This window comes from Halomonas sp. PR-M31 (genome assembly GCF_001039575.1).
GTDB lineage: Bacteria > Pseudomonadota > Gammaproteobacteria > Pseudomonadales > Halomonadaceae > Modicisalibacter.
In genome coordinates, this window is the sequence record NZ_JIBT01000029.1 from 1 (window position 1) to 56,446 (window position 56,446).

57 protein-coding genes, 1 tRNA gene and 2 pseudogenes are annotated in these 56,446 nt (G+C 61.2%); 48 read left to right on the plus strand and 12 right to left on the minus strand.

Annotated elements, in window-relative coordinates:
• The first annotated feature begins 376 nt into the window (after positions 1-376).
• From CH74_RS08510 to CH74_RS08525, 4 genes are all read left to right on the plus strand, one after another.
• Positions 377-1,147, plus strand: coding sequence for an SDR family NAD(P)-dependent oxidoreductase (locus CH74_RS08510; protein ID WP_048307042.1), 771 nt, complete (start codon positions 377-379; stop codon positions 1,145-1,147).
• A gap of 10 nt (positions 1,148-1,157) precedes the next feature.
• Positions 1,158-2,276, plus strand: coding sequence for an alkene reductase (locus CH74_RS08515; RefSeq protein ID WP_048307043.1), 1,119 nt, complete (start codon positions 1,158-1,160; stop codon positions 2,274-2,276).
• A 173-nt stretch (positions 2,277-2,449) separates the two neighbouring features.
• Positions 2,450-3,598 carry a helix-turn-helix transcriptional regulator gene (locus CH74_RS08520; protein ID WP_048307044.1) on the plus strand — a complete coding sequence of 383 codons (1,149 nt, stop codon included), beginning with the start codon at positions 2,450-2,452 and terminating at the stop codon, positions 3,596-3,598.
• A gap of 37 nt (positions 3,599-3,635) precedes the next feature.
• A complete protein-coding gene (locus tag CH74_RS08525; protein WP_048307045.1) occupies positions 3,636-4,490 on the plus strand; it encodes an SDR family NAD(P)-dependent oxidoreductase in 855 nt (284 codons plus the stop codon).
• A 20-nt stretch (positions 4,491-4,510) separates the two neighbouring features.
• Here CH74_RS08525 and CH74_RS08530 read toward each other — a convergent pair whose 3' ends face one another.
• The gene (locus tag CH74_RS08530) at positions 4,511-5,269 is read right to left on the minus strand and encodes an SDR family NAD(P)-dependent oxidoreductase (protein WP_216594737.1); all 759 of its coding nucleotides are present in this window, start codon (positions 5,267-5,269) and stop codon (positions 4,511-4,513) included.
• A 36-nt stretch (positions 5,270-5,305) separates the two neighbouring features.
• The gene (locus CH74_RS08535; RefSeq protein ID WP_048307046.1) at positions 5,306-6,088 is read right to left on the minus strand and encodes an enoyl-CoA hydratase; all 783 of its coding nucleotides are present in this window, start codon (positions 6,086-6,088) and stop codon (positions 5,306-5,308) included.
• Between the two features lie 163 nt (positions 6,089-6,251).
• Here CH74_RS08535 and CH74_RS08540 point away from each other — a divergent pair, with 163 nt between their 5' ends.
• From CH74_RS08540 to gltS, 11 genes are all read left to right on the plus strand, one after another.
• Complete coding sequence (locus CH74_RS08540) at positions 6,252-7,034, plus strand: SDR family oxidoreductase (protein WP_048307047.1); 783 nt, start codon at positions 6,252-6,254, stop codon at positions 7,032-7,034.
• 50 nt (positions 7,035-7,084) lie between these two features.
• A complete protein-coding gene (locus CH74_RS08545; RefSeq protein ID WP_053070689.1) occupies positions 7,085-8,131 on the plus strand; it encodes an OB-fold domain-containing protein in 1,047 nt (348 codons plus the stop codon).
• An 8-nt stretch (positions 8,132-8,139) separates the two neighbouring features.
• Complete coding sequence (locus tag CH74_RS08550; protein ID WP_048307049.1) at positions 8,140-9,270, plus strand: acyl-CoA dehydrogenase family protein; 1,131 nt, start codon at positions 8,140-8,142, stop codon at positions 9,268-9,270.
• The gene (locus CH74_RS08555; protein WP_216594733.1) at positions 9,251-9,661 is read left to right on the plus strand and encodes a MaoC family dehydratase; all 411 of its coding nucleotides are present in this window, start codon (positions 9,251-9,253) and stop codon (positions 9,659-9,661) included. The genes CH74_RS08550 and CH74_RS08555 overlap by 20 nt, the downstream gene beginning before the upstream one ends.
• Before the next feature lie 16 nt (positions 9,662-9,677).
• Positions 9,678-10,856, plus strand: a complete 1,179-nt coding sequence (locus CH74_RS08560; protein ID WP_048307051.1) for a lipid-transfer protein — start codon at positions 9,678-9,680, stop codon at positions 10,854-10,856.
• Positions 10,857-10,866: 10 nt separating this feature from the next.
• On the plus strand, positions 10,867-12,033 hold the full coding sequence (locus CH74_RS08565; RefSeq protein ID WP_048307052.1) for an acyl-CoA dehydrogenase family protein: 1,167 nt from the start codon (positions 10,867-10,869) through the stop codon (positions 12,031-12,033).
• 14 nt (positions 12,034-12,047) lie between these two features.
• Positions 12,048-13,520 (plus strand): FAD-dependent oxidoreductase, encoded by a 1,473-nt coding sequence (locus CH74_RS08570; protein WP_048307053.1) that lies wholly within the window; start codon positions 12,048-12,050, stop codon positions 13,518-13,520.
• A gap of 86 nt (positions 13,521-13,606) precedes the next feature.
• Positions 13,607-14,818, plus strand: coding sequence for an acyl-CoA dehydrogenase family protein (locus tag CH74_RS08575; RefSeq protein ID WP_048307054.1), 1,212 nt, complete (start codon positions 13,607-13,609; stop codon positions 14,816-14,818).
• Positions 14,815-15,945, plus strand: a complete 1,131-nt coding sequence (locus CH74_RS08580; RefSeq protein WP_048307055.1) for an acyl-CoA dehydrogenase family protein — start codon at positions 14,815-14,817, stop codon at positions 15,943-15,945. The genes CH74_RS08575 and CH74_RS08580 overlap by 4 nt, the downstream gene beginning before the upstream one ends.
• A 190-nt stretch (positions 15,946-16,135) precedes the next feature.
• On the plus strand, positions 16,136-17,110 hold the full coding sequence (hutG, locus tag CH74_RS08585; protein WP_053070690.1) for a formimidoylglutamase: 975 nt from the start codon (positions 16,136-16,138) through the stop codon (positions 17,108-17,110).
• Positions 17,107-18,309 carry a sodium/glutamate symporter gene (gltS, locus tag CH74_RS08590; protein ID WP_298380796.1) on the plus strand — a complete coding sequence of 401 codons (1,203 nt, stop codon included), beginning with the start codon at positions 17,107-17,109 and terminating at the stop codon, positions 18,307-18,309. Before hutG ends, gltS begins: the two co-directional genes overlap by 4 nt.
• Before the next feature lie 111 nt (positions 18,310-18,420).
• On the opposite strand, the gene CH74_RS08595 is transcribed toward gltS, so the two are convergent.
• On the minus strand, positions 18,421-18,921 hold the full coding sequence (locus tag CH74_RS08595) for a CIA30 family protein (protein ID WP_048307057.1): 501 nt from the start codon (positions 18,919-18,921) through the stop codon (positions 18,421-18,423).
• Between the two features lie 212 nt (positions 18,922-19,133).
• On the opposite strand from CH74_RS08595, the gene CH74_RS08600 reads away from it, so the two are divergent.
• On the plus strand, positions 19,134-19,391 hold the full coding sequence (locus CH74_RS08600; protein WP_048307058.1) for a type II toxin-antitoxin system Phd/YefM family antitoxin: 258 nt from the start codon (positions 19,134-19,136) through the stop codon (positions 19,389-19,391).
• Positions 19,379-19,681 (plus strand): type II toxin-antitoxin system RelE/ParE family toxin, encoded by a 303-nt coding sequence (locus CH74_RS08605; RefSeq protein WP_048307059.1) that lies wholly within the window; start codon positions 19,379-19,381, stop codon positions 19,679-19,681. Before CH74_RS08600 ends, CH74_RS08605 begins: the two co-directional genes overlap by 13 nt.
• 125 nt (positions 19,682-19,806) lie before the next feature.
• On the opposite strand, the gene CH74_RS08610 is transcribed toward CH74_RS08605, so the two are convergent.
• Positions 19,807-20,163 carry a CIA30 family protein gene (locus CH74_RS08610; protein ID WP_301280850.1) on the minus strand — a complete coding sequence of 119 codons (357 nt, stop codon included), beginning with the start codon at positions 20,161-20,163 and terminating at the stop codon, positions 19,807-19,809.
• Between the two features lie 315 nt (positions 20,164-20,478).
• Between CH74_RS08610 and CH74_RS08615 the strand changes: the two genes are divergently transcribed.
• Positions 20,479-20,733 carry a type II toxin-antitoxin system ParD family antitoxin gene (locus CH74_RS08615; protein ID WP_048307060.1) on the plus strand — a complete coding sequence of 85 codons (255 nt, stop codon included), beginning with the start codon at positions 20,479-20,481 and terminating at the stop codon, positions 20,731-20,733.
• Positions 20,733-21,029 carry a type II toxin-antitoxin system RelE/ParE family toxin gene (locus CH74_RS08620; protein WP_048307061.1) on the plus strand — a complete coding sequence of 99 codons (297 nt, stop codon included), beginning with the start codon at positions 20,733-20,735 and terminating at the stop codon, positions 21,027-21,029. Before CH74_RS08615 ends, CH74_RS08620 begins: the two co-directional genes overlap by 1 nt.
• A 32-nt stretch (positions 21,030-21,061) precedes the next feature.
• Here the strand turns inward: CH74_RS08620 and CH74_RS08625 are convergent, their stop codons facing one another.
• Complete coding sequence (locus tag CH74_RS08625) at positions 21,062-23,125, minus strand: FAD-dependent oxidoreductase (RefSeq protein WP_216594735.1); 2,064 nt, start codon at positions 23,123-23,125, stop codon at positions 21,062-21,064.
• A gap of 96 nt (positions 23,126-23,221) precedes the next feature.
• A complete protein-coding gene (locus CH74_RS08630; RefSeq protein WP_048307063.1) occupies positions 23,222-24,022 on the minus strand; it encodes an alpha/beta fold hydrolase in 801 nt (266 codons plus the stop codon).
• A gap of 247 nt (positions 24,023-24,269) precedes the next feature.
• Here CH74_RS08630 and CH74_RS19505 point away from each other — a divergent pair, with 247 nt between their 5' ends.
• From CH74_RS19505 to CH74_RS08665, 8 genes are read left to right on the plus strand one after another with little or no spacing between them, the layout of a single operon-like run.
• Entirely contained in the window at positions 24,270-24,668 is a 399-nt protein-coding gene (locus tag CH74_RS19505) for an SDR family NAD(P)-dependent oxidoreductase (protein ID WP_253273011.1), read from the plus strand.
• Positions 24,665-25,003 carry an SDR family NAD(P)-dependent oxidoreductase gene (locus CH74_RS19510; RefSeq protein WP_253273012.1) on the plus strand — a complete coding sequence of 113 codons (339 nt, stop codon included), beginning with the start codon at positions 24,665-24,667 and terminating at the stop codon, positions 25,001-25,003. The genes CH74_RS19505 and CH74_RS19510 overlap by 4 nt, the downstream gene beginning before the upstream one ends.
• 13 nt (positions 25,004-25,016) lie before the next feature.
• Positions 25,017-25,655 carry a nuclear transport factor 2 family protein gene (locus CH74_RS08640; RefSeq protein WP_048307064.1) on the plus strand — a complete coding sequence of 213 codons (639 nt, stop codon included), beginning with the start codon at positions 25,017-25,019 and terminating at the stop codon, positions 25,653-25,655.
• Positions 25,656-25,682: 27 nt separating this feature from the next.
• Positions 25,683-27,527 carry a long-chain-acyl-CoA synthetase gene (locus CH74_RS08645; RefSeq protein ID WP_253273013.1) on the plus strand — a complete coding sequence of 615 codons (1,845 nt, stop codon included), beginning with the start codon at positions 25,683-25,685 and terminating at the stop codon, positions 27,525-27,527.
• Positions 27,528-27,555: 28 nt separating this feature from the next.
• A complete protein-coding gene (locus CH74_RS08650) occupies positions 27,556-28,770 on the plus strand; it encodes a thiolase family protein (RefSeq protein ID WP_048307066.1) in 1,215 nt (404 codons plus the stop codon).
• Positions 28,771-28,774: 4 nt separating this feature from the next.
• Positions 28,775-29,698 (plus strand): OB-fold domain-containing protein, encoded by a 924-nt coding sequence (locus CH74_RS08655; protein ID WP_048307067.1) that lies wholly within the window; start codon positions 28,775-28,777, stop codon positions 29,696-29,698.
• 18 nt (positions 29,699-29,716) lie between these two features.
• Entirely contained in the window at positions 29,717-30,583 is an 867-nt protein-coding gene (locus CH74_RS08660; RefSeq protein WP_048307068.1) for an SDR family NAD(P)-dependent oxidoreductase, read from the plus strand.
• 6 nt (positions 30,584-30,589) lie between these two features.
• Positions 30,590-32,179, plus strand: a complete 1,590-nt coding sequence (locus tag CH74_RS08665) for a GMC family oxidoreductase (protein WP_048307069.1) — start codon at positions 30,590-30,592, stop codon at positions 32,177-32,179.
• A gap of 61 nt (positions 32,180-32,240) precedes the next feature.
• On the opposite strand, the gene CH74_RS08670 is transcribed toward CH74_RS08665, so the two are convergent.
• Positions 32,241-32,759 carry a nuclear transport factor 2 family protein gene (locus CH74_RS08670; RefSeq protein ID WP_048307070.1) on the minus strand — a complete coding sequence of 173 codons (519 nt, stop codon included), beginning with the start codon at positions 32,757-32,759 and terminating at the stop codon, positions 32,241-32,243.
• Between the two features lie 250 nt (positions 32,760-33,009).
• Here CH74_RS08670 and CH74_RS08675 point away from each other — a divergent pair, with 250 nt between their 5' ends.
• From CH74_RS08675 to CH74_RS08750, 17 genes and pseudogenes are all read left to right on the plus strand, one after another.
• Positions 33,010-33,897: a VOC family protein gene (locus tag CH74_RS08675; protein WP_048307099.1), complete on the plus strand. Its 888-nt coding sequence runs from the start codon at positions 33,010-33,012 to the stop codon at positions 33,895-33,897.
• A gap of 23 nt (positions 33,898-33,920) precedes the next feature.
• On the plus strand, positions 33,921-34,796 hold the full coding sequence (locus CH74_RS08680; RefSeq protein WP_048307071.1) for a CoA transferase subunit A: 876 nt from the start codon (positions 33,921-33,923) through the stop codon (positions 34,794-34,796).
• Positions 34,797-34,807: 11 nt separating this feature from the next.
• Entirely contained in the window at positions 34,808-35,620 is an 813-nt protein-coding gene (locus CH74_RS08685; protein WP_048307072.1) for a CoA-transferase subunit beta, read from the plus strand.
• Positions 35,621-35,631: 11 nt separating this feature from the next.
• A complete protein-coding gene (locus CH74_RS08690) occupies positions 35,632-36,549 on the plus strand; it encodes an enoyl-CoA hydratase (RefSeq protein WP_048307073.1) in 918 nt (305 codons plus the stop codon).
• The gene (locus CH74_RS08695) at positions 36,546-37,661 is read left to right on the plus strand and encodes a nitronate monooxygenase family protein (protein ID WP_048307074.1); all 1,116 of its coding nucleotides are present in this window, start codon (positions 36,546-36,548) and stop codon (positions 37,659-37,661) included. Before CH74_RS08690 ends, CH74_RS08695 begins: the two co-directional genes overlap by 4 nt.
• Position 37,662: 1 nt before the next feature.
• Positions 37,663-38,415, plus strand: a complete 753-nt coding sequence (locus CH74_RS08700; protein WP_048307075.1) for an enoyl-CoA hydratase family protein — start codon at positions 37,663-37,665, stop codon at positions 38,413-38,415.
• Positions 38,416-38,423: 8 nt separating this feature from the next.
• Positions 38,424-39,590, plus strand: a complete 1,167-nt coding sequence (locus CH74_RS08705; protein ID WP_048307076.1) for an acyl-CoA dehydrogenase family protein — start codon at positions 38,424-38,426, stop codon at positions 39,588-39,590.
• A gap of 9 nt (positions 39,591-39,599) precedes the next feature.
• Entirely contained in the window at positions 39,600-40,661 is a 1,062-nt protein-coding gene (locus CH74_RS08710) for an acyl-CoA dehydrogenase family protein (RefSeq protein WP_048307077.1), read from the plus strand.
• Positions 40,661-41,815 carry an acetyl-CoA C-acetyltransferase gene (locus tag CH74_RS08715; RefSeq protein ID WP_048307078.1) on the plus strand — a complete coding sequence of 385 codons (1,155 nt, stop codon included), beginning with the start codon at positions 40,661-40,663 and terminating at the stop codon, positions 41,813-41,815. Before CH74_RS08710 ends, CH74_RS08715 begins: the two co-directional genes overlap by 1 nt.
• 181 nt (positions 41,816-41,996) lie before the next feature.
• On the plus strand, positions 41,997-42,875 hold the full coding sequence (locus tag CH74_RS08720; protein ID WP_048307079.1) for an SDR family oxidoreductase: 879 nt from the start codon (positions 41,997-41,999) through the stop codon (positions 42,873-42,875).
• Between the two features lie 234 nt (positions 42,876-43,109).
• Entirely contained in the window at positions 43,110-44,225 is a 1,116-nt protein-coding gene (locus tag CH74_RS08725; RefSeq protein ID WP_048307080.1) for an acyl-CoA dehydrogenase family protein, read from the plus strand.
• Positions 44,226-44,408: 183 nt separating this feature from the next.
• Positions 44,409-45,602 carry an acyl-CoA dehydrogenase family protein gene (locus CH74_RS08730; RefSeq protein WP_048307081.1) on the plus strand — a complete coding sequence of 398 codons (1,194 nt, stop codon included), beginning with the start codon at positions 44,409-44,411 and terminating at the stop codon, positions 45,600-45,602.
• Positions 45,603-45,691: 89 nt separating this feature from the next.
• Positions 45,692-46,477 (plus strand): SDR family oxidoreductase, encoded by a 786-nt coding sequence (locus CH74_RS08735; RefSeq protein ID WP_048307082.1) that lies wholly within the window; start codon positions 45,692-45,694, stop codon positions 46,475-46,477.
• Between the two features lie 10 nt (positions 46,478-46,487).
• Positions 46,488-46,874: a MaoC family dehydratase gene (locus CH74_RS08740; protein ID WP_253273014.1), complete on the plus strand. Its 387-nt coding sequence runs from the start codon at positions 46,488-46,490 to the stop codon at positions 46,872-46,874.
• Positions 46,832-46,969, plus strand: coding sequence for a hypothetical protein (locus tag CH74_RS19515; protein ID WP_253273015.1), 138 nt, complete (start codon positions 46,832-46,834; stop codon positions 46,967-46,969). Before CH74_RS08740 ends, CH74_RS19515 begins: the two co-directional genes overlap by 43 nt.
• 164 nt (positions 46,970-47,133) lie before the next feature.
• Positions 47,134-48,335, plus strand: a pseudogene (locus CH74_RS08745) (acetyl-CoA C-acyltransferase).
• Positions 48,336-48,395: 60 nt separating this feature from the next.
• A complete protein-coding gene (locus tag CH74_RS08750) occupies positions 48,396-49,163 on the plus strand; it encodes an SDR family NAD(P)-dependent oxidoreductase (protein WP_082140352.1) in 768 nt (255 codons plus the stop codon).
• A 105-nt stretch (positions 49,164-49,268) separates the two neighbouring features.
• Here the strand turns inward: CH74_RS08750 and CH74_RS08755 are convergent, their stop codons facing one another.
• The 5 genes from CH74_RS08755 to ispB form a co-directional block, all read right to left on the minus strand.
• Positions 49,269-49,484 (minus strand): hypothetical protein, encoded by a 216-nt coding sequence (locus CH74_RS08755; RefSeq protein ID WP_048307084.1) that lies wholly within the window; start codon positions 49,482-49,484, stop codon positions 49,269-49,271.
• Positions 49,475-50,530 carry an MFS transporter gene (locus tag CH74_RS08760; RefSeq protein ID WP_048307085.1) on the minus strand — a complete coding sequence of 352 codons (1,056 nt, stop codon included), beginning with the start codon at positions 50,528-50,530 and terminating at the stop codon, positions 49,475-49,477. Before CH74_RS08760 ends, CH74_RS08755 begins: the two co-directional genes overlap by 10 nt.
• Before the next feature lie 312 nt (positions 50,531-50,842).
• On the minus strand, positions 50,843-51,784 hold the full coding sequence (locus CH74_RS08765; RefSeq protein WP_216594736.1) for an alkaline phosphatase: 942 nt from the start codon (positions 51,782-51,784) through the stop codon (positions 50,843-50,845).
• A gap of 89 nt (positions 51,785-51,873) precedes the next feature.
• Positions 51,874-51,950, minus strand: a tRNA-Pro gene (locus CH74_RS08770).
• Positions 51,951-52,036: 86 nt separating this feature from the next.
• The gene (gene ispB / locus CH74_RS08775; protein ID WP_048307086.1) at positions 52,037-53,011 is read right to left on the minus strand and encodes an octaprenyl diphosphate synthase; all 975 of its coding nucleotides are present in this window, start codon (positions 53,009-53,011) and stop codon (positions 52,037-52,039) included.
• A gap of 307 nt (positions 53,012-53,318) precedes the next feature.
• Between ispB and rplU the strand changes: the two genes are divergently transcribed.
• The 4 genes and pseudogenes from rplU to proB all read left to right on the plus strand — a co-directional run bounded on the left by rplU (position 53,319) and on the right by proB (position 56,418).
• Positions 53,319-53,630: a 50S ribosomal protein L21 gene (gene rplU, locus CH74_RS08780; protein WP_048307087.1), complete on the plus strand. Its 312-nt coding sequence runs from the start codon at positions 53,319-53,321 to the stop codon at positions 53,628-53,630.
• A gap of 34 nt (positions 53,631-53,664) precedes the next feature.
• Positions 53,665-53,922: a 50S ribosomal protein L27 gene (gene rpmA / locus CH74_RS08785; protein WP_048307088.1), complete on the plus strand. Its 258-nt coding sequence runs from the start codon at positions 53,665-53,667 to the stop codon at positions 53,920-53,922.
• Positions 53,923-54,007: 85 nt separating this feature from the next.
• A pseudogene (cgtA, locus tag CH74_RS08790) lies at positions 54,008-55,197 on the plus strand (Obg family GTPase CgtA).
• A gap of 84 nt (positions 55,198-55,281) precedes the next feature.
• Positions 55,282-56,418 carry a glutamate 5-kinase gene (gene proB, locus CH74_RS08795; protein ID WP_048307089.1) on the plus strand — a complete coding sequence of 379 codons (1,137 nt, stop codon included), beginning with the start codon at positions 55,282-55,284 and terminating at the stop codon, positions 56,416-56,418.
• Positions 56,419-56,446: the final 28 nt, after the last annotated feature.

The window sequence follows — 56,446 nt, forward strand, 5'->3', positions numbered from 1 at the left end:
GCCGGTTTTTTGCGTCCTTGTAGGAGCTCGCTTCAGCGAGCGATGGAGTATCCCCCCATCGCTCAATAAATTGGGCTCCTACCAAAACCAGTGGACCAGCTATTGGGGAAAAGTAAGATCGGCCCACACCGGTAGGAGCCGATGCTTGTAAAAAAGCATCGGCTTTTTTGTACGTGCGCGTGAAGGCTCACTTCGACCAGGGCTGGAAAATGCCGCTATTGCCCGATAAAGCGGTCTTCTACGAAAACCCTAGTCCCCCTGGACGATGGTAAGCCGAGACGGACGTTCTAGGGTGAAACCATTACGGCTGGCGGCACTGATCCGATAAAGGCGATCAGCGTGGGCGATAACGAATCAAGCGACGGCGAGGGGGAGCATGAACGCAGCGTTACAGGACAAGGTGGCTTTCGTGACCGGGGGTGGCAGTGGCATCGGTGAGGCGACCGCCAAGCTGATGGCTCAGCAGGGGGCCTTGGTCATCGTCGGTGGACGTCGGCGCGAGCCGCTTGAAAATGTCGTCTCGCAGATCCGCGAGGCCGGCGGAAAGGCCGAAGCCCGGGTGGTGGACGTCAGCGATGAATCCGCCTTCGTCTCGGCGCTGGAAGAGGTCGCGAAGCAACACGGTGGGCTCGATATTCTGGTCAACAACGCCATGGCCTTCAACTGGGGCCCCATCGACGAGATGACCACCGAGCAGTGGCACGAGAATTTCACCACTACCGTGGATGGCACCTTCTGGGGTACCCGCACGGCGCTGCGCTTGATGAAGGAGAAAGGCGGCGCGATCGTCAACATGGCTTCCATCTGCGGCGAACTGGGAACCCCCTGGATGTCCGGGTATTCCGCCTCCAAGGCGGCGGTCATCAACTTTTCCCGAGCCGCCGCCGGAGAAGGCGCCCCCCATGGCATTCGCGTCAACGTGGTGGTGCCCGCCGTGGCGGAAACCCCGGCCACCGCCGGCATGCTCTCCGACGAGAAAGCCCGACGCAATACCGAGAAACTGATTCCCATGGGGCGAGTCGGACGACCGGAAGAGCTCGCCAGTGCCATCGTCTTCCTGGCCAGCGACGCCGCTTCCTATATTACCGGTGCTGCCCTGCCCGTGGATGGCGGTCGCGGTGCGGTGCTGGTCACGGCTCTGGATTGAGGGAGGTCTCATGAGCAACGACAATACGGCGCAGCTGACCCCCACGGCCGGGGAGCGTGAAGCCTTGCTGAGTCCTGTGGAGCTGGGTGCCCTGCACTTGAGCAATCGCATCGTGATGGCACCGATGACCCGCAATCGCGCCCATCCGGATGGGGTGCCCACGGACATCATGGTCGATTACTACGCGGCCCGGGCCGAGGCCGGCCTGATCGTCGCCGAAGGCACCTGGCCGAGCGTCACGGGGCAGGCCTATTGTCGCCAGCCTGGCATCGAGACCCAGGCACACATTGCCGGCTGGCGCGCGGTGACCGATGCGGTGCATGCTCGAAGCGGGCTGATCGTGCTGCAGGTCATGCACGCCGGACGTATCGGCAGCCGGCATATCAAGCCGGAGGGGGTGGAGACCGTGGCGCCCTCCGCCATCCAGGCCGCCGGGGAGGTGTTCACTGATGCCGCCGGCATGCAGCCCTACGATGAACCCCGGGCGTTGAACCGAGAGGAAGTTCAGGCGGTGGTCGAAGAGCATCGTCAGGCAGCGCTCAATGCTCGGGAAGCCGGCTTCGACGGCGTCGAGCTGCACGTGACCAGCGGCTACCTGCCCATGCAGTTTCTGTGCTCCGGAACCAACCAGCGCACGGATGAGTACGGCGGCAGCATCGCTAATCGGGTGCGCTTTGTCGTTGAGTGCCTCGAGGCCATGGCGAATGCCATCGGAGCAGACCGCGTGGCCCTGCGCGTCAATCCGGGCAATACCTTCAACGACACCCAGGACGACGATCCCGAGGCCAGCCACCGAGAGCTGGTTCGTCAGGCCTCGACGCTAGGCTTGGCCTACCTGCACATGATGAGTTCGCCACTGCCGGAGCTCGATGCCTTTGCCCTGGGTAAGGCGTATTTCCCGGATCGCCTGATCCTCAACAATAGCTTCGACCCGGACAGTGCCACCCACGCCGTGGCAGAAGGCCAGGGAGCGGCGGTATCTTTCGCGCGACACTTCATTGCCAATCCGGACCTGGTGCGGCGCATCCGTGACGATCTACCCCTGTCGAAATTCAATCGTAAGACGCTCTATACCCCAGGTGCGACCGGTTACAGTGATTATCCACGTGCGGATATTGATCAAGGATGATATGACAACGTTCGGGAGCTTGATGGGCAGTGGGGAGCGTTGGCAACTCACAAGGCGCCACAAACATGCTTTTTTGTAAACTGATGGCACGGTGCTATCAGGAGCTGTCCAGCGCCGAGGAGCAGTTGCCCTGCAAAAAAGGCCTCTCACGATAATGATAATAGGGGTGAGACGTGAACAAGTACGCACTAAGTCTGGATGTATACGACAACATCATAGGGGAGCTCTACGAAGCGGCTCAGGATAGCCGGCAATGGTCCGTACCGCTCGAGAGAATACGCGCACTGTTCAAGGCCAACTTCGTCACCCTGATTCTCAAGGTGCCGGATCAAAACGAAATGGGACTGATGGTCGCGGTCGGGATTGCCGGCGAAGAAACCGTTCGCTATCTGCCTTATCAACATACGTTGACACCTTTCGTGAATCAGCCGCCGGACAAGGTGTTCACCGTCGATGACATCATGAGCGAGCAGGAGTGGCGCGAAAATACCTATCGCAAGCACTGGTGCGCTCAGCATGATGCCTTTCATGTCATGGGGGTGGACATCTCTGCGCCGGCAGGGGGCAAGCTGCGCTTTCGTATCACGCGCCCCGAGGGGGATGAGCCGTTCAGCAACGACGAACGACAAATGTGTGAATGTCTGCTGCCCCACCTGCGTCGTGCCCTGAACATTCACAATCTGCTCGATCGCAGCGAGTCCCTGGGATCGCTTTACTCTCACGCCATCGAGCGTCTTTCCATCGCCACCATCATCGTCGACGAGTCCGGCAAGGTGATCGATCAGAATCTTTATGCGCGAGGATTGTTGAAAAGCGGCGATGGCCTGAAGATCGTCGGCGGCCGTCTCGAGGCTTTCTATCCCAGCGATAACAAGGTGCTGCGTCAGATCATTCGCGACGCCTTCGCCAACGACCATGAGTCGGGTCTGGCCAAGGTGCCGGAGGCCATGTCCCTGACCCGGCCTTCCGGTGAGGTCAATCTGGGCGTGGTGGTTGAAGCGATTCCCAGCAGTGGTTGGGCGGAAAGCAAGGGTCAACCCTCGGCGGTCGTGTATGTGCGCGATTCCGTGAGTCGCTCCCAGACCAGCAGCGAGGTGGCCAAAAAACTCTTCGGTTTGACCCCGGCGGAAACGGCGCTTTCGTTGCAGCTGACCAACGGCCTGTCTCTAGAAGAAGCCGCCGAGGAACTGGGCATTCGTCGTAACACCGCCCGGGCGCATCTGCGCTCGATCTTCTCCAAGACCGGGGTGCGTCGCCAGACCGAGCTGGTACGTATTTTCCTCAACAGCGTGGCGCCGCTAGGGGGTGAGAATGTCGAGTGAACGCGGGCAAGGAAGAAACGAGCAAGGAAGGCATGGGATGAGGCAGGTAGCCTTCATTACCGGGGCGAGCCGGGGGATCGGGCGGGAAACGGCGATCGCTTTCGCTCGCGCCGGTTTCGATATCGCCATCAGCGCCCGTACTTTGGAAGAGGGCGAAGTGTACGAACACGCCATTCGCCAGGCGGACGGCACGCCGTTGGCAGGCAGCCTGGCGGCGACCGCCGAGGCCGCCCGGGCCTTTGGTGGCGAAGTATTGAGCCTGCGCATGGACCTTCTGGATAGCGCGTCGGTGCGCCAGGCCGGCCGGCAAGTGGTCGATCATTTCGGCCGGCTGGATGTGCTCATCAATAACGCCATTTACCAGGGCAGCGATCTCAACCTGCCCTTCATGGAGCTCACTGCGGATACCTTGGAGCGGGTCGCCCAGGGTTATCTGCTGGCGCCGTTCGTACTGACCCGGGAAGTGATGCCGACCATGCTCGAACAGGGCGGAGGCACCGTGATCAACATCACCTCCGGCGCCGGGGAAAGCGATCCGCCGGTGCCCGCAGGCAAGGGTGGCTGGGGCTACGCTTACGGCGCCGGCAAGGCGGCAGTATCGCGGCTTTCCGGAATTCTCACCAAGGAGCTGGGCGAGCAGGGCATCCGCGCCTTTACCCTCAATCCCGGGGTGGTAACTACGGAGACCCTCAAGGCCACCATCGGCGAAGCCGGCGTCATTGCCTTGCGTAACGGCTCGGCACCGCCGGAGCTGCCCGCAGCGGTGATGCTATGGCTGGCCACCGCGCCGGGAGCCGCCGACTACCAATGTCGCACCCTGCACGCTCAGCCCTTCGCCAAGGAGCAGGGAATCGCATCAGCTTTGAGTGTCGAACAATCAATGTCTTCCTGAATTTGCCGTTGGCGCGGGTCTCACGCCATCAACCCGCCGCCATTGAGCGCGTGTACCTGGCCGGTGACCCAGCCGGCTTCCTCTGAAGCAAGATAGGCCACCCCGGCGCCGACGTCTTCTGGGCTGCCGGCACGACCTGCGGGAGTGCTCTTGCGGGCCATGGTCTCGGCACCTTCCCCATTGTTCATGATGCCCAGCGACAGGGCGTTGACCGTGACCCCCTGGCGACCGGTTTCAGCCGCCAGCTGGCGCACCAGTCCCACCACCCCGGCCTTGGAGGCGGCGTAGGCGGCAATGCCCATGGGCACCCCGGCCCGCCAGGATTCCGAGGTGATGGCGATGACTCGTCCCCAGCCTTGTTCCAGCATGCCGGGCAGCACCGCGTGACAGCCGTGCATCAGGGCGTAAAGATTGAGATCGATGAAGGGCTTCCAGTCTTCCGGTGTGGAATCCACGAAGCGTCCATAGTTCATGCCACCCACCGGCACCCCGGCGTTGGAGACATAGATATCCAGGCTGCCTAGCTCTCCCTGCACCCTGGCGACCATCTCGCGCACCTGGGCGTAGTCGGTGACATCCGCCGGCACCGCCAGGGCCTTGAGGCCTTCCGCTTCGAGAGTTGCCACGGCGTCCCGGGCACGCTCCGGGTAGAAGTCGTTGATGGCGACGCTCGCGCCTGACGAGCCAGGGTACGAGCGACGCCCAGGCCCATGCCGCGACCGGCGCCGGTGACCAGGGCAACCTTGTCGTTCAGGGAAAACAGCGGTGAAGTCATGAATCGTCTCCTGACATGAATACTTTCCTACAGAGAAATCTTATTCGCCGGTGAAGCGCGGGTGACGCTTGTCGATGAAAGCCTGCATGCCTTCCTTCTGATCCCGGGAGGCAAACAGCAGGGCGTTGGCCTTGCGTTCCAGGGCCAAGGCGCTTTCCAGGGACGCATCCATTCCCGCGAGAATCACCTCCTTGATCTGCTCTGAAGCCAACGGCGGCATACGGGCAATGCCTTGCGCCATGTTCACGGCGGTATCCAGCACCTTGTCGTCCGGGACTAGTTCGCTGACCAGTCCTGCTACCCAAGCGTCATGGGCAGAGATCGGCTTGCCGGTCAGGGCCATCTGCATGGCCTTGGTCTTGCCCACGGCACGTACCAGACGCTGGGTGCCGCCAATGCCCGGCATGATGCCGATGCGGATTTCCGGCTGGCAGAAGCTCGCCCCCTCGCCGGCGACGATGATGTCGGCGAGCATTGCAAGCTCGCAGCCGCCGCCGAAGGCGTAGCCGCACACCGCCGCCACTACTGGCTTGGGGCAATGACGAATTGGACTCCATAGGCGTTCGGTATGGCGCTTGTAGATCTCGATGGGATCCGCGTCGGCGAGGGTGGTGATATCGCCCCCGGCGGCAAAGACCTTGTCACCGCCGGTCAGTACGATGCAGCGCACCGCGTCGTCGTGGCTTAGCTCGCGAAAATGATTCGCCAACTCTTGTTGCAGCTCCAGGCTCAGAGCATTGGTAGCAGCAGGACGGTTCAGGCGCACCAGGGCCACGCCCTCGGCGGGCCGCTCGAGTAACACCAGAGGCGCGGTGTTGGACATGGTTCATCCTCGCAAGTGGCTTGAGGCTTGGGCAGGCAGAAAGATATCTAATGGCTGACATTGTTTGATCCCCCCCTTTATACGGCATCGTCCGTTCAGACGAAGAGCATCCGGGGCGACGCTCTCTAGACTGGCTGCAAGCTATGCAGCAAGGGAGACAGTCATGTCCAGTGCACCAGCACTCAATTATGAGGGTCGGGTGGTCCTGGTCACCGGCGGTACCAAGGGGATCGGGGCGGGTATCGCCGCCTGCTTCCTGGGCGCCGGGGCCGAGGTGATCGTCTGTGGACGCAAGCCGCCGGAAGCCTTGCCGGCGTCGAACGGCCGGGAAGCGAACTTTATCGCCGCAGACGTGCGCGACGGTGACTCCCTGCAGGCGCTGTTCGACGAGATCAAAGAGCGTTACGGCCGCCTGGACGTGGTGATCAACAACGCCGGGGGCAGCCCCATGGCGATGGCAGACGAGGCCTCGCCGCGCTTTCACGAGGCTATTTTGCGGCTCAATCTGATCGCCCCGCTTAACGTCGCCCAGCAGGCCAACCGGCTGATGCAGGCTCAGGAGCAGGGCGGCACCATCGTTTTCATCGGCAGTATCAGCGCACTGCGCGCATCACCGGGCACCGCCGCCTACGGCGCCGCCAAGGCCGGGATACTTTCCCTGGTCCAGTCCCTGGCGGTGGAGTGGGCGCCCAAGGTGCGGGTGGTGGCGGTCAGCCCCGGTTTGATTCGTACCGAGCAGTCGCATCTGCATTACGGCGACGAGGCGGGCATCAAGGCGGTGGGAGAGACCATCCCTGCTGGTCGAATGGGTGAGCCCGAGGACATCGGCAACGCCTGTCTGTACGTGGCCTCGCCCCTGGCTAGCTACGCCAGCGGCTGCAATCTGCTGCTGCATGGGGGCGGCGAGCGGCCGGCCTTCCTCGACGCGGGTGGCAGCAAATCATAATCAATCAGTTGCCATCCTCCTCGGGTGGCCCGGAGCTTCAGGAGACGACCTTGGCTGAATATGAATGGATGACCGACGTACGTGCCATGGTAGGGCGGGAGTATGGCCGCACCTATGCCTGGGATCGGGTCAACGAGGCGATGATTCGCCAATGGTGCGAAGTGATGGGCGTAGTCAACCCGCTTTACACCGATGCGGATGTTGCTCGTCAGTCGGAGTTTGGTGCCATCGTGGCGCCACCGGCGATGCTGCAGGCCTGGTGTCTGGCCGGCCTCAACGACGAGTATCCCCCGGGCTCCACCGAGGAAAGCCCCTACGAGGTGCTCAAGCAGATCGAGGCCCAGGGTTATCCATCCGTGGTGGCGGTCAACTCCGAGCTGACCTTCGATCGCTACATCACCGTCGGTGAGCGGCTTTATTACACCACTCGGCTGGAATCGATCAGCGAGGAGAAGACCACCGGACTCGGCACCGGCTTCTTCGTCACCCTGATCATGACCTATTTCTCCGAGCAGCCCAGCGCCGCCGAACCGGACCCGGGCAAGTTCGGTAGCGAACAGCCCAGCATCGAGGACGAGAAGGTCGGTGAGCTGCTGTTTCGCGTCTTCAAGTTCCGCGCGGCGCAACGCGATGAGAGCCAAGCCAACGCGAACAAGGCAAAAGCGGCGGATCACGAAAACAGCGCCGAGAAACCCGCTATCAAGCGCCCTCAGCCTGGCGTCAGTGACGATACCCGCTTCTTCTGGGAAGGCGCCAGGGAAGGCAAGCTGTTGATCCAGCACTGCACCGCCTGTGATCGCCTGCAGCATCCCCCGGGGCCGGTGTGCATGCACTGTCACGCCTTCGAGCTGGATAGCGTCGAGGTCAGCGGCGGCGGCGAGCTGTACTCCTTCGTGATCATGCACTACCCCGAAGTGCCGCCCTTCGAGCATCCCAACCCCATCGGTCTGATCGAACTGGACGAGGGTGTGCGCCTGATCGCCGGTCTGGTCGATGTGGACCAGGACGCCCTCGAGATCGGTCAGCGTTTGCAGGTGGAGTTTCGCACCTTCGACGATGATCTGACCCTGCCGCTGTTCCGGCCGGCAAGTGCCTAGGAGAACCCATGGACTTTTCATTCAACGACGATCAGCGCGCCATCGCCGACATGGCCCAGAGTCTGTTCGCGGACAACTGTAGCGATGACCATCTCAAGGCCTTCGATGCCTCTGGCGAGCCTTACATGAGCGAGCTGTGGGGCACCTGCGTGGAAACCGGTTTGGCAGCGCTGTATATCCCGGAATCCGTGGGTGGCAGCGGCCTGGGCATGACTGATTTGATGCTGGTGCTGCAGGCCCAGGGCGAGGTGCTGGCGCCGGTGCCGCTATGGCGCCATCAGCTGGCCACGGCGACCCTGGCGGAGTTTGCCGAAGCAGGGGTGTTTTCTTTGGAAGGCGCTGCGACTGGCGAAACCCTGCTGACCCTGTCCCTGCACGAGCACCACGATGCTCGTGGCATCGCCTTGAGAGGCACGTCTCATTCGGATGGCTGGCGACTCGATGGCCGTGTGAAAGCGGTCCCTCTGGCCGCTCAGTCCGCTTTGGCCCTGGTGCTGGCGGAACTACCGGAAGGGCCGCGTCTGGTGGTTCTGGACCCCCAGGCCCAAGGCGTGCAGCGTCAAGAAGGAGTGATGATGCAGGGCGAGCCGGTAGCTGATCTCGTGCTCGAAAACGTCATTCTGCCGACGTCTCATGTGCTGCCCGAGGCGGCCATCGATTGGCTGAAGACACGCAGCGTCGCCGCCCTGTCGGCGTTGCAGCTCGGCGTCAGCGAGGCACATCTCAAGCGCACCGTGGAATACATCAGCGAGCGGCGTCAGTTCGATCGCACCATCGGCAGCTTCCAGGCGGTGCAGATGAGCATGGCGGACGCCCAGATCGCGCTGGAGACGCTGCGCTCGACCCTGTGGCAGCTGTGCTATCGCCTCGATGCTGGCCTACCGGCCCCCGCCGAGGCTCGAGCGGTGGCCTATCTGGCCTGCGAGGCGGGTCATGGCATCGGCCACAAGGCCCAGCACGTTCACGGCGGCGTCGGGGTGGATTTGAGCTATCCGATCTATCGCTATCTGTACTGGAGCCGCGCCCTGGGCCTCGAATTGGGAGGCGCCAGCGCCGCCCTCGATGACCTGGGCGACTGGCTGGCCCACAACGATACCTTGGGATGGAAATATGACCTCGATGAATACGCAACGCTTTGATGACGTCACTACCGGCGACACCCTGCCGGAGTTGTCCATCCCGATCACCGTGGCGCTGATTACCGCCGGGGCCATCGCCACCCGGGATTATTTTCCCGGCCATCACGACAAGGATGCGGCTCGGGAACTGGGTTCGCCGCACATCTTCATGAACATCCTTACCACCAACGGTTTGGTGCAGCGGTTCGTGGAAGGGTGGGCGGGCCCCGAGGCTCGGCTTGGCTCGCTGAAGATCAAGCTGGGAGCCCCCAACTACCCTGGCGACACCATGACCTTCAACGGTGAGGTGGTGTCTCGGGATGATTCGAACCGCACCGTGGAGGTGGCGATTCAGGGCCTTAATTCCATGGGCAAACACGTCACCGGCACGGTCGGCGTCGCGCTGCCATGAGCCAGGGAGAATACGCATGATGGATACCTCACTGAGCGGCCAGGCCGCCATCGTCGGTCTCGGCGCCACGGAGTTCTCCAAGAACTCCGGGCGTACCGAGCTGCGTCTGGCCATGGAAGCAACCCTAGACGCCTTGAAAGATGCGGGCATCGATCCGTCGGAGGTGGACGGCTTCAGCTCCTACTCCGTGGACAAGGTGCCGGAGTACGAGATTGCCCGTCTGCTGGGCTGCAAGGAAGTGCGCTTCTTCTCGCAAATTCCTCATGGTGGCGGGGCGGCCTGCGCGCCGATCCTGCACGCCGCCATGGCGGTGGCCACCGGTGTGGCCAATACCGTGGTGGTCTATCGGGCTATGAACGAGCGTTCCTGGTATCGATTCGGCAGCGGTAGCTACGGCTTTGCCTCCACGCCGATCTTCGAGAACGTCAACTACGGCTGGTACATGCCCCACGGCTTCCACACGCCGGCAGCCTGGGTGGGCATGTTCGCCCGGCGCTACATGCATACCTATGGCGCCACCTCCGAGGACTTCGGCCGGGTCGCCGTGGCGGCCCGGGACTTCGCCGCCACCAATCCCAACGCCTTCTTTTATGAGAAGCCGATCACCCTCGAGGATCATCAGAACTCCCGCTGGATCTGCGAGCCGCTGCATCTGCTCGACTGCTGTCAGGAGTCCGACGGTGCCGTGGCCATGGTGATCACCCGGGCGGATCGGGCCAAGGATTTGAAAGCCAAACCGGTGATCGTCAAGGCTGGTTCCCAAGGCATCGCTAACGGCCAGCAGATCATGACCTCCTTCTACCGGGACGACATCACCGGCCTGCCGGAGATGGGGGTGGTCGCCAAGGAACTCTATGCCCAATCGAAGCTCGGGCCGGAGGATTTTCAGACCGCGATCATCTACGACCACTTCACGCCTTTCGTGTTGCCCCAGCTCGAGGAGTTTGGCTTCGTGCGCCGCGGCGAGGCCAAGGAATTCATTCGCGAAGGCCATCATGCCCGAGGCGGCAAGCTACCCATCAACACCCACGGCGGCCAGATCGGTGAAGCCTATATCCATGGCATGAATGGCGTCGCCGAGGCGGTACGTCAGGTGCGGGGCAGCGCCGTCAATCAGGTGGCGGACGTAGAGAATGTGCTGGTCACCGCCGGTACCGGGGTGCCTACCAGCGGCCTGATTCTGGGAACAACGTGAGGAAGACGCCATGTTTGTGGATTTGACTGCGGAGCAGCACGATCTGCGCCGCCGCGTACGCGACTATTTTACCTCGCTCATGACCCCGGAACTGCGTCAGCGGCTACGTGGCAAGGAAGGTGGGGACGAGTTCCGCCAGGTCGTGCGCCAGATAGGTCAGGACGGCTGGCTCGCCGTGGGCTGGCCCAAGGAGCACGGTGGCCAGGGGTTCAAGGCAACCGAGCAGTTGATCTTCTTCGAGGAAGCCAATATCGCCGGCGCTCCGCTGCCTTTCGTCACCATCAGCACCGTGGGTCCGGCACTGATGGAGTTTGGCACCGAGCTGCAAAAGGAGCGCTTCTTGCCAGGCATTGCCGCTGGGGAGATTCATTTTGCCATCGGCTACTCCGAGCCGGATGCAGGCTCGGATCTTGCGACCTTGAAAACCAGTGCACGGCTCGAGGGTGACAATTTTCTCATCAACGGCAGCAAGCTATGGACCTCCGGCGCGGATTCCGCGGACTTCATCTGGCTGGCGGCGAGGACCGATCCGGAGCGTCCGCGGCATAAGGGTGTCTCGATCCTGATTCTGGACACTACCGAGCCAGGCTTCTCCAGCACGGTGATTCCTACCTGCAGCAATCCCACGGCGGCGACTTACTACGATGATGTAAAAGTGCCTCGGGAGATGCTGGTGGGTGAGCTCAATGGCGGCTGGAAGCTGCTCACTTCTCAGCTCAATCACGAGCGCCTTGGATTGGGGTCCTGGTCCGACAAGGCGGCGGGCATGTTCCGCCGCGTCTATCTTTGGGCTCGGGAGCCGGATGAGCAGGGTCGTCGCGCCATCGATCGGCCTTGGGTGCAGCGCGCCCTTGCGGAATGCTATGCCCGGCTCGAGGCCATGCGTCTGATCAATTTTCGCATTGCAGCGGATCTGGAAGCAGGGCACATGGACGTGGCGCTTGCTTCGATCACCAAGGTCTACGGCTCGGAATCCGCCGTCGAGATTCTACGTCGGCTGAGCGAGGTGGTGGGTGCCAGCAGTTTGGTTCGCGAGGGGTCCGCCGCGGCGGTGCTGCTTGGCGAGCTGGAATATGAACTGCGCGCCTCGGTGACCTTGACCTTCGGTGGCGGCACCAACGAGATTCAGCGCGAATTGATCGCCCAGTTTGGGCTAGGGTTGCCGCGGGGAAGATAAACGGAGGCCACATAATGAGCGACTATTCTCCCGCCCGGCCCTGCCGACTCGAGAACGTGCCCCAGTGGGACATCGAGACGGACGTGGCCATTGTAGGCTTTGGCGCCGCAGGCAGCTGCGCCGCTATCGAGGCCCGGGAAATCGGGGCAGAAGTAGAGGTATTCGAGGTCGCTTCAGAAGCCGGCGGCAGCGCCTCCTGGTCCGGAGGCGAGGTCTATGTCGGCGGCAGTGGCGGCACGTCCGTGCAACGCGAGGCGAACTTTACCGATACCACCGAGGCCTTCGAGCGCTATCTCATGATGGCCGGGGGGCCGGCGGCGGACGCGCAGCGGGTGGCGCTTTACGCTCAGAGCGGTGTGGCGCATTTCGAATGGCTCAAGGCCCAGGGCGTGCCCTTCAAGGGTACCTACCTGCCGGGCAAGTGGATCGAGCCTACTACCGACGACACCCTGCTGTGGTCCGGCAATGAACAGGCCTGGCCGTTTTGCGAGCAAGCCACCCCGGCACCGCGCGGCCATACCGCCCAGTTCAAGGGCTGGGGCGGCGGCAAGGTGCTGATGGAAAATCTTTGCGCTCGCGCCGAGACGATGGGGGCCAAGGTGCATTATGGCGCCCGCACGTTGTGCTTGATCGTTGACGGCGAAGGTGCGGTCCAGGGATTGGTGGTGCGCCTCGACGGCAAGCCGCGCTTCGTGCGCGCCCGCCGGGGCGTGATCCTGTGCGCCGGGGGCTTTATCGCCAATCGAGAGATGGTGACGCGTTTCGTGCCCCAGGCGCTGGCCTGCAAGCAGCAGGTCACCGGCGGCAACGATGACGGCTCCGGCATTCGCATGGGCATCGGCGTGGGTGCGGCGACCCTGAACATGCAAGAATTCTTCGCCACTTTGCCGTTTTTCCCACCGGAATCCTTGGTCAAGGGTATTTTCATCAACAATCGCGGCCAGCGTTTCATCAACGAGGACACCTACCACGGCCGGGTGGCCCACTACGTGCTGCGTCAACCGGAAGGGCGGGCCTGGCTGCTGGTGGACAACGCCATCTTCGGCCGCCCGGTGATCGAGCCGAATATCGACATCGCCGCGGTAGGAGAGTCCTGGGAAGAAGTGGAGCAGGAGCTGGGCCTGCCCGAAGGCGCACTGCAACATACCGTGGAAGAGTTCAATCGCCATGCCGCTCAGGGAGAAGATCCCTACTTTCACAAAGGCGCCGACTGGCTGCGCCCGCTCAATGAGCCGCCTTTCGCCGCGATCGCCTACTCTCCCGAGGACACCAACTTTCATGCCTTCACCCTGGGCGGCCTTGCAACGCGGCCCAGCGGCGAGGTATTGGACGCGGACGGTCAGCCTGTCCGCGGGCTCTACGCCGCCGGACGTACCGCCTGCGGCCTGCCGCGCTGGGGGGAGGGCTACAGCTCCGGGCTGTCTTTGGGGGATTCCACCTTCTTTGGGCGCCAGGCCGGGCGTCAAGCGGCGGTACAAGAGCCGTGATCCCGCGTGTTCTCGTCCATCCGGACGACGAGGCGCTCGCGGGCGCGCTTAGGGTAAAGGTAGATGATAAGGCAAAAGGCAAACCCATGAACGACAACGACAAAGACGCGTTTCGCCAGCAGGTGCGGGAGTGGCTCGAGGCCAACTGCCCGCCGTCGCTGCGCACCCCGACCCCGGAAGACGAGATGGTGTGGGGCGGCAGCAACGTCGGCTTCAAGACCGAGGATCAGCGTCTGTGGTTCGAGCGCATGCGCGACAAGGGCTGGTTTTGCCCGGACTGGCCTAAGGAGTACGGCGGCGGCGGGCTTTCACGTCAGGAAGTCGCGATCCTCGAGGCGGAACAGCGCCGGCTGCGCTGTCGTCCGCCGCAGATCAATCTGGGCATCTGGATGCTTGGTCCGGTGCTGCTGGAATATGGCAGCGAGGAACAGAAAAAGCGCTTGTTGCCCCCCATGACTCGGGGCGAGGTGCGCTGGTGTCAGGGCTTCAGTGAGCCCAATGCCGGCTCGGATCTGGCCAATATCCGCACCACCGCCAAGGATGCCGGGGATCACTTTTTGGTCGATGGCACCAAGATATGGACCTCCTACGGTGACAAGTCCGACTGGATGTATGCCCTGGTTCGGACGGATTCTCAGGCACCCAAGCATCAGGGCATCAGCCTGCTGGTGCTGGACATGCACGCACCCGGGGTGAGCGTGGCGCCGATCCATCTGATCAGCGGCAAGTCTACCTTCTGTCAGGTGTTCTTCGATGGGGTCGAAGTGCCCAAGGAGAACCTGATCGGCCCGCTCAACGGCGGCTGGTCCCTGGCCAAGAAGCTGCTGCAGCACGAGCGCAGCGCCATGTCCAAGTTCGGCGAGTTCAGCTTGCCCACCCATTTCCATTTGATGCCGCTGATCCAGGAATACCTGCCGCAACCTCATACCCCGGCGGACACCGCCCTGCATGCCCGGGCTACCGCCTGCGCCATGGAGGAAGCAGCCTATAATCTTACCGTGCAGCGCATGGGCGAAGAGGGCCAGGCGGGTCAGGACGTCTCCGGGCTGATGGCGATCATGAAGCTGGTACATACCGAGCAGGAGCGTGTGAAGTTCGAGGTGCTGCTGGACGCCATGGGTTATCGCGCTCTGGGCTGGGCCGGCGAGACCTTCACCGATCAGGAAAAGGCGATCGACAAGGCCTGGCTCAACAGCTTCACCCAGACCATCGCCGGCGGCTCCTCGGAGGTGCAGCTCAACGTCATCGCCAAACGGGTGCTGGATCTGCCGGACGCCCCTAAAGGAGCCAAGCCATGAGTCTGGTCTATTCCGAAGAACATCGCATGCTGGCGGACTCCGCCCGGGATTTTCTCACCGAGCGCAGCCCGGTGGCCGCCCAGCGCGCCCTGCGGGATCAAGAGGATACCCTGGGTTTCGATCCGACCACCTGGCGGGAAATGATCGAACTGGGCTGGAGCGGAATTCCCTTTGCCGAGCAGTACGGCGGCCTGGAGTTCGGCATGAAGGGCATGGGCGCGGTCTTCGAGGAGCTGGGCCGGGAACTTAGCCCCTCGCCGATGCTTTCCAGTGTGGTCTTGGCTGGCTCCCTGATAGGAGCAGCAGGCAGCGTCGATCAGCGCCAGGACTGGCTGCCGCTGCTGATTCAGGGCGAAAAACGCCTGGCCCTGGCAGTGGACGAAGGCGCCCGCCATGACCCTAGCCGCCTGAGCCTGACCGCCAAACGGGAATCCGTCGGCTATCGCCTTTCCGGTGACAAGGTCATGGTACTCGACGGCCATGAAGCAGACGGCTGGATCGTTGCCGCTCGAACTGATGAAGGCGATGACGACGTCAGCCTGTTTTTGGTACCCGCCGGCACCTCCGGCGTCTCCACTACTCGGCTTTGGCTGGTGGACTCTCGCAATGTCGCCAACCTGCATCTCGATAACGTCGTGCTTGATGCATCCTATCTGCTGGGCGAGCCGGGCCGAGGCAAGGCCGCTTTGGAACGCGCTCTGGATCATGGGCGAGTCTGTCTGGCAGCGGAAATGCAGGGCATCTGCGAGACGCTCTTTGCCACGACCCTCGACTACCTGCGTACTCGCGTGCAGTTCGATGTACGCATCGGCAGCTTCCAGGCCCTGCAGCACCGCGCCGCCTGGCTCCACGTGGAGCTGGCGCTTGCCCGCAGCACCCTTATGGCGGCGCTGGACGCCATCGACCGCGGCGCGCAAGACGCCGCCGCCCAAGTCAGCCTCGCCAAGTGGAAGGTCGGCCAGATGGCGGACCGGGTCGGCAACGAAGCGGTGCAGCTGCACGGCGGCATCGGCGTCACCGACGAACTCAATATCGGCCTCTATCTCAAGCGTTTGCGGGTCGCTCAGGCTAGCCTTGGTGATGCGGACTACCACCTCGCTCGTTATGCGGAGTTGTCGCAGGAGTAGAGATGAAAGTAGGGAGTGTCGAACAAGAAAGCCGAGGCGTTGAGCCTCGGCTTTCTTGTTTGTAACGAGTTTTACCTTCGTAAAATAAACGGTGCGCTATTCTAAGGGTCGAGGACGGTTCTTCTACCTTTACCCTGAGGGCAAAAATACTGTCGTCATTCTCTAAATTTAGGCCATGAAGGGAGGCGTCTTGAATACGTTGCTTACCGATTCTTATCCGATTGAAGCCTGGCAGGGGCGACAGGATATCGAGGAAGGCGTTAAAGGCAATCGCTGGCATCAGCAGGTGGCGGCCTATCAGCGTCAGCGTAGCGAGGCACCAGTCCTGCTGGGTTACGCCTGCGAAGCGGGTGTTATTCGCAACAAGGGCCGGGCTGGCGCCAAGGAGGGCCCTGTTACAGCGCGCAAGAATCTTGCCAACCTTCCTGCATTGGAAGGCGTCACGCTTTTCGATGCCGGCGATATCGACTGTCGCGATGATGCCCTTGAGCATACTCAGCAGAATTATGCTCACGCCGTGGCCGGCATTATTGACGACGGCAATCTTCTGCTGGGAGTCGGCGGCGATCACTCGATCACCTATGCGACGTTTCAGGGTTTGCTTCAGTCTGATTGCGCTTATGATGAGGCCCGCTACGGCATCATCAATTTCGATGCGCATCTCGATAACCGTTGCAGCAAACCACGCAATTCGGGAACGTCCTTTTATAATCTGATGGAAGTTTGTCAAAAGCGCGAACTGGATTTCAAGTACGCCTGTATCGGGTTGAGCGCCTATGCCAATACCCGTGCCTTGATCGAACGGGCGGAGCAGGATGGAGCGCTACTCATATACGACACCGCCTGTATTCCGAGCAGACTGACGGAACTGGCCGCTCAGTTGGAAACCTTTATTGCCTCTCGCGATCTGGTTTATCTCACTATCGATATGGACTGTTTACCTGCCGCCACCATGCCCGCGGTCAGTGCCCCCGCGGCCATGGGAATCGACTACTGGTTGCTGGAGCAGTTGACGACCAGAATTGTGAAAAACCCCAAGATAAGGGTCGTCGATATTGCGGAATTCAGTCCGGTTTTCGATCTCGACGGGCGTAGCGCCAAGGTAACCGGACGTTTGCTTGCCGCATTGATCCATGCGTGCGCAATTCAAGAGGCATCACGATGAGCTTGGGTCCACTCAACACCTTGCTGCTGGCGCTGATCGTTTTCCTGGTTGGCGAGCTACTCAACCGTCGGGTTTACCTGTTCAATAAATACTGTATTCCCTCTCCGGTGATCGGTGGCTTGCTCTTCGCTATCATCGCGACGCTGCTAAGCGCGACCGACGTCTACAGCGTTACGATAGACACGTCGCTATCTTCGATTTTCATGCTGGTGTTTTTCACCACGATCGGACTGGGAGCGAGCTTCAAGCTCGTCAAACTTGGTGGCAAGCTGCTAGTGATCTACTGGCTGTGCAGCGGTGTGCTGGCCTTGATGCAAAACCTTATTGGCGTTTCCTTCGCCACATTATTGGGCCTTGACCCTCTCATCGGCGTCATGGTGGGCGCCACCTCGATGGAAGGCGGCCATGGGGCGGCCACCGCATTTGGACAAACCGTGGAAGAACTGGGAATCGATGGCGCCCTGAGCATCGGCCTGGCGGCAGCCACCATGGGGCTAGTGGGAGGCGGTTTGCTGGGTGGCCCCGTGGTGCGCTATTTGATCGAGAAACATGGTCTGGCACCCCCCGCACAGGATGCGGATCAGGATACGACGCAAAGCTCGATCGACTCTGTTCAGGCGCGTAATACGACTATCAATGAGCACAATATTCTTGTTCAACTCGTGATCATTTTCTTTTGCGTTCAGGTCGGAACGATTGTTGGAGATGCTTTCACTTCAATCACTGGATTTGCGCTTCCGGGCTACGTCAGTTGCATGTTCTTGGCGGTGATCATTCGCAACCTTGTCGATCTCAAGAGTCCACAGTTCATCAATATGCGATGTATTGGACTGATCGGTAATGTAAGTCTTGCGATCTTTCTATCCATGGCGCTTATGAGTATTGATCTGATGCAGATCAGAGACCTCGCCCTGCCGCTGATTCTGATTGTGCTGGTACAAATACTTTTCGTGGCGCTATTCGGTATATTCATCGTCTTTCGGTTGTTGGGAAAAAATTTCGATGCCGCCATCATGGTTGCTGGCTTCTGCGGCCACGGTCTCGGCGCCACGCCGAACGCCATCGCCAATATGGACGCGGCTGCACATAAATACGGCTATTCACCCACGGCCTTTCTTGTGGTGCCGATCGTCGGCGCCTTCCTGATCGATATCTTTGCGTTGCCGATCATCATTACCACGATCAATATTTTTTCCTGATGCCTCTCAAGACGAGAAAAGCTTCACCGCAACAGCGCATCGGCGAAGCGCGTCTGCGCTTGTTGCAGGTGTTATAGGATAATCATGCTGCTTTACTTGCTAGGGTCTGCTTCAGGATAGCGGTAAGGGCTCGACGCCGGCGATCTCCAGGCGAAACGGTCCGTCGCGCCGATCAGCTATCAGCAGGCCGATTTGTCGGATATCTTCTGGAGCAAGGGGTGGCGCATCCTCCAGCATCCGGCCGCGAAACACCGGCTCGAACGTTTCCCAATATAGGTCGATGTACTGCCATTGCCTCGCCGGTGGCTGAAAGAAGGCGCGGTAGGCGGCCCCCTCGAACAGCTTGTGGGTACGCAGGCGTAGCTGATAGCGTCGACCGTCGCCACAGGCCTCAAACCGCAGGCCCCTATATCCCGCCAGCCGGTAATTCTGCGGCTCCCGGCGCACCGAAGCAAAGCCGCCACCGTTTTCTAGCGACAGCTCCCCCGTGAAGACACCGACGCCCGATTCAGCGCGCATTTCGCTCGTGGAGATACCGCCCATGACATCGTCATTGATGGCACGCCAATGATTTGCTTCGCTGGGATTCTGGAAATCGATCAGGCGAGGCATGACGGGCTCCTGGCAGTCGAGGTAATTATGTCAGGTTACGCGGGAGCCTCGGATCTGGAAACCATGGGCATGATAACCATCACCGAGGAAGGCGCCTGACAGGTTAAACATCGTCGATATTGTTTAATCATCAATGGGTTAAGTTAGCTGTGATCGTCTTGGTCAAAAAGTGATACTGTAGTGTCATTGTCAGTCTAGTCCAGGGTAAAGCTATGAAAATTGAGCTTGTTACGAATCTCAAGCGCCAAGCAACAAAGATTCTGGCAGATCTGCACTCATCGCGTGAGCCGGTATTGATCACTGAACACGGTAAGCCGTCCGCTTATCTCGTTGATGTGCAGGATTACGAGTTTATGCAGCGCCGGCTAGAGTTGCTTGAAGGGCTTTCACGCGGAGAGCGTGCCGTAATTGAGGGAAGAACGTGCAGTCAAAGCGAGGCCAAAAAGAAAATGAGTAAATGGCTGAAATAATCTGGACGGACCCAGCGCTGCAGGAGCTAGACGCCATCGCTGGGTACATCGCTCTTGATAACCCTGCTGCAGCCAGCCGTTTGGTCGAAGCGGTTTTCGATAAAACCGACCGCTTAGAAGATTTTCCCCAATCGGGACGGATTCCTCCTGAGCTACCCAATTCCGTATACCGGGAGGTAGTGGTGCCACCATGTCGCATTTTTTATCGTGATGATGAGAGCCAGGTTTTTATTCTGTATGTCATGCGAGAGGAGCGACAGCTACGCGCTTACATGCTTGAGAGTAGCTAACCAGGCGCGGCGCGGAGGCCCTTATCTCCGTTCGCTACGCAATCGCTACGCAAGGGCCGCCGCTGAATATTGGCGTTATGCAGTCGTTCCTCGAACTATTGACACGCATCACGTGACAAAACACATCATGATGTACGAACGAATTCTTCGCTGATAAACGAGCTCAAGAGTTTTACCCCAAAGGAAGACAAAAAAGGTTTCCTGCGGATGTCGCTTCGAGAACTGCCAGAAAACTTGAGTACGTAAGTCTTGCCAAACTCGAACAGCCGGTGGGTACGTAGGCGCAGCTGATAATGGCGGCCATCGCCGCGGGTTTCTGTCCGCAGCCCCTTGTAGCCTGCCAGGCGATACTCCTGCAGCGTCCGGCGTACCGAAGCGAAACCGCCGCCATTTTCCAGGGCCAGCTCGCCGGAGAAGACACCGATATCTGGCTCGGCGCGCATCTCGTTCTCGGAAACGTCGCTCATGACATCGTCGTTGATGGCACGCTAGCGGGCGGCTTCTTCGGGATGCTCGAAATCGATCAGGCGAAGCGTAGTGGGCCCTATTGAGGGGCGATTGTCTCAGGCTACGTGGAATCACCGAGCCCGAAAACACGCGTGCAACAGCTTTCACATCATGCAGGCATCAAATGCTGCTGCCAGTATTGTTGATTCCAGCAAAGCATGTCGGCACGCGAATCCAATAATAGTGCGTTCCGTCTTATCACTGTTGTGCGATAAGAAGTCGAGCATTGATTCGATGCAAGCTAGCGATATGATATTGTCATACCTCTGTTGCGATTAGGAGCACTAGCAATGAGCATGCACCGGAAAACAATCACGCTGACTGAACAACAAGACGACTGGGTGAAAGGCCAAATTGAAAGCGGGCACTATGGCAATGATAGTGAGTATATCCGCGATCTCATACGAAGAGATCAGCAGGCCAAAGAACGTCTTGCCATGCTGAGGGATGCCCTCGCTGATGGTGAGTCAAGCGGAAAACCCAAGCCGCTTGATATATCCGCTATCAAGGCGGCTGGCCGTAAGCGAATGAAGGCGGTCAATTAGTGCTCAAGCTGAATATCACACCGAAGGCGGAATCGGACCTCATCGGTATTTGGATATATACCTGCGAAGAATGGAGTGTTGATCAGGCGGATAAATACCTGGATCAGTTAGAGACAGGAATGAAACAGCTGATAAATTATCTGTCACTTGGCACGAACTATGCTCATGTTCTTCCTGGGTATCGTAGATTGCAGGTCGAGCATCACGCTGTTTTTTATCAAGTGCTTGGTCCGGAGGTGCTTGTTGTTCGTGTGTTGCATGAGGATATGGATGCACCCGTAAGGCTTCTGGACTAGTGGCGATTCACCCTACACTTCCATCCCCGCCTTCAGCCCGGAGCGCAGGCACCTTCGATATAGCCCAAATGCTCGCCGTCGCCGATACGGGTAACACGCACGCCGGCGGCTTTCAGGGAGTTAGCGAGGCGGTCATCCGGTTCGGCACCAAGGGCCAGTACCACGGAGTCGCAGGGGGCTTCTTGAGAGATGCCTTCAGCGTCGATGTAGTGCACTGCCTTGTCGCCGATTGAGTCGATCTGGACGTTTTTCTCCATCTTCACATCGTGGCGTTCGAGTTCATTCAGCACTCGCCAACGGCGCACGATGTAAAGCTCCTTGCCAAGATAGGGGCCGGGTTCGAGTACCGTGACCTGGCGGCCTCGAGCCACCAGAAATTCGCCGAGTTCGAGCCCGACCAGACCGCCGCCGATGATCGCGACCCGTTTGCCCAGAGGCATCCACAGCTTGGAGAGTTTCTGCATGGCCTCGGTGCTGCCGGTCACACCAGCCAGACTGCCGGATTTGAGCATCATGCGCTGGGTCATGCTCAGCTTGCGCTTGGCGATTTCCTCGCCTTCGCCGGTGAGCATCAGGCGCAGCTCGTCCCCGGACCAGACGTGGCGCTGGTGCGCGCCGGGAATTGCCGGTGGTTCACGCTTGGCGCCGCTGGCGACGATCACTTCGTCCGCCTTGAGCTCGCGAATCAGCTCCGGGGTAGCCTCGGTGTTGAGGCGCACCTCGATGGGCAGTTGGCGTACCTGTTCACGGAGATAGTCGAGCAGCGCGCCGTTGGCCGGATAGGCGAGGGTGGCGAAGAACAGGGTGCCGCCCAGGCGCTGACCGCGTTCGACCAGCGTCACCCGATGGCCGCGCAGTGCCGCCACTCGCGCCGCTTCCATACCCGCGGGGCCGCCGCCTACCACCAGCACTTGATGGGAGCCCTGCGCATTCACGATCTTGAGTTCCGCTTCGTGACCTGTCATCGGGTTGACCGCGCACTTGACCCGCTCGTTGACGAATATCTGGCTTACACAGGCATAGCAGTAAACACAGGGGCGAATGTCCTGAGGACGATTCTCTGCGAGCTTGCGCGGAATGTCCGGGTCCGCCAACAGCTTGCGAGCCATGGCCACGAAGTCGCATTTGCCTTCCGCGATGGCGCTATCCGCGTTCTGAAACTCAAGGCGTCCCACGGCAATGACAGGGATATCGAGCTTGGCCTTGAAAGCCGCCGCCCAGTCAAGAAAACCGCCGGGTTTGTCGACGATGGGGGCTTCCGTGAGGGCATCACCCCGACTGACGTTGGCATAGGCGGAAACACTGACCGCATCGACCCCGGCTTTTTCGGCGAGCTTTGCCACGGCGATGGCATCTTTCAGGGTGATACCGCCGGGGGTGCGAACTTCTTCCGCGTCCAGGCGCAGCCATACCGGGTAGTCGTCGCCGACCCGGACACGAATCTCGGCGATGATCTCCAGGAGCAGCCGGGCGCGGTTCTCCAGGCTGCCGTTGTAGTCGTCGTCGCGTTGGTTGTAGTAGGGGGAAAGGAAGCCAGCGATGATGTAGGTATGTGCTGCGTGGATTTCGACCCCGTCAAAGCCGGCGCGCTTGGCTCGTTCCGCCGCGGCGGCGAACCACTCCACCATCTGTTTAATGTCTGCCTGATCCATGACGCGTATCTTCACGCCGCCGCCTTCTCGGCTTTTTGCGGAGCTGATAAAGGCGCCGAGCTCTTCTTGGGTCAAGGCGTCGAACATGTTGGTCTTGGTCGCCGGCGGCATCGAGGGCACCCATAGCTCACGGCCTTGGGCCATGTCGCGGATGGCCGTCTTGCCCGCGTGCTGCAACTGCATGGAAATTTTCGCGCCGTGGCGATGCACGCGCTGGGCCAGCTGTTGCAAGCCGGGTATGAATTCGTCTGAGGACACGCCGACCTGATAAGGCTCGGCGGTACCCGCCGGATAGGCCACGGCGCACACGCCCATGGTCAAAAGCCCCGCGCCACCTTCGGCGCGAGCCTCGTAGTAAGCCTGGATACGTTCGCCGCAGTGACCGTCAGCCTCGGCGAAGTTGGAGCCCATGGGCGCCATCACGATGCGGTTCCTTAGTTCCATGCTGCCGATGCATCCGGGAGCGAGCAGGTTTCGATAGTCAGGCATCACGGAGTCTCTTGTTCTTTGAGTGGCGATTCGTAGATCGTGAACGACAGCCTAGTCGTGGCGCAGGAAATCCAGACACGTCCGGTTGAACAGGTCCGTGTGCTCCACCTGTACCCAGTGGCCGCAACGATTGAGCAGCAAGAAGCGCGCCTGGGGGGCATGCTCGAGGAACTTGTGAGTGCCGCCCACCGGATTGAACCGGTCGTTGATGCCCCAGAAGCCCAGCATCGGGCAGTCGAGTTCCCCTAAACGCTCGGTCATGTCCGGCACCATCATGGTGGAGAACAGGTTGGCGGGCTGGGTCGGGGCCACCGCGGCGCGCTCCGCAAGCAGTTCATCATCGAGCTGGGAGGAATCGAAAAGCTGCAGGGTCATTACCTCGCGCATCTCTTCGATGCCCATGGGGCCGCGGCCGAAGACTTCCACCATGCGCTGAATGCCTTCCATCTGGAAATAGGTTTCCCGCGCCTCCACGCCCCCCGGGGCCATCAGGATCAGCCGCTCGGTGCGCTGCGGATGAGCCAGGGTCTGGCCCAGGGCAATGGCGCCGCCCAGGGAGTTGCCCAGCAGGGTGCAACGGGAAATATCCAGCGCCTCGAGCAGGCCGTTCAGAGTCTCGACGAAGAAGTCGAGATGATATTGCGCGTCCGCAGGCTTGTCGGAGCGACCGAATCCGGGCAGATCCAGCACGATATTGCGAAAGCCCGCCTCGACGAAGACCGGGTAGTTGCCCTTGAAGTTGCTATGGCCGCTGGCGCCGGGGCCGCTGCCGTGCAGCCAGACCACCACCGGGCCCTCGCCTTCGTCCAGATAGTGCAGGCGCAAGGGGGCGTCTAGCTGCGTGCTTTTCACGTCGACATAGTGCCTTCCGGCAAGGGAAAATCCTGTGCAGCCATGCGGGCGTCTCCTCGGGTCGCTATCTTTGCGATCCATCCTCTGGCGCGCCTGGATCCTAGGCATCGTCCATTTAGACCAGAGGCACAATTGAGCCGGTAGCGATAAATTTCTCGCTTAGTCTTATTGGACGATTCTTCCGCGACACGCTCCTTCGATCATGGCGTCATCAAAACTGTTTCACCGGATCGTGGAGAAGAGCGCTATGAAGCATCAAGGCAAGGTGGTCGTGGTCACCGGCGCAGGACAAGGGATGGGCCGGGCCATCGTCGAGTGTTTCGCGAAAGAGGGCGCCCAGATAGCGGCCCTGGATATCAATCAGTCAGCGGCGGAGGAAACCGCTCAGGCCGTCGGCGAGAACGCCATTGGTATGGCCTGTGATATCGCCGATAGCGCTGCGGTGAAAAAGGCCATGGCAGCTGTGATCGAGCGCTTCGGACGCCTGGATGTGGTGGTCAACAACGCCGGCACCGGGTCCGTGGACGAGTTTTTGGAAACCCCGGACGAAAACTGGGCGCGGGTGATCGGCGTCAATCTCACCGGCACCTTCCTGTGTAGCCGGGAAGGTGCGCGGCTGATGCAACAAGGTGGGGAAGGGGGGTGATCATCAACGTCTCGAGTTCCGCGGTGCTCTCCGGGGAAGGCCCCAGCCACTACTGCGCCTCAAAGGCCGGGGTCATGGGGTTCACTCGCAGTATCGCTCGGGAGCTGGCGCCTCACGGCATTCGCGTCAACACCCTGGTGCCCGGCCCCACCAACACGCCAATGATGGTGGGCATTCCCAAAGACTGGATGGAGCAGATGGTCAAGGCCATTCCGCTGGGACGGATGGGCGAGGCAGAGGAAGTGGCCCGAGTGGCGTCGTTTCTAGCCAGTGACGATGCCAGCTTCATGACCGGCCAGAACGTCGCCGTCAACGGCGGCATGGTCTTCATCTGAGACGAGGCGCGTCATGCTCAATCAGGATCAACCGAACCTAGCGGCGCGTCTGGCGCGTCTCGAAGCCATCGACGAGATTCGCCAGCTGGCGGGCAAGTATGCGCTGTCGTTGGACATGCGCGATCTGGATGCCCATGTCGGCCTGTTCGCGCCGGACATTCGCGTCGGTCGCGAGCGTGTGGGGCGGGAACATCTGAAGGCCTGGGTGGACGATACCCTGCGCCATCAGTTTACCGGCACTTCTCATCACATCGGTCAGCACATCATCGAGCTCACGGACGAGGATCACGCCGTGGGGGTCGTCTACTCCAAGAACGAGCATGAGACCGGCGCCGAGTGGGTGATCATGCAGATGCTCTACTGGGACGACTATGAGCGCATCGATGGCCGCTGGTATTTCCGCCGGCGCCTGCCCTGCTACTGGTACGCCAGCGATCTCAACAAGCCGCCGATCGGTGACATGAAGATGCGCTGGCCTGGGCGCGAGCCTTATGTCGGCACCTTTCACGATCTCTTCCCCAGCTGGCAGGAGTTCTGGGCCACACGACCGGACAAGGAGAGCTTACCGGAAGTAGCGACCCCGGCGCCTCTTGAACATTTTTTGACCACCATGCGTCGGGGCGCCCCGGCACCGCGTATCCGGGTGCGCTAGGCGTCCGGTCTATGGAGTCCGTATCTCATGAATCCACAACACGATAGCGTTACTTTGGCGCACAGTAGGACGGCGTCGAGTTTGCCAACGCCGATGACGACCCTCGCGGAAACCCAGGCCAAGATGGACCGGCGTGCTCAGGCGATCACTCTCAAGCCGAACGACGCCTACACCATCGCTGATCGATTCGAGGCTCGGGTGGAGCGCTCCCCAGATCGGCCTTTTTTGATGTATGGCGGCGAGCGTTTCAGCTACGCCGAGATTGATGCCCGAGCCAATCAGATCGCTCGGGTGCTGAAAGATCGTGGCCTCGAGGCCGGCGATGTCTGCGCAATGGCCCTAGAAAACCGCCCAGCTTTTTTCTACGTTTGGTTCGGCATGGCGAAGCTCGGCGTGGCCGCCGCCTTCATCAATACCCAGATCAACGGCGAGGCCCTGGCTCACGCCCTGACCACCACTCGGGCCAAGGCGGCAATCGTCGGCCAGGAATGCCTGGACAACTTCCTTGCCACCAACACCCTGCCAGAAGTGCCGCTATGGCTGCTGGCGGACGGGGAGCGCGAGCCCCTCGCCGAGGTGCCTTCCCGAGTGGACGGCAGCTTCGATGCGGCGCTGGAAAAGGCGGATTCGTCGCCGCTGCCCAAGGAGGTGCGCGCCGGTATCACAGCGGAAATCCCGGCGCTGCTGATCTTCACCTCCGGCACCACCGGCCTGCCCAAGGCGGCGGTGTACAGCCATATGCGCTGGCTCTCTTCCGGCGACGTGATGGAAGAGACCATACACGCCACTTCCGAGGACGTCTTCTACTGCTGCCTGCCGCTCTATCACGGCGCCGCCGCCACCTCGGTGACTTCCACTGCCCTCAAGGCGGGGGCGGCCATCGCCCTGCGACGCAAGTTCAGCACCCGGGAATTCTGGACGGACGTAGAGCGCTACGGGATCACCGTGTGCCAGTACATCGGCGAGATCTGCCGCTATCTGCTCAACCATGACGCCGAGCCCAACGCCCATTCCCTGCGTTGCATGATGGGGGCGGGGCTGACGCCGGATATCTGGCAGCGCTGGGTGGCACGTTTTGGCGAGATGGACATCTTCGAGGGCTGGGGCGCCACCGAAGCCAACACCAACCTGATCAACGTGGACAATCGCGTCGGCTCCTGCGGTCGGGTGCCGGACTGGAACAAGACCAACTTCCGGCTGATTCGCTATGACGTGGAGCGGGATACCCATCTGCGGGACGAGAACGGCTTCTGCATTCCTTGCGAAGAAGGCGAAGTAGGTGAAGGTATCGGCATGATCCTCGACCAGGCGCGCTTCGAGGGCTATACCAGCACCGAGGCTACGGAGCAGAAGGTTCTGCGCAACGTCTTTCAGGAAGGCGACGCCTACTGGCGCTCCGGCGACCTGCTGCGCTACGACGCGGATCGCTACTTCTACTTCGTCGATCGCATCGGCGATACCTTCCGCTGGAAAAGCGAGAACGTCTCCACCCAGGAGGTGGCGGCGGCCCTGGACGACTTTGCCGGGCTCGAGCTGATCAATGTTTACGGGGTGCAGGTGCCGCAGCACGAAGGTCGCGCCGGCATGGCGGCCATCGTCATGCAGCCGGGGAAAGAATTTGATCCCGAGGCCTTCTACGCGCTGACCGAGGCGCGGGTGCCGCGCTACGCAGCACCCTTGTTCGTGCGGGTCTCCGCCGCCGCGGACATGACCACCACCTTCAAGCTGCGCAAGGTGGACCTGCAGCGTCAGGGCTACGACCCCGCGCTGTGCAATGATCCGCTCTATGTTCGCGATGACAGGGCCGGCACCTATCGCCCCTACACTCCCGAACTGCTCGAAGAGTTGGGATTGCCGGCGTTTCGCGGCTGAGTGCTAACAGAATAACGAGGAAGGACACATGACGGGACTGACAGGCAACGCCGCCATCGTCGGGGCGGCCCAGTACAAGCCGGAGAAATACCAGACCGCGCCGCAAATGTTTCATCTGGAACAGGTGGCGGATCTGGCTGCCCGGGCGCTGGCTGACGCAGGACTGGAGGCAAGTGCGCTAGACGGGTTGGTGATCAATGGCCCGCACTTTCACGAGGCCTCGGTATTCGTGCCGGCCATGGCTGCGGAATATCTGGGTATCAACGTCAACTTTGCCGAGGTGGTGGATCTGGGTGGCTGCACCCCGGTGGGCATGGTATGGCGCGCCGCCGCTGCCATCGAGATGGGCCTGTGCGAAGCGGTGCTCTGCGTGCTGCCGGCGCGCATGGCGCCTTTCGGCCCGGACGAGGACCCGAGCTGGATGGCCAAGGCCATGCGCTATGGCGGCCACAGCACCGCCTTCGGCGCGCCGGAAGCGGAGTTCGATCTACCTTACGGGCACATGGGCCAGAACACCGGCTACGCAATGATCGCCCAGCGCTACGCGGCCCGCTACGGCTACGATCCTCGGGCCATGGCCAAGATCGCTGCGGACCAGCGCACCAATGCCCAGTTCAACCCCCAGGCAATCTTCCACGGTCAGCCGCTGAGTGTGGACGATGTCCTGGCCAGCAAGCTGGTCGCCGATCCGCTGCGCGTACTGGAAATCGTCATGCCGGTGGCCGGTGGTGCAGCGGTGATCGTCACCTCCAAGGAAGTGGCAGCACGCACTCGCAATCGCCCGGCTTTCATCAAGGGCTTCGGCGAACGCCTGGCCTTCAAGTCGCCTTCCTATGCCCAGGAGATGACCGAGACGCCGATCGGCCCCGCCGCCCGCAAGGCCTTCGCCATGGCTGGCGTCAAGCCTTCGGACATGGACGCGGCGCAGCTCTACGACTGCTACACCATCACCGTACTGCTCACTCTGGAGGATGCAGGCTTCTGCCCCAAGGGCGAGGGCATGGCCTTCGTGCGGGAGCACGACCTGACCTGGCGCGGGGATTTCCCGCTCAACACCCACGGCGGCCAGCTGAGCTTCGGCCAGGCCGCCGCCGCCGGGGGCATGTCCCAGGTCATCGAAGCCTTCACTCAGATCGCCGGACGCGCCGAGGATCGCCAGCTCAAACGCTGCGATCAGGTGTTCGTTTCCGGCACCGGTGGGGTGATGAGTGAACAGGGCGCATTGATTCTGCAAGGGAGCTAAGACCATGGCCATGCAAAAACCGCTGCCGATCGCAACGGACATCAGCCGCCCGTTCTGGGACGGCCTGAAGCAAGGAAAAATTCAGCTGCCACGCTGCGACGACTGTCAGACCTGGGTGTTCTACCCACGACGCCACTGCACCCATTGCTTTTCTCATCAGCTGAGCTGGCAGGAAGTTTCCGGCCAGGGCACGCTCTACAGCTACACCCTGGCGCGCATTCCCACCATGCCGGAGTTCGCCGACGAAGCGCCTCAGGCGATGGCGGTGGTAGAGCTCGACGAGGGCGTGCGTCTCAACACCACCCTGGTGGGGCTTGCAGAAGACGAAATCGAAGTTGGTATGACGCTGGCGCCGGTGTTCGCCAAGGTCAACGCCAAGGGCGATACCCTGCTGCGCTTCACCGCCCCGAACCGAGAAACCACACGGGATGAGACGCCCAGTCTGGAAGCCGGCGTGGACGGCAAGAAGCAGGTGCCCTTTGACGACGGCCCGGCCCTGGCGAGCCTGGTGACCGGCAAATTCGGCGACTGGAGCAACGAGCTGACCATCGACCAGGAACTGGTGAACCGCTTCGCCGAGCTTTCCGGCGACGACTACTGGCTGCACACGGACCCGGAGCGAGCCAAGCGGGAAAGCCCCTACGGCACCACCATCGCCCACGGCGCCCTGGTGCAGATCCTGCAGTCGCGACTCAAGATTCCGCTGGACTTCGAGCTGACCGGTTTTTCCACCATGGTCAATTACGGCTCGGATCGGCTGCGCTTCCCGGCGCCGGTGCCGGTGGGCTCGAAAGTCCATGCCCGGGCCCGGGTCAAGGATGCGGAGCCCACCCGCAAGGGCACCCAGGTGACCCTGGAAGTGCATACCCATGTGGTGGGCCAGGAGCGCCCCTCGGTGATCAATGATCTGGTGATTCTCTATCGCTGAGCGCGTTGAGAGGTGGAAATGCAAGCAGCTAGCCAGCGCCTGAAAGATAAAGTCTGCGTGGTTACCGGGGCGAGTCGCGGGGTGGGGCGAGGCATCGCCTTGGCCCTGGGCCGCGAAGGGGCCACGGTCTATGTTACCGGGCGCACTTTGGAAGAAGGTCAGGCGCCGTTGCCCGGTACCGTGGGCGCCACCGCGGAGGCGGTGACTCAAGCAGGCGGACAGGGCATCGCCGTGGCCTGCGATCACGCAGACGATGCCCAGGTAGAAGCGCTGTTCCAGCGCATCGCTGCGGAACAAGGCCAACTCGACATTCTGGTCAACAACGCCCTGACGGTACCGGACGCTCTGGTACGCCCCGGCTCCTTCTGGGAAAAGCCGCTGGACATGACCGCGCTGCTCGATGTGGGGCTGCGCTCTTCCTATGTCAGCAGTTATTACGCCGCGCCCTTGATGATAAAGCGGGGCGGGCTGATCGTCTTCACTTCGGCTCCCGGGGCGCGTTGCTACATGCACGGCCCGGCCTACGGCGCCGGCAAGGCGGGAGTGGACAAGATGGCTTTTGATATGGCTCACGAGCTGCGACCGTATAACGTCGCGACCATCTCGCTATGGCTTGGGGTAGTGGCCACGGAGCGTACTCAGGCAGTGCTGGGCGCAGAGCCGGAAAAGTACGGCCCGGTAGTGCCAGAATCCGTGGAGTTTGCCGGTCGGGTGCTGACGGCGCTCTACGCGGATTCAAAACGACTAGAACGTTCCGGCCAGGTGCATTACGCCGCGGAACTGGCCCGAGAATATGGCGTGACGGACCTCGACGGCAGCCAGCCGCCGTCCTATCGCGATGCCCTGGGTGGGCCGGTGGCCTACAGCGCGGCGGTGGTGGAGTAGCCTCACATGACACAACGCTACGACTATGTCGTGGTGGGCGCCGGCTCTGCGGGCTGTGCCGCCGCCTATCGCCTGGCCAAGAACAGCGACGCCCAGATATTGCTGCTGGAGGCCGGCGGACGCGACAACAAGCTCGCCATGCGCATGCCCATCGGCTTTTCCTCCCTGCTCGGCGAAGGGCCGAGCAACTGGGGCTATCGGAGCGAACCGGAGCCGCATCTGGACGGCCTGCGCGTGGCGCTGCCCCGGGGCAAGGTGCTGGGCGGTTGCAGCACCATCAATGGCATGGTGTATATCCGTGGTCAGAGAGAGGACTACGACGGCTGGGCGCAGGCGGGCAATCCGGGCTGGGCCTTCGAAGACGTGCTGCCGCTGTTCAAGCGCTCCGAGCATCACTGGAATGGAGCGAGCGATTATCACGGCAGCGGCGGGCCGCTGAACATTACCCCGGTGACCTGCAAGATGCCGGTAGGGGATGCCTTTATCGCTGCCGCCGAGCAAGCGGGTATTCCCCGCAACACGGATTTCAACGGCCCTGTGCAGGAAGGCGTGGGCTACTTCGATGCCACCATCGCCCGGGGCCGGCGCCACAGCAGCGCCCGGGCTTTTCTGCGTCGCGGTGTCAAACCTAGCAATCTTCACGTGGTTACTGGCTTCGAGGCCGCGCGGCTGATTGTTGAAGGCCGTCGAGCGGTGGCAGTGGAAGGATCATTCAAAGGGCAGCACAGGCGCTTCGACGCCGGGGAAGAAATCGTCCTTTGCGCCGGCACCTTCAATTCGCCGAAGCTGCTCGAGCTCTCCGGCATCGGCCAGGCAAGCCGATTGGCAGCGCTGGATATTCCCGTTCGAATGGACCTGCCAGGCGTCGGCGAGCATCTGCAGGACCACGCCAACAGCTATCTTTACTTCGCCACCCGAGGCTGCGATTCCTACTTCGAGCATATTCGCTCCCGGCGCCTGCCCCTGACCCTGCTCGACTACCTGGTGCGCCGTCGTGGCATCTTCGCCAATCCGGCGGCCCAGATCGGCGCCTTTCTACGTCTGGACCCACGAGCCAGTCGGCCGGACACCCAGATTCACTTTGCGGCGGCGGCTGCCCGGGCGGACGATACCGGCAAGCTGACACCGATTCCCGGCGTCTGTGCGAGCATCTGCCAATTGCGACCGGGAAGTCGGGGCAACGTGCATATTCACAGCGCCCGACCGGACCAGGCCCCGGCGATTCGTTTCAACTATCTGAGCCGAGAAGAAGATCAGCAGTTTCAACTGCGCGCCCTGCACAAGCTGCGCGATATCTTCGCCCAGCCGGCCCTGGCGGATTTCCTCGAGGCGGAACTGCCGCCCCTGGCCGGCATCGAGAGTGACGAAGAACTGCTGCAAGCGATTCGAAAGAACCTGGAGTCGGTGCATCACCCTGCCGGCACCTGCCGCATGGGCACCGGCGACGATGCGGTGGTCGATCCTCAACTACGCGTGCACGGCATCGAGGGCCTGCGCGTCGCCGACGCTTCGATCATGCCGACGCTTATCTCCGGCAACACCCACGCCGCCTCGGTGATGATTGGGGAAAAGGTGGCAGAATTGATGAGAGAGTAGAACACCTCGCTGCCTCAACGCCATGCTGCGTTAGCACTGAGGTAATGTGTACTGCCGCTCCTTACCCCTGCCGCCCCGGGTCGTCCACTTCCACCGGAGCCTGACGCCCGGCAAATAGAACTTTCGCCAATCCTTCCTCTAGTCCCATGATCAATGTCGAGGTGACCACGCATCGGGTCTTGGCGATCTTCCATTCACCGTCGATCTTTCGATAGCGGTCCTCGTAGTAGGCGCCGAGTTGAATCATTTGCTGGTCGCGGGTGTTGATCAGAAAATACTTGAGGCCCCAGATGCCTTCGGCGTTATGGGTATCGAGCAGTTCGATCTGCGGGTTGACCCCATGATGCATCTCCACGATGTGCTCATGACAGCCGAGCTCCTGAAACACCTTTACCAACGCGTCGCGATGGTGAAAGACACCGATGCGCCCGAAGTCGATTTCCACCTCGCCTGGAGCGAAGCACTGCCGCACGCCTTCTGGATCTTTCTGATCGCAACTGAACAGATAGCGCGCCTTGAGAGTGCGAATCGCTTCCAGGTCTTCCAAGCGGCGTAGCCGGGCTTCCAGATCGGTGGTCATGTTGCGCTCCTGAAGGTTTCCAGATCGAAAACCTCAAGCAATACCCTGCGCAGCGCAAAGCGGCATCGTCTCTTTATGGGGTAGCGGTGGTTGAATTTGGAGAAATATTGGAGCAACTGCCATCGTTCATCATTTTCCCACCCAGCCTGGTCCTCCACCCGTTCCGTTTGCTTAGTCTCTATGGACGATGATGTTTGCCACCCCCCTTTCGATAATCGAGGTCATGAATCGTACCTTCGGGGGATCAACAATGAATATTCGCAGTCTTGCCTACATCGTGGCGCAGACCGACGACCTTGGTGAGTGGCGTGACTACGCCGAGCAGGTGCTGGGGGCGATGGCTCAGCCGGCGCCGGATGGCAGCCTTTATATCAAGTTCGATGAACGCCCGCATCGCATGGTGATCACTGAGGGTTCGGAGAAGCGCTACGTTGCTTCCGGTTGGGAGCTGGCGGGCAAGGCGGCGTTCGAGGCGGCGCTTTCCAAGCTGGACGAGGCCCAGGTGGGCTGGGAGCTGGCCGACGAGGCGCTTTGCCGGCAGCGTGGCTTCCAGGCGGTGGCGATTTGTCAGGATCCTTCCGGCAATCGTCATGAGCTGGTGTGGGGCCATCTTTCTGATTGCCAGCCCTTTGTTTCCCCCCAGGGTGTCCCGCGTTTCATTACCGGCAACATGGGGCTGGGTCATACCGTACTGCCGGCGCCCAACTTCGAGGAGACCTTGCGCTTTTGCCAGGAGGTGATGGGTTTCGAGCTTTCCGACATCTTCAACTTCCGTCCCGCCCCGGACACAGACCCGATTCGTATCCATTTCATGCACTGCAAGAACGCACGACATCACAGCCTGGCGATCTGCGAGTTCGCCTCGCCCAGCGGTTGCGTGCACGTAATGACGGAGGTGGACTCCATCACCGAAGTAGGCCGCGCCCTGGATCGTCACGAAGCCCACGGGGTCAAGCTGTCCGCGACCCTCGGCGAGCACCTCAACGATCGCATGACGTCTTTCTACATGAAGACGCCTTCCGGTTTCGATCTCGAGTACGGCTACGGCGGACTACAGGTCGACTGGAACGAACACAGTGCCTTCGAGTTCACCCGCACCAGCCTGTGGGGACACGACTTCTCGGTAGGTCAGCAATAAGCCCCGAACAAGGAGAGCTCAAGATGGACAAGTTGATGACGGCGGAAGAGGCGGCCGGTCAGTTGCAAGATGGCATGACCGTCGGCTTTGGCGGTTGGGGCCCTCGGCGCAAGCCCATGGCGGTGGTGCGGGCCATCCTGCGCTCCAATGTGAAGAATTTGACCGTGGTGGCCTACGGCGGCCCGGAAGTCGGCATGCTGTGCGCCGCCGGCAAGGTCAAGAAGCTGGTCTACGGCTTCGCCACCATGGACGCCATTCCGCTGGAGCCCTGGTATCGCAAGGCGCGCCAGAACGGCGAGATCGAGATCATGGAGGTGGACGAAGGCGCCTTTCAATGGGGTCTGCGGGCCGCGGGCATGCGCCTACCATTTTTGCCCACCCGTTGCGGCCTGGGCACGGATCTAATGAATAAGCACCCGGAGCTCAAGACCATTCGCTCTCCCTACGCTGACGGTGAAGAACTGCTGGCCATGCCGGCGCTGAACCTCGACGCGGCCTTCGTTCATGTCAATGTGGCGGATCGCTTGGGCAACACTCTGATCACCGGCACCGACCCTTACTTCGATCATCTTTTCGCTCGGGCGGCACAGCGCTGCTTCGTCTCCGCGGAGCGGGTCGAGGATCGTCTGGCGCTGACCGCGGAGGAAGCCGGTGACAATACCTTCGAGCGCTATCTGGTCGCCGGCGTGGTGCAGGCGCCTTTGGGGGCGCATCCCACCAGCTGTGCGCCGGACTATGGCTGGGACATGGAGCATCTCAAGCGCTACGTGGCAAGCGCCAAGGAAGAGGGCGGCTGGCAGGAATACATGGAGTCCTTCGTGGTTCCGGGCGAGGCCGCCTATCAAGACGCCAACGGCGGGTCCGGTGCCATGGGCCGTCTACCGTTGCCGGTGTTCTGAGGAGAAAGACAATGACTGACAAGGTGGATTTCACCCTGGCGGAGCTGATGATCGTCGCCGCTTCAGAAGCCTGGCGTGGCGATGGCGAAGTGGTGGCCTCGGGCATCGGCACCATCCCTCGGTTGGGGGCCGGGCTAGCCAAGCTCACCCACACCCCGGAACTGCTGATGACCGACAGCGAGGCGCGGCTGGTGGAAGAGCCAATTCCTCTGGGGCCTCGGGGCGATTACCAACCGAAGTACTCCGGCTGCCTGAATTTTGAGCGGATGTTCGAATGCGTCGCCGGCGGGCAGCGCCACGCCATGATTGGACCGACTCAAATCGACGGTTTTGGCCAGACCAACCTGTCCTGCATCGGCGATTACCAGAAGCCGAAGGTGGCCATGCTCGGCGTGCGCGGCCTGCCCGGCAACAGCATCAACCATATCAATTCCTTCCTCGTGCCTTTTCATACCAGCAAGGCACTGGTGGCAGGCGAGGTGGATATGGTGTCCGGGGTCGGCTACAACCCGGCACGCTTTTCCGAACACATGCGCCGGGATCTGATGGAGATTCGTCATATCGTCACCGATCTGTGCGTGCTGGATTTCGAGGGCGAGAACCACGCGGTACGAGTGCGCTCCCTGCATCCCGGGGTGAGCTTCGAGGACGTGCAGGCCAACACCGGCTTTGAACTGCAGAAGGCGCCGGACATGGCCGAGACCTTGGCCCCCAGCGCCGAGCAGCTGGCGATCATTCAGCGCCTCGATCCTCACAATCTGCGGGCCAAGGCGCTCAAGGACAATCCGCCCGGCGTAAGAAGCCAGCCGGTCGGCCAACGTTAGGAGAAAGCGACATGTCCGAGAGCCAACCTGAGTTCATCGACCGCCCGGACGAGGCGGTCTACGAGACCGAGGAGCCGGTGCGCTACGCCGTCGAGGACGGGGTCGCCACCCTGACCCTCAACCGGCCGGAGTTCAACAACGCTCAGAACTCCCAGATGACCTATGCCCTGGACGATGCCTTTCGCCGCGCCGTGAACGACGACGCGGTGAAGGTGATCGTGCTGGCTGGGGCCGGCAAGCATTTTTCTGCCGGTCACGACATCGGCACTCCCGGACGTGATGTCAACAAGCCCTATCCCCGTCGCCATCTATGGTGGGATCACACCAACAAGCCTGGCGGTGAGTATCTCTATGCGCGTGAGCAAGAGGTCTACCTCAACATGTGCCGGCGCTGGCGGGACATCCCCAAACCGGTGATCGCCCAAGTACAGGGCGCCTGCGTGGCCGGCGGGTTGATGTTGGCCTGGGTATGCGACCTGATCGTCGCCAGTGACGACGCCTTCTTCCAGGACCCGGTGGTGCGCATGGGCATCCCCGGGGTGGAATACTTCGCCCACCCCTTCGAGATGAATCCGCGAATCGCAAAGGAGTTTCTGTTTCTCGGCGATCGCATGAGCGCCGAGCGGGCTCGGGAAGTCGGCATGATCAATCGAGTGGTGCCGCGTGATCGACTTGCAGATGAAGTGCGAGACATGGCCGCGCGCATCGCCAAGCAGCCGCGTATGGGCCTGGCCTTGACCAAGCAGGCCATCAATCACGTCGAGGATCTGCAGGGCAAGCGTGCCGGCATGGAAGCGGCCTTCGCCTGGCATCACTTTGCCCACGTGCACAACGAACAGATTTCCGGCGACCTGCTGGGCGGCTATGACGCCAAGGGCATGGCTCGGGAAAACAAGGCGGCGGAAAAGGACCGGGGAGGGCGCTCATGAACGCCGAGAGTCTATTGAAAACCCCGCTCACCGAGCGTCTGGGCTGTCGCTACCCCATCGTGCAGACCGCCATGGGCTGGGTGGCGGACGCCAAGCTGGTGGCCGCCACCACCCAGGGCGGCGGCTTCGGCTTCCTGGCCGGAGCGACCATCGAGCCGGACAAGCTTGAAGGCGAAATCCAGCGGGTGATCGAGCTCACCGGCGGCAGCAACTTCGGCCTTAATTTTCATATGTTTCAGCCCAATGCCCAGGAGTGCGTGGAACTGGCCATCCGTTATCGCCTCAAGGCGGTGAGCTACGGGCGCGGTCCAGATCAGGCCACCATCGCTCGACTGAAGGATGCCGGAGTGCTGTGCATTCCCACCGTGGGCGCGCTCAAGCACGCCCTCAAGGCGGAGCAGCTGGGGGCGGACATGATCACCATTCAGGGCGGCGAGGGTGGCGGCCATACCGGCAGCGTGCCCACCACCATCCTGCTGCCACAGGTGCTCGACGCAGTGAAGATCCCGGTGATCGCCGCCGGGGGTTACTCCACCGGGCGCGGTCTGGCGGCGGCGCTGGCCGCCGGCGCGGCAGGCATCGCCATGGGCACGCGTTTTTTAATGACCACGGACGCCCCTCCCCCCAAGAGCACCCTGGAGCGCTATCTGGCGGTGAAGGACGTGGATCAGGTGCGGGTCACCACCGCGGTGGACGGCATGCGTCACCGCATGATCGACAACGCCTATATCAAACAGCTGGAGCAGGCCGGGCCGGTGCGTCGACTGATCATCGCCCTAAAGAGCGCCCGGCAGTGGAAAGCCGGGACCGGCATGACCACCGGCCATATGGTGCGCACCTTCTGGCGCGGCGTGCGGGAGGACCCGGCCGCCGCTTCGCAAGTGGTGATGGCTGCCAACCAGCCGGTACTGATCCAGCGCTCCATGGTCGCGGGCCGGGTCGAAGAGGGCATTCTGCCCAGCGGACAGGTGGCGGCGGCCATCGATAGTCTGGTCAGCGCTCCGGAATTGATCAAAGGCATCGTCGATGAGGCCCAAGGCTGCTTCGAGTCCTTGCTTGGACGAGTCGAGCCGTCGTCCAGTACCACGACACCGCAACGGGAGACCACCTGACATGAGTCACGCTTTCACGACACACCTGGACGCGCATATCGCCGAGCTGGTGATCGACAAGCCCCCGGTCAATGCCCTGGATAGCCTCGAGTGGCAGGCCTTGGCGGAGGAGATCGATCGACTGGGCAACGATCAAGAGGTGCGGGTGATCATCATTCGCGCCGAGGGGCGCGGATTCTGTGCCGGGGTCGACATCAAGGAGCTCGATCGCTATCCGGAGCGCATCGTCGCGGTCAACGCAGGCAACTACGCTACTTTCCGCGCAGTGCACCGCAGTCCGGTGCCGGTGATCGTTGCGGTGCACGGCTTCGTGCTGGGGGGCGGCATCGGCATCACCGGGGCGGCGGACATCGTGCTGGCCAGCGAGTGCGCAAGCTTCGCCCTGCCGGAGGTGGATCGCGGCGCCATGGGCGGCGGCGCCCATCTGCAGCGACTCTTTCCGGTGCAGAAGGTGCGTTATCTGTTCTTTACCGGGGAAAGCATTGGCGCCCGGGAGGCGGAACGCTACGGCTTCATCGAGCGCATCGTGGCGAGAGAAGAACTTCCCACAACCGCTCGGGAGATCGCCGCCAGGATCGCCGCAAAGAGCCCGGCGATGATTCGCATCGCCAAGGAAGCCTTGAACGGCATCGAAGACGGCAACCTGGAAGACAAGTATCGCTGGGAACAAGGCTTCACCCTGCAGGCCTACACCAGTCCGGATTCCGCCGAGACTCGGCGCGCCTTCACTGAAAAACGTGACGCTACCTTCTAAGGATTGTTATGGACCTGACTTATACCCCCCAACAGCAAGCCTTTCGTCGCGAGGTGCGGGCCTGGCTGGCGGATAACGTGCCTCTAGAACCCTTGGCCAACTGCGATACTCGGGAAGGCTTCGAGCAGCATCGGGAGTGGGAGCGCAAGCTGTTCGACAACCGCCTGTCCATGGTGATGTGGCCGGAGGAACTCGGCGGGCGCGGCTGCGACTTGGTCGAGTGGCTGATCTTCGAGGAAGAGTACTACGGCGCCGGCGCCCCCATGCGGGTCAATCAGAACGGCCAGCTGCTGCTCGGGCCGACCCTGATGGAGTTCGGCAGCGAGGAGCAGAAAAAGCGCTTTCTGCCGCGCATGGCCGCCAGTGACGACATGTGGGCCCAGGGCTGGTCCGAGCCCAATGCCGGTTCGGACATGGCGAATATTTCCAGCAAGGCGATCCGCGACGGCGATCATTATGTGATCAATGGTCAGAAGACCTGGTCAACCCGGGCGCTGTTCGCCGATTGGATTTTCGGCCTGTTCAGAAGCGACCCGAACTCGAGCCGTCATCATGGCCTGAGCTACCTGGTGGTGCCCCTGAATGCCGAGGGCGTGACCATTCGCCCGATCAAGGCCTTGAACGGGCAGGACGCCTTCGCCGAGATCTTTTTCGACAACGTGCGCGTACCAATAGACAACCGTATCGGCGAGGAAGGCCAGGGCTGGCGGGTTGCCATGGCCACCGCCGGCTTCGAGCGCGGTTTGCTGCTGCGCTCACCGGCACGCTTCCAGCACGCGGCCCGGCGCCTGGTCGAGCTGTACAAGCGCCATCAGACCCAGGCGGACCGTGATCCGACGATTCGCGACGCCGTCTGCGAGGTCTGGGCCGGGGCGGAGGCCTATGCGCTATCCGCCTACTACACCGTGGGGCGACTGAGTCGTGGGGAACGTATCGGCGCCGAGGCGAGCATCAACAAGGTCGTCTGGTCGGAGCTGGATCTACGCCTGAACGAAACCGCCATGCGCATTCTCGGCCCTCGGGGCGAACTGTTGGCGGAGGCGCCGGCCATCGGCGAGGACGCGGGCTGGCTGGAAGGTTTCCTGTTCGCCCAGGCCGGGCCGATCTACGCCGGGTCCAACGAGATTCAGCGCAACATCATCGCCGAGCGCATGCTCGGCCTGCCAAAGAGCTGAGGGCGAGCCATGGATTTTACCTTTACCGATGACGAACTGGCCTTCCGGGAAGCCATCAGCCGTTTTCTGATGGTCGAGGCAGCGCCGGAAGTGCTGCGGGAGATTTGGGAAACCGACAGCGGCCGCTCTCCCGATCTGCGTCACAAGATGGCGGAGCAGGGCATGACCGCCCTGTCCGTGCCGGAGGAATGCGGCGGCATGGGCCTGGGAGACGTGGCCTGGTCGCTGATGACCCAGGAGCTGGGCTACTACGGTATTCCCGATTCCTTGGCGGATACTGCTTACGTGGCAGAAGGCTTGATCAACGACTTGCCGGAGAGTATTCGCGATCGCCAGGGTTGGCTTGAGCGCATCGCCGAAGGGGATGTTCGCATCGCCGTGGGCCATTCGGTCAATCCCCTGGTGGCGGACGCCCACCTTGCCGATCTGCTGCTGCTCGAGCACGAAGGCGAGGTGCACGTGCTGTCCCGAGAGCAGGTGAGCCTGGAGGACAACCCAAGCATCGACTCCTCCCGGCGGCTATCGCGCATTCGTTGGGAACCATCTTCCTCTACCAGGCTGGTAGACAGCGAGAATGGGCGCGCGCTTTGGGAGAGTGCACTGAATCGTGGTGCGCTGTCCGCGGCCGGTCAACTGCTGGGCTTGGCCCAGCGCATGCTCGATCTCTCCGTGGACTATGCCGCTCAACGCAAACAGTTCGGCAAGCCCATCGGCAGCTTCCAGGCAGTCAAGCATCAATTGGCGGACGTGGCCGGCAAGATCGAATTCGCCAAGCCGGTGCTGTATCGCGCCGCCTATGCGCTGGAGCATGCCGATCCTCTGGTAGACGTGCATGTCTCCCAAGCCAAGCTTGCCTGCGGTGATGCTGCCTGGCTGGCGGCTCGCCACGGCATTCAGGTACACGGCGCCATGGGCTACACCTGGGAGGTCGATCTGCAGATGTTCATGAAGCGCACCTGGGCGCTGGACCCGGACTGGGGCGATCGCGGTTTTCATAAGTCTCGAGTGGCTGCCCATGTGCTGATGGACGACGCACAGCTCGGCCCCGGCCACACTTTTCGGGAGGCATGATGGCCAACGCTTATATCATCGACGCCTTGCGCAGCCCCACCGGCAAGCGCAAGGGTGGACTTGCCCATATACATGCCATCGATCTGGGGGCTCATGTGCTCAAGGCCCTGGTGGAGCGCAATGCCATTCCCGGGGAAGACTACGACGACGTCATCTTCGGCTGCGTCGACACCATCGGCTCCCAGGCTGGAGACATCGCCCGCACCAGCTGGCTGGCCGCCGGGTTGCCGCTGAACGTGCCGGGCACCACCGTGGACCGTCAGTGCGGCTCCTCCCAGCAGGCGCTGCATTTCGCCGCCCAGGCGGTGATGAGCGGCACCCAGGACGTGGTGGCGGTGGGCGGTGTGCAGACCATGACCCAGATTCCGATTTCCTCGGCGATGCTGGCCGGTCAGCCCCTGGGTTTTCCGACGCCGTTTTCCGGCAGCGAAGGCTGGCAGGCGCGCTTCGGCGATGCCCCGGTCAATCAGTTCTACGCCGCCCAGCGCATTGCCGATCACTGGGGCATCTCCCGAGCGGACATGGAGGCCTTCGCCCTGGAAAGCCATCGTCGTGCCCTGGCGGCCAGTGAGGCTGGCCATTTCGACCGGGAGATCGTGCCGCTCGCCAATGTGAATCGCGACGAGACGCCGCGCCAAACCACTCTGAATAAGATGGCGGAACTGGAGCCGGTGGACCCTAGCTACCCATCGATTACCGCTGCGGTGTCCAGCCAGACCGCGGATGCGGCGGCGGCGCTGCTGGTGGTGTCCGAGGCGGCACTCGAGCGCTACGGTCTCACGCCCCGGGCGCGCATTCATCATTTGAGCGTGCTCGGCGACGATCCAATCTGGCATCTGCGGGCGCCGATTCCCGCGACAGAGGCAGCGCTGCGCAAGACGGGCATGCGCCTTGAAGACATCGACCGGGTGGAGATTAACGAGGCCTTCGCTTCCGTGGTCATGGCCTGGCTGCAGGAAACCGGCTATCCGGTGGAGCGCACCAACGTCAGCGGCGGCGCCATCGCATTGGGTCATCCATTGGGAGCCACCGGCGCCCGGCTGATGACCACCCTGCTGCACGAGCTTGAGCGCAGCGGCGGCCGCTTCGGCCTGCAGACCATGTGCGAAGGCGGCGGTCAGGCCAACGTCACCATTATCGAACGACTGGACTAAGAGTGTCTTTCATAGCTTGGCAAATAGGATGGACTTTTCCGGCGGCAAGGCATCGCGAGGGCGCTGTAAACCCGTCCCTGGGCGCTACTTTTGCCCTCCCTGGCAAAAGACCCTCGCTTTGCCTTGACCCCCGGCGTCCATCGTCCCGGAAGGCTCGAGAATACATTTTAAGGAGAGCAGCATGGGCATCTGTGACAACCGCACGATTATTATCACCGGCGCCGGAGGCGGCCTGGGCCGCGCCTACGCTCTGGGTTTCGCCGCCGAGGGGGCCAAGGTGGTGGTCAACGACATTCGCCAGGAGGCGGCAGCCAAGGTCTGCGAAGAGATCGAAGCCAATGGCGGCGAGGCACTGGCCAACAGCGACGACATCACCTCCGTTGCCGGGGCAAGCAAGATCCTCGAGGCGGCGCTTGGGCGCTTCAATGAGGTGCACGGGGTGGTCAACAACGCCGGGGTCTGCCGGGACAAGATGTTCGCCACCATGACCGAGGAGGACTGGGATCAGGTCATGCAGGTGCACCTGCGCGGCCATTTCTGCTTGGCCAATGTCCTGACCCGCTACTGGCGGGAGCGCAGCAAGGCTGGGGAGCCGGTGAATGCGCGCATTATCAACACCAGCTCCGGGGCCGGACTGCAAGGCTCCATCGGTCAGTCCAACTACTCCGCCGCCAAGGCGGGCATCCTCGGCCTGACTCTGGTGCAGGCGGCGGAACTGGCACGCTATGGCATCACCGCCAACGCCATCGCCCCTCAAGCCCGCACCAGCATGACCGAAGGCGTCTTCGACGAGATGATGAAAGCCCCGGAGGACGGGGGCTTCGACAGCTGGGACCCGGCCAACGTGGCGCCGTTGGTGGTGTGGCTGGGCAGCTCGGCATCAAGTCACGTTAGCGGCCAGGTGTTCGAGGCCAAGGGCGGCTGGATCTCCGTGGCGGATGGCTGGCGCACGGGGCCGGAAAAGGACAAGCAGGAACGTTGGCAGCCGGCGGAATTGACCGAAGTGGTGGATGGCCTTCTAGCAGAGGCCAAGCCGGCGCAGAAAGTCTACGGTACCTGAAAAACTCCTTTCACAATTCGATCAACAAGACGGGCGCCTGGGGCAAGGCGTAGCGAGGGGCTTTTGCCAGGGCCGAAAAATGCTCCGTGCTATTTCGGCATTTCCGCCATCCCTGGCGGTCAGATAGCAAAAGTAGCGCCCAGGGACGGGTTTACAGCGCCCTCGCGCAGGCTTGTCCTGGGCGCCCAATGTCGTAGCGACTGGAAATGGACGCTAAAAAGCTAAGGGCTTGCCATGGACTTCTCTCTGAATGAAGACCAGCTGATGATTCGCGACGCCGCCCGGGAAGTGCTGGCAGCGCAAAGCGATTCCGCAGCGGTACGCCGGGCCATGGAGAGCGAGTCCGGCCTCGATGATGCTTTGTGGCATCAGCTTGGTGTAGAGCTCGGCTGGTGCGGCATCGCTATTTCCGAGGCTTACGGCGGGCTCGAACTGGGTCAGCGTGAGCTTGTGCTACTGCTCGAACAGCTCGGCGAGCATCTGTCCTGCGTGCCATTCTTCTCCAGCGTGGTGCTAGCGGCCAGCGCCCTGCAGCACGCCGCGGGCCAATCGGTCTGGGAGACGTATCTACCGCGACTTGCCAGCGGTGAGCTGAGCGCGACCCTGGCTTGGGCGGGACTCGATTCGGAAAATGGCGAAATTACCGTTACCGCGTATCACGAAAGAGACGGCTATCGCCTGGATGGCCATCTTGATTACGTGGTGGACGGCGCCAGCGCTGAACTTCTGTTGATTCCTGCCCGACTCGATAACGAACCAGCTCTGTTCGCTGTAGAGATAAGCACCGCTGGCGTCAGTCCCGAGGCCCTGACCACTATGGATCCGACTCGAGGCTTCGCCAGCGTGACATTAAGCGGCGCATCGGCCACCTATCTGGGCTCGGGAAAAAGCGTCGAGCAGGGGTTGGTCCGCACTCGGGATCTAGCGCGGCTGGCTCTGGCGGCGGAGCAGCTGGGGGTGGCCCAGCGCTGTCTCGATCTTAGCGTCGCTTATACCGGCGAGCGGGTGCAGTTCGGCCGCGCTATCGCGTCTTTCCAGGCGGTCAAGCATCGCTGCGCGGAGATGATGGTGCGTATCGAGGCGGCTCGCTCTGCGGTTTATGGCGCCGCAGCGACGGTCACGGCGGATCCTTCCACGTTGGCGATCGAGACGGCCATGGCCAAGAGCGTCGCCGATGAGGCGGCCTTCTTCTGCGCCCAGGAAGCGATCCAGCTTCATGGTGGCGTGGGCTTCACTTGGGAATACGATCCGCATCTCTATTTCAAGCGCGTCCAGGCCAACGCCCATTGGCTTGGCAGCAGCGAAATACTGCTGGAAGAGCTGGCGGTGCCGCTGCTTGGTCCGGCTTAAAAGTCCATTTCCAAACTTCTCGCGGTGATGGGCGCCGGGGGCAAGGCGAAGCGAGGGTCTTTTGCCATGGATGGCAAAAGTAGCTCCCAAGGATGGGTTAACAGCGCCCTCGCGAAGGCTTGCCACCGGAGCTGCCCGTCCTAACCCACCGGGCTGTGAAAGAAGCTCTAAGGAGTTTTACCTATGTCACTGGAATTCAGCGTCGCGGACGAGGCGTTTCGCGAGGAGATCGCTACTTGGCTCGAGGCCAACCTGCAGGGAGAGTTTGCGCCGCTGCGCCATCGCGGCGGCCCCGGGGACGAGGAGGCCTTTCCGGAGCTGCGCAAAGCCTGGGAGCGCCATCTGGCCAAGGCGGGCTGGATCTGCGTGGGCTGGCCCACGGAGCATGGTGGCCGCGGGCTCGATGTCACTCGTCAGGTCATCTTCCACGAGGAGTACGCCCGAGCCGGTGGTCCAGGGCGCATGGGCCATATCGGCGAAGGGCTGATCGGCCCCACCCTGATCGCCTATGGCACCCAAGAGCAGCAGCGGCGCTTGCTGCCGGGGATTCGCGAAGGCCGGGAGTTCTGGGCTCAGGGCTACTCCGAACCCAGCGCCGGCTCGGACCTGTCCAATCTGCGCACCCGAGCGGAACTCGACGAAACAAGCGACGAGTGGCGGATCGACGGTCAGAAGGTGTGGACGTCCCTTGCCCATGAATCCCAGTGGATCTTCGTGGTGGCCCGCTGCGAACGCGGCTCCGTGGGGCCCAAAGGCCTGTGTTTTCTGCTGGTGCCCCTTGACCAGCCCGGGGTCACCATTCGTCCGATTCGCCAGATCTCCGGGGGCTGCGAGTTCAACGAGGTGTTCTTCGACGACGCCCGCACCGCAGCGAACAACATCGTCGGCGCGCCGGGAGAAGGCTGGAAGATCGCCATGGCCCTGCTCGGCTTCGAGCGTGGTCTGTCTACCCTGGGCCAGCAGATGCACTTCACCCAGGAACTCGAACTGATCTGTCAGGTGGCCAGGGAAAACGGCGCTGCCAGACAACCGGCGTTGCGCCAGCGTATCGCCCGGGCTTGGGTCGGGCTCAAGGTGATGCGCTATAACGCCCTGCGTATGCTCTCTGGCGGCGAAGACGGCCAGCTTCCGCGAGAGGCACTGATCTACAAGTACTACTGGTCTAACTGGCACCGCGACCTGGGCAAGCTTGCCATGGATGTGCTGGGTCATACCGGCAACGTGGTAGACGACAGCGACCCGGTACGCCGCCGCGTGCAGCAACTGTTCCTGTTCACCCGTGCCGATACCATCTACGCCGGCACCAACGAGATCCAGCTCAATATCATCGCCGAGCGGGGTTTGGGGATGCCTCGGGAGTCTCGGAGTAATGCATAGCCTTTCGGCGGTCACGTCCGTTTTGACGATGCCGGCTTGAGTCACCGTCTTCTATAAAGGGGCATGACCCTTACTAGAGGTGCAACATCGTGACGCAAGCTCCCCCCTATGTGCCCGGACACGAGCTGCTTTCCGGAAAGACCGTGCTGATCACCGCCGCTGCCGGCGCCGGGATCGGCTTCGCTGCTGCCAAACGCTGCGCCGAGGAAGGCTGCCGGGCGCTGATGATCTCCGATATCCATCCGCGTCGTTTGGAAGAGGCGGTCGCCGCGCTCAAGCAGCAGACCGGACTCGAGGCGATCTACGGCCAGCTATGCAATGTCACCGTGGAAGAGGAAGTGCAGGCGCTTATCGCTGCGGCGGAAGAACAGCTCGGCGGCGTCGATGTGCTGATCAACAATGCCGGCCTGGGCGGTCAGAAGCGGGTGGTGGACATGGAGGACGCGGAGTGGTCTCGGGTGTTGGATATTACCTTGACCGGCACCTTCCGCATGACCCGAGCCATGCTGCCGGCCATGCAGAAACGCGGGCGGGGGGTGATCGTCAACAACGCATCAGTGCTTGGCTGGCGAGCCCAGAAGGAGCAGGCCCACTACGCTGCTGCCAAGGCCGGGGTGATGGCGCTGACCCGCTGTAGCGCCCTTGAGGCCGCGGATCATGGGGTCCGCATCAACGCGGTGGCGCCCTCTATCGCCTTGCATGATTTCCTCAAGAAAGCGTCCAGCGAAGAGCTGCTTGATGAACTGGCTTCTCGAGAGGCTTTCGGGCGGGCCGCGGAGGTTTGGGAGGTGGCCAACGTGATGATGTTCCTGGCCAGCGACTACTCATCCTACATGACCGGGGAAGTGCTCTCGGTCAGCTCGCAGCAAGCCTGAGGAGATGTTCATGACAACACAGTTTCGCAGTCCCGAGGAGTTGCTGGCGGCCCAGGGCCAACCCCTGGGCGTCACCGACTGGCTCGAGATCACTCAGGAGCGAGTGAATCTATTCGCCGAGGCCACCGGGGATCATCAATGGATTCATGTAGACCCAGAGCGAGCGAAGGACGGTCCCTTCGGTGGCTGCATCGCCCACGGCTACCTGACCCTGTCTCTGGTCAATCTGTTTCTGCCCCAGCTGATCGAGGTGGTCAATCTCAAGATGGGCGTCAACGTCGGGTGCGAGCGGATCCGGTTTCCGGCGCGGTACCGGTGGGCGCGAGGATCCGCGGTCGTGGCGAGGTTCTCTCCGTGGAGTCGATCAAGGGCGCGACTCAGGTCGTCACCCGGGTGACCGTGGAGATCGAGGGCAGCGAGCGGCCCGGCTGCGTGGCGGACACGATCAGTCGTTATACCTTCGACGCCAGCGTCTCGAAGTCAGCACAATAAGCGTTTGTTCCCGAATATCCAGCAAGAGTGGGCGCCGGGGGCAAGACGTAGCGAGGGTCTTTTGCCATGGAGGGCAAAAGTAGCGACCAAGGACGGGTTTACAGCGCCCTCGCAGAGGCTTGCCGACGGGGTAGCCCACCCGACTAATCATCAGGAGTCCTTCGATGAAAGAAGCAGTGATCGTTTCCACGGCGCGAACTGCGCTGACCAAGTCCTTTCGCGGGTCCTTCAATGACACCGAGGCGCCGGTGCTCGGCGGCCATGTGATTCGCGCCGCCCTGGAGCGGGCCGGGGTTGAAGGTTCAGCGGTAGAGGATGTGATCATGGGGGCGGCGGTGCAGCAGGGCACCCAGGCCTACAACATCGGCCGACTGTGCGCCTATACCGCCGGTTTGCCGGATAGCGTGCCGGGCATGGCGCTGGACCGCATGTGCGCATCAGGCCTGATGACCATCGGCGTGGCGGCGCGCAGCATCATGACCGGTGAGATGACCACCGCCGTCGCTGGAGGCGTGGAATCTCTGTCTCTGACCCAGAACAAACACAAGAACACTTACCGCGCCCAGTCCGAGGCGGTCAAGCAGGTAATGCCCAGCGCCTATATCCCCATGATCGAGACCGCGGAGCTGGTCGCCCAGCGCTACGGTATCAGTCGTGAAGCCCAGGACCGCTACGCCCTGCAAAGCCAGCAGCGTACCGCCGCGGCCCAGGAAGCGGGGCGCTTTGACGACGAGATCGTGCCGCTCACTGCTCAACAGCTGATGTTCGACGAGGAGCGCAAGCCCGCAGGGCATCGTGAGGTAGTGGCAAATCATGACGAATGCAACCGCCCCCAGACCACTTATGAAAGCCTGGCGGAGCTCAAGCCGGTATGGAAGGACGGCCAGTGGGTTGCCCAAGGGGAGTTCGTCACTGCCGGCAACGCCTCCCAGCTTTCAGACGGCGCCGCCGCTTGCCTGGTGATGGAGCGCGGCGAGGCAGAGCGTCGCGGGCTTTCGCCGCTAGGGCTCTACAAGGGTATCGCCATCGCCGGCTGTGCCCCGGAGGAGATGGGCATCGGCCCGGTCTACGCCATTCCCAAACTGCTCGAGCGCTTCGAGTTGAAGGTGGAAGACATTGGTCTGTGGGAGATCAACGAGGCCTTCGCCAGCCAGGTACTGCATTGTCGGGACGTTTTGGGCATTCCCGATGAGCGCCTCAACGTCAACGGCGGTGCCATCGCCATTGGGCACCCTTCGGGATGTCCGGCACACGTATGGTGGGTCACGCCCTGCTGGAAGGTCGCCGTCGGGGCGTTCGCTACGTGGTGGTTTCCATGTGCATTGGTGGCGGTATGGGTGCTGCAGGCTTGTTCGAAGTCTGCTGATTTGGCCCTTGGGTATCTGATTTTTTTAGCTGGAATCATACGTTTTCCGAGGAGCAATGCATGAGCACGAACAATACCCACCTTAGGATGTTCGATTTGAACGATCGTGTGGCCTTGGTGACTGGCGCCGGTCAGGGCATGGGACTGGGGGTGGTGCGCGCCCTGGCCGGGCAGGGAGCCCGGGTGGCGGTCAACGATCTCTATGCAGAACGAGCCGAGCATGCTGTAGCAAAGCTCGTCGCCGAGGGGTTCGATGTCATGGCGGTCCCGGGTGACATCACTCGCAGCGAAATACGTGAAGAAATCGTCTTCAAGGTACGCCAACGCTACGGTGACATCGATATTCTGGTCAACAATGCAGGCGTACCGCCGGGTATGCCGGAATCCCTGCGTCATTTCAGCGAGCTTGAAGACAAGGACTTCGAGATACAGCTGGATCTCAATTTGAGAGCCGTACTGGGACTGACGCGGCTGGTAGTAAGAGGCATGGGCGAGCGTGGTTTTGGACGCATCGTCATCATAAGCTCGGAATCCTGGCGGGTAGGGCTATCATTCGGCTTAACGAACTATGCGGCGGCAAAGTCTGCGTCGTTGGGTTTCATGCGTCATTTGGCCCATGAAGTAGGGCGCAAGGGGATAACGGCAAATGCCGTGTCCCTGGGGACCATGAACAACTTCGGCTACGATGAGCAGGCCAAGTCCACCGCCGTGGGCAGAGCCGGCACACCTGAGGACGTGGGTGCCTTAGTGACGTATCTGGCGTCTTCTGAAGCCGCCTGGATGACGGGGCAGGTATTACCGCTCAATGGAGGCGCTATCACGGCCTAAAGCGCCGGCGCTTTGAATCAAGGCAAGAATCAATACAAGAAAGCCTGCGTCAAGCGCAGCTTTCTTGTCTATGTAACGTACCAGAGGTACACCCAGGTTGAGGAATCATTTAGCAAGATTGGGCGACGGCTTCATCATTGGTTCGCTAGCAGGCAAGGGTGGCAAGAAGCGTATCAGCGGTAGAATCAGTATTGCCGCGGCCAGAGGAATGGCGAAACTCAAGAAAGCCGTATGATAACTACCGGTCACGTCCTGCAGATAGCCGGCCAAGGGCGGGGCGACCAATGTGAACAGCATCAGTACCGGGTTCATCAGTCCCATGACCCGACCGTAATCCAGAAGACCGAAGACCCGTGCGAGCAAGCGCCCCATACCGGAATCATACCGCCACCGCCCATACCCACCAGCAGGCTGCCCAGCACCATCAACTCGTAAGGGGGTTGCCCCATGAAACAGACCAGCCCAAGGGTGATAAGACTCATCAGTGAGGCCAGGGCGATGCGCAAATCGAGGCGATCGGCCAACGCACCGAAAATCAGGGTGCCTGGCACTGCCAGAATCGCTACTAGAGAAATCAGCAAGGCAGCCTTGTCTGTGGCAACGTTGTTGTCGATGGCGAAAGGCACCAGATTGCTGGCTGTGGCAGTGAACACCGCGAACATGATGCCTACGGCTAGCGAGATGATCCAGAAATTACGGTTGCGCAGCACCGCCCCGGTGGTATCGAGCCCGGGCCCGGCGACCGCTTTAGGCGTCGAGGCGTCAGAGGTGTCGTCCTTTTCAGGTAGCCTGGGTGGGCGATCCACGGTCAGCCATAGAACGACCGGCAGGCCAATGGCGAAGATGATCAATGCCAACAAGCGGAAAGCGGTGCGCCACTCGTAGGCGTCCACCATCATTTGAATCAAGGGAGGAAAGCAGAAGCCACCGAAAGAGGTGCCCATGCCGGCGATCCCCAAAGCCAGGCCGCGCTTATGGACGAACCAGCGCGACGTCAAGGTGGAAGCCGCGAGAGGGCCAAGGGTTGCATAGCCAAAAGACATCATCAGTGCATAGATCAGCGGAACCTGCCACATGCTTTCGGCGAAGGAGAGCAGCAGATAGCCTGCAGCGACAGTCACTACCCCGATTGCCATCAATATACGCAGAGAGCCGCGATCGAAACGGGTGCCCAGCCAGGGAGAATAAAGTCCCGCGAACAGCGTCATGCCGGCCATGCCTAGCATGAGTAGCATGCGGCTGGGGTGAAAGGTTTCAGCGATTGGCACTGCCACGACGCCATAGGCGTAGACCAGCGAGCCAATACCGATGGCTTGTATCCAGAAAGCCACAAAGACTTGTAGCCAAGCGGTGGAAGTCAGCTTCATGGGTTGGAGCCTCTTGTCTTGGGCTAGCCTCGGTGTTGAAAAATCCTGGCCGGCGCGAGTGGATACGGCGTAGCTTATCCTCGATCAGGCTTCGGCATCTGACATCGTCCATTTAGACCAAGAGCAAACAAAGGGCTCGTAATGAACGGTGAAGCAGTAAGGCGTCGCGACATGGAGCAGGGCGCCCGTAATATTGGCAGGCAAACGAAAAAAGCCGCCATTCGGACTGATCCGTAGATGGCGGCTTTTCAATTTTCTCAGTCGGCAGCGGAGTTCGATGCCAAGGCTATTGTCAGGCGATTAGGAAAAAAATTAATTCTCATCTTTCTCGAACGCTTCTGTTACCGGCTTGCCCCGCCAGACATCAGGCGTTTCCAGTCCCAGGATATAAGCGATAGTCGCACCGGTATCATAGGTTATGATCGGGAACTCCAGCTTCCCCCGCGCCGGCACGTTTTTCCCATAAATGATCCAGGGGATTTCCATTTCAGTCAGCGTCTGCCCACCATGCCCTTTACCAATCCCTCCATGATCCGCAGTAAAAATGATCACGGTGTCTTGCATCATTTTGCTTTCTTTCAAGGCATCGAGAAGTTTGCCTACCAAGCCATCTATCATCTCCACTTTTTCAAAATACTCCGGCGTATCGTGACCTATTTCATGACCGATGCTATCCGGCTCATTGAAATGAATAAACGTAAGGGCCGGCTTCTCATCAACGATGAATTCGAGCGCATTTTCCAGCGTGCTTTCTTCGCTATAGCCGTTGTAATCAAGATCGACCCAAGGTTTTTCAAAAAGATAGCCTATTCCTTCCCAGGTGTAGGAAACGCCTTTCTTGGCATCGGGTCTTTGTTTCTCAAGCAGGCTGAAGATGGTAGGAAATATTCCTGTCTCGCCAACGACGCGCGACGGTATTTCAGGCGTTTCGCTGCCCCATTCGGTATAACCGTGCAATACGGGGTCCGAGCCCATGAGCATGGAGGCCCAGTTAACAGCGCTGGAAGAAGGCAGGACCGAGCGCGCTTTGAGGGAATAGGCGCCTTCTTTCATCATCTTTCTCAAGTGCGGGACTTTCGCTTTTTCAAACGCATAGGCTCCCATTCCATCGGAGCCAATCAGGATTACGTGCCTGGCCAAAACTTCCGGTTTTTCGACTTTCTCTGCCGCTTGGGAGAAGGAAATTGAACTGATCATCATTATTGCGATGAGCGTCAGATGTTTGATCGAGTTCGGCATAAAGGTCAGCTCCATTGATGACGGCCACTCTAGGGTCCCGACGCGGGCACAAAGAAAAACCGCCACTCAGCGTTGCCCGTGAGTGGCGGTTTTACAAGATTACATGGTCGGAGTAGCAGGATTCGAACCTACGACCTCTGCCTCCCGAAGGCAGCGCTCTACCAAGCTGAGCTATACTCCGATGCGGTTGGGCGTGCGCCTCAACGGGGGTGCATTATACCGCTCGTATTGCCTTGCGCAACCCCGATGCGAAGCCGGTTCCTGCGGTCACGCCCTGCGATTCACCGCCAGTCTTGCCAGGTCCGCCATGGTATCCCGATAGCGGCTTTCGGGAAGGACGTTGAGCTGTGCCAGGGCCTTGTCGGCCATTTCCTCTGCACGCCGACGGGTATAGTCAAGCGCGCCGGTATCGCTGACGATGGCCAGAACATCGTCAAGCCGATCCAGGCCGCCCTTGCGAATCGTCTTGCGAATCAGCTGTGCCTGCTCGTCGGTGCCACGGTTCATCGCCTCGATCAATGGCAGCGTCGGTTTGCCTTCGGCCAGATCGTCACCCACGTTCTTACCCATGGTGTCGGCGTCGCCCTGGTAGTCCAACAGGTCGTCGATCAACTGAAACGCCAAGCCCAGATAGCGGCCGTAGAGCTTGAGCGCCTCTTCCTGTTCGGGACTCGCGTCTGCCAGCACCGCACCGCTGTGAGAAGCGGCTTCGAAGAGCATCGCCGTCTTGCCCTGAATGGTCTCGAAATAGGCCGCTTCGTCGACGTTCGGGTTGCCTATGTTGGTCAACTGCAATACTTCGCCTTCGGCAATGGTGCAGGTGGCGGCGGAGAGAATTTCCATGACCCGCATCGAACCCACCTCGACCATCATCTGGAAGGAACGCGAATAGAGAAAATCCCCGACCAGGACCGAGGGGGCATTGCCCCAATGATCGTTGGCGGTCTGCTTGCCACGGCGCATACTTGACTCGTCAACCACATCGTCATGCAGCAGCGTCGAGGTATGCATGAACTCGATCAGCGTGGCCAAGGTGATGTGGTGTTTTCCGGCGTAGCCCAGCGCTCGGGCTGCAAGAAGCACCAGCAGGGGGCGCAGGCGCTTGCCGCCGCTTTCGATGATGTAATGACCAATACTCTCGACCAGCGGGACCCGAGAGCCAAGCTGGTCGAGAATGGTGCGATCAACGGCGGCGAAATCTTCTGCCACCGGTGCATGGATGGACGCTGCGTTGGGCTGCATGGTGTCTGTCTGTAAGGGGGTTGGGCCGCGTTGCACATGATGGTTGTACGCCATCGTGCCGTATTTGGGCCAAGCTTGGTGTAGTCATGCTATGGGGCCCTCTATAAGGCGTCAAGGCAAGACATAAAGCAAGCGCCGGCACCAGTATGATGAATACCCGTGGTCTTATGGTCTTGTGATGGTGCCTGGCTGCCGTTATAATCCGCGACCCAACTCATCATGCTCCCTGTCAGATGGCTGCCAAAAGGGGCGCCACTCGCCGCAGGCCGATGAAGAGCCCATCTTGGATGAGTGTCTGGAGAACGTAATGTACGCAGTTATTAAGAGTGGCGGTAAACAATACCGCGTTCAGGAAGGTCAGACTCTGAAGCTCGAGAAGCTTGAAGTGGCAACCGGCGAGAGCCTGGATTTCGATCAGGTTCTGCTGGTCGCCGATGGTGACGACATCAAGGTCGGGGCACCGCTGGTCAGCGGTGCGAAAGTCTCCGCCGAGATCGTCTCCCACGGTCGTGGCAAAAAGGTTCGCATCATCAAGTTCCGTCGTCGCAAGCATTCCATGCGTCGCCAGGGCCACCGTCAGTGGTTCACTGAAGTCAAGATCACCGGGATTTCCGCGTAAGCGGTATGACCCCTTAACGAGCGAGGTATTTGCAATGGCTCACAAGAAGGCAGCTGGTAGTACCCGTAACGGCCGCGACAGCGAATCCAAACGCCTTGGCGTCAAGCTGTTTGGTGGACAAGCCGCCGTTCCCGGCAACATCATCGTACGTCAGCGTGGCACCAGGTTTCACGCAGGCACAGGCGTCGGTATCGGCAAGGATCACACCCTGTTCGCTCTGAACGAAGGCGTGATCAAGTTCGAGACTAAAGGGCCGAAGAATCGCAAGTTCGTGAGTGTCGTCTCCGCCTGAGACAATGCGAATGTTGCACTGGAAAGGCCCCGCGATAGCGGGGCCTTTTCGTATCAGGACGGTATTACCGTCGGGAGAATGACCCATGCAGTTCGTCGACGAAGCCTCGATCATCGTGGAAGCCGGCAATGGCGGTAGCGGTTGTCTGAGTTTCCGCCGCGAAAAATACGTGCCCAAGGGCGGTCCCGACGGGGGTGACGGCGGCCATGGCGGCAGCGTTCATCTGATTGGCGACGATGCCCTGAACACCTTGATCGATTTCAAGTATCAACGATTTTACAAGGCGCCCAACGGCCAGCCGGGACAGGGTCGCCAGATGAGCGGCAAGGCCGGGGACGATCTACATATCAAGGTGCCGGTGGGCACCACGGTGATTGATGAAGATACTCTCGAAGTGATCGCCGATGTGACCGAGATCGGCCAGGTAGTGCTGGTCGCTCAAGGCGGACGCCGAGGCCTGGGCAATATCCATTTCAAATCCTCGACCAATCGCGCGCCGCGACGTACCACGCCAGGCACCGAAGGTGAGCGGCGCAATCTGCGTCTTGAAATGAAGGTGATGGCAGACGTGGGCTTGCTGGGCATGCCCAATGCAGGCAAGTCGACGTTGATCCGCTCCGTTTCTGCCGCCAAACCCAAGGTGGCCAACTATCCTTTTACCACCCTGGTACCCAACCTTGGGTGGTAAAGCTGGGCATGCATGAACATTTCGTCATGGCGGACGTGCCGGGCTTGATCGAAGGGGCCTCCGAAGGTGCGGGACTTGGGCTGCGTTTTCTCAAGCATCTGACCCGTACGCGGCTGCTGTTGCATGTGGTGGACGTAGAGCCTTTTGATGAATCCGATCCGGTGGAGGCTGCCCAGGCCATTACACATGAGCTGGAGCAGTTTTCTGCCACCCTGGCGGAGCGACCACGCTGGTTGGTACTCAACAAGCTCGATTTGCTGCCGGAGGATGAGCGGAAGACGCGGGTAAATGACATCGTTTCTCGCCTTGGCTGGAATGGACCCATGTTTTGTATCTCAGCGATCAGCGGTGAAGGCACCGATGCGCTGATACAAGCGGCTTATCGCTGGTTGACCGAACAACGTCGCCTAGAGAATGAAGACGAGGCCGCCGCCGAGCGCGAACAGGATATGCGCCGGCGCATGGAAGTCGAGGCAGTTGCTCGAGCCGAGGCGAAGCTGAGCCGCAAGCGTAAAACCGCCGTCGAGGACAACGACGATGACTTCGATGATGATGAGTATGATGTCGAAGTCGAATACGTACCTTGATCGGTGTTTCAAAGCTACTGCGCTCGATACGTTTTGATATCGCCGATCGAGCTGGAACCGAATCGTATTAGAGATGGCAGTGAGATGAACAATCAGTGGGCGTCGGGGCGCGAGGCGCTGATCAAGGCGCGGCGCGTGGTGGTGAAAATTGGTAGTGCCTTACTGACCAACGATGGTCGTGGACTGGATGAGCCAGCCATCGGGGGCTGGGTCGATCAGATCGCCAAGCTGCATGCGCAAGGCGTCGAGGTGGTGCTAGTTTCCTCCGGTGCGGTGGCTGCGGGTATGGTGCGCCTGGGCTGGCGCCTACGCCCTTCGACGGTGCGCGAGCTGCAAGCGGCAGCAGCAGTGGGGCAGACCGGCTTGGCGCAATGTTATGAGGGCCACTTTGCGCGCCATGGTTTGCACAGCGCGCAAGTTCTGCTGACCCACGACGATCTCTCCAATCGCAAGCGTTATCTGAATGCCCGTTCTGCGCTGCGCACTCTGGTGTCACTGCGGGTAATACCGGTGATCAATGAAAACGACACCGTGGTTACCGATGAGATTCGCTTCGGAGACAACGACACGCTAGGGGCGCTGGTAGCCAACTTGATCGAAGCCGAGGCGCTGATCATCCTGACGGATCAGGAAGGCTTGTTCGACGCGGACCCACGCCTTCAGCCGAACGCCCAGTTGTTGTGTGAAGGGCGTGCCGATGATCCGCGTCTGATCGCGATGGCAGGCAGCGGTGGCGTGCTCGGGCGTGGCGGCATGACTACCAAGGTTCGCGCCGCGCAGTTGGCGGCACGTTCCGGTGCGGTCACGGCCATTGCCAGTGGGCGTCAGCCGGATGTGCTGATCCGACTGGTTGAAGGTGAGACGTTGGGCACGCTGTTGCATCCGGAGCACGCGCCCTTAGCAGCGCGCAAGCGCTGGCTGGCCGGCCAACTTCAGGTGCGCGGTAGCCTGACGTTAGATGCCGGCGCCACGAATGTACTGCGCGAACGTGGCTCGAGCCTGTTGCCGGTGGGGGTCAAGGCGCTATCCGGGCGCTTTGTCCGAGGCGATATGGTGGTCTGTCTTGATGAACAGGGTGAGCGGGTTGCCAAGGGACTGGTCAACTACGGCAGCGATGAAGCCGCTCGAATACTGGGTCAGCCAAGTCATCGCATCGAAGGTTTGCTTGGCTATATGGAGGCACCGGAACTCATTCATCGCGACAACCTGGTGATTCTCTAGCCGGCGCTTTGAAATTTTCGGCCTCCAG

Coding starts and splice junctions, on each gene's coding strand:
- CH74_RS08580 (WP_048307055.1), top strand. CDS start 14,815: ATGAGTCTGGTCTATTCCGAAGAACATCGCATGCTGGCGGACTCCGCC.
- CH74_RS08535 (WP_048307046.1), bottom strand. CDS start 6,088: ATGTCCAACACCGCGCCTCTGGTGTTACTCGAGCGGCCCGCCGAGGGC.
- ispB (WP_048307086.1), bottom strand. CDS start 53,011: ATGCAGCCCAACGCAGCGTCCATCCATGCACCGGTGGCAGAAGATTTC.
- rpmA (WP_048307088.1), top strand. CDS start 53,665: ATGGCTCACAAGAAGGCAGCTGGTAGTACCCGTAACGGCCGCGACAGC.
- CH74_RS08570 (WP_048307053.1), top strand. CDS start 12,048: ATGAGCGACTATTCTCCCGCCCGGCCCTGCCGACTCGAGAACGTGCCC.
- CH74_RS08760 (WP_048307085.1), bottom strand. CDS start 50,530: ATGAAGCTGACTTCCACCGCTTGGCTACAAGTCTTTGTGGCTTTCTGG.
- CH74_RS08560 (WP_048307051.1), top strand. CDS start 9,678: ATGATGGATACCTCACTGAGCGGCCAGGCCGCCATCGTCGGTCTCGGC.
- CH74_RS08755 (WP_048307084.1), bottom strand. CDS start 49,484: ATGGGACTGATGAACCCGGTACTGATGCTGTTCACATTGGTCGCCCCG.
- CH74_RS08575 (WP_048307054.1), top strand. CDS start 13,607: ATGAACGACAACGACAAAGACGCGTTTCGCCAGCAGGTGCGGGAGTGG.
- CH74_RS08555 (WP_216594733.1), top strand. CDS start 9,251: ATGAATACGCAACGCTTTGATGACGTCACTACCGGCGACACCCTGCCG.
- CH74_RS08695 (WP_048307074.1), top strand. CDS start 36,546: ATGAACGCCGAGAGTCTATTGAAAACCCCGCTCACCGAGCGTCTGGGC.
- CH74_RS08680 (WP_048307071.1), top strand. CDS start 33,921: ATGGACAAGTTGATGACGGCGGAAGAGGCGGCCGGTCAGTTGCAAGAT.
- CH74_RS08625 (WP_216594735.1), bottom strand. CDS start 23,125: ATGGAACTAAGGAACCGCATCGTGATGGCGCCCATGGGCTCCAACTTC.
- CH74_RS08690 (WP_048307073.1), top strand. CDS start 35,632: ATGTCCGAGAGCCAACCTGAGTTCATCGACCGCCCGGACGAGGCGGTC.
- CH74_RS08730 (WP_048307081.1), top strand. CDS start 44,409: ATGTCACTGGAATTCAGCGTCGCGGACGAGGCGTTTCGCGAGGAGATC.
- CH74_RS08550 (WP_048307049.1), top strand. CDS start 8,140: ATGGACTTTTCATTCAACGACGATCAGCGCGCCATCGCCGACATGGCC.
- CH74_RS08665 (WP_048307069.1), top strand. CDS start 30,590: ATGACACAACGCTACGACTATGTCGTGGTGGGCGCCGGCTCTGCGGGC.
- CH74_RS08615 (WP_048307060.1), top strand. CDS start 20,479: ATGAGCATGCACCGGAAAACAATCACGCTGACTGAACAACAAGACGAC.
- CH74_RS08645 (WP_253273013.1), top strand. CDS start 25,683: ATGAATCCACAACACGATAGCGTTACTTTGGCGCACAGTAGGACGGCG.
- CH74_RS08660 (WP_048307068.1), top strand. CDS start 29,717: ATGCAAGCAGCTAGCCAGCGCCTGAAAGATAAAGTCTGCGTGGTTACC.
- CH74_RS08765 (WP_216594736.1), bottom strand. CDS start 51,784: ATGGAGCTGACCTTTATGCCGAACTCGATCAAACATCTGACGCTCATC.
- CH74_RS08600 (WP_048307058.1), top strand. CDS start 19,134: ATGAAAATTGAGCTTGTTACGAATCTCAAGCGCCAAGCAACAAAGATT.
- CH74_RS08650 (WP_048307066.1), top strand. CDS start 27,556: ATGACGGGACTGACAGGCAACGCCGCCATCGTCGGGGCGGCCCAGTAC.
- CH74_RS08725 (WP_048307080.1), top strand. CDS start 43,110: ATGGACTTCTCTCTGAATGAAGACCAGCTGATGATTCGCGACGCCGCC.
- CH74_RS08525 (WP_048307045.1), top strand. CDS start 3,636: ATGAGGCAGGTAGCCTTCATTACCGGGGCGAGCCGGGGGATCGGGCGG.
- CH74_RS08715 (WP_048307078.1), top strand. CDS start 40,661: ATGGCCAACGCTTATATCATCGACGCCTTGCGCAGCCCCACCGGCAAG.
- CH74_RS08565 (WP_048307052.1), top strand. CDS start 10,867: ATGTTTGTGGATTTGACTGCGGAGCAGCACGATCTGCGCCGCCGCGTA.
- CH74_RS08720 (WP_048307079.1), top strand. CDS start 41,997: ATGGGCATCTGTGACAACCGCACGATTATTATCACCGGCGCCGGAGGC.
- CH74_RS08710 (WP_048307077.1), top strand. CDS start 39,600: ATGGATTTTACCTTTACCGATGACGAACTGGCCTTCCGGGAAGCCATC.
- CH74_RS08595 (WP_048307057.1), bottom strand. CDS start 18,921: ATGCCTCGCCTGATCGATTTCCAGAATCCCAGCGAAGCAAATCATTGG.
- CH74_RS19505 (WP_253273011.1), top strand. CDS start 24,270: ATGAAGCATCAAGGCAAGGTGGTCGTGGTCACCGGCGCAGGACAAGGG.
- CH74_RS08640 (WP_048307064.1), top strand. CDS start 25,017: ATGCTCAATCAGGATCAACCGAACCTAGCGGCGCGTCTGGCGCGTCTC.
- CH74_RS08740 (WP_253273014.1), top strand. CDS start 46,488: ATGACAACACAGTTTCGCAGTCCCGAGGAGTTGCTGGCGGCCCAGGGC.
- CH74_RS08540 (WP_048307047.1), top strand. CDS start 6,252: ATGTCCAGTGCACCAGCACTCAATTATGAGGGTCGGGTGGTCCTGGTC.
- CH74_RS08515 (WP_048307043.1), top strand. CDS start 1,158: ATGAGCAACGACAATACGGCGCAGCTGACCCCCACGGCCGGGGAGCGT.
- CH74_RS08705 (WP_048307076.1), top strand. CDS start 38,424: ATGGACCTGACTTATACCCCCCAACAGCAAGCCTTTCGTCGCGAGGTG.
- proB (WP_048307089.1), top strand. CDS start 55,282: ATGAACAATCAGTGGGCGTCGGGGCGCGAGGCGCTGATCAAGGCGCGG.
- CH74_RS08605 (WP_048307059.1), top strand. CDS start 19,379: ATGGCTGAAATAATCTGGACGGACCCAGCGCTGCAGGAGCTAGACGCC.
- CH74_RS08655 (WP_048307067.1), top strand. CDS start 28,775: ATGGCCATGCAAAAACCGCTGCCGATCGCAACGGACATCAGCCGCCCG.
- CH74_RS08670 (WP_048307070.1), bottom strand. CDS start 32,759: ATGACCACCGATCTGGAAGCCCGGCTACGCCGCTTGGAAGACCTGGAA.
- CH74_RS08675 (WP_048307099.1), top strand. CDS start 33,010: ATGAATATTCGCAGTCTTGCCTACATCGTGGCGCAGACCGACGACCTT.
- CH74_RS08685 (WP_048307072.1), top strand. CDS start 34,808: ATGACTGACAAGGTGGATTTCACCCTGGCGGAGCTGATGATCGTCGCC.
- CH74_RS08510 (WP_048307042.1), top strand. CDS start 377: ATGAACGCAGCGTTACAGGACAAGGTGGCTTTCGTGACCGGGGGTGGC.
- CH74_RS08700 (WP_048307075.1), top strand. CDS start 37,663: ATGAGTCACGCTTTCACGACACACCTGGACGCGCATATCGCCGAGCTG.
- gltS (WP_298380796.1), top strand. CDS start 17,107: ATGAGCTTGGGTCCACTCAACACCTTGCTGCTGGCGCTGATCGTTTTC.
- rplU (WP_048307087.1), top strand. CDS start 53,319: ATGTACGCAGTTATTAAGAGTGGCGGTAAACAATACCGCGTTCAGGAA.
- CH74_RS08750 (WP_082140352.1), top strand. CDS start 48,396: ATGAGCACGAACAATACCCACCTTAGGATGTTCGATTTGAACGATCGT.